Genomic DNA, 54,704 nt, shown 5'->3' with positions numbered 1-54,704 from the left:
GACGACCGATCCGGCAGGTGTCAGACCGTATGGCAACCTTTTCGACCGTCGGGCGGCCACTCGCGTCCATGAACTTCTTCGATCGACTGCACGACCGGATCCACACGGTCGACAGCGTCGTGAGCGTCGGACTCGACCCGGATCCGTCGCGCATCCCGGACCACCTGCGAGAGTACGATCTTCCCCGGTGGGCGTTCAACCGTCGGATCATCGACGCGACCCACGACCACGCTGCGGTGTACAAACCCAACGCGGCCTTCTACGAGGATCCGGACGGCTGGCGCGCCCTCGAGGAGACGATCGCGTACGCCCACGGGAAGGACGTCCCCGTCCTCCTGGACGCCAAACGGGCCGACATCGGGAACACGACCCGCCAGTACGCCCAGATGCTCGAGACGGTCGACGCCATCACGGTCAACCCGTACATGGGCCGGGACTCCCTGCAGCCGTTCCTGGCGGACGAGGAGTCCGGCGTGTTCGTCCTCTGTCGCACCTCCAATCCGGGTGGCGAAGACCTGCAGGACCTCGAACTCGCGAGCGGCGAAGCCGTCTACGAACGGGTCGCCGCGCTGGCTGACCTGTGGAACGAGAACGACAACGTGGGCCTCGTCGTCGGCGCGACGACCCCCGACGAGCTCGAGGCGATCCGTGAACGGGTTCCCGACCTGCCCTTCCTCGTCCCCGGCGTCGGCGCACAGGGTGGCGACGCCGAAGCGGCGGTCGAGTACGGTCTGGCCGACGGTATCGGCCTCGTCAACTCCTCGCGGGGGATCATCTTCGCGGGCGAAGACGAGGGCGAGGGGTTCGCCGCGGCGAGCGGCCAGGCGGCGAAACGGTTGAAACGACGCCTGAACCAGTACCGCGAGTGACTACTCCCACGACTGCAGTCGTGGGCTTTCTCCTCGAATTTGTGTAACCGTCGCGAACGACGGATCGATCACGCCTCGTTTTCGGGATTCGAACAGTCGAGCCCGACGACTCGCCCCGCGATCCGATCGCCGACGAGTCGGCCGACGATCTCGACCTCGACGGGATCGGTCGGCGGTCGTTCTTCGAGCAGGTCCAGCCCCTCGACGACGGCGATGTCGAGCGGGCTGGCGTCGTGGGGATGCGTGGCGACGAGCCGATCGTCACGCTCCTCGAGGACGAGACAGAACGTCTCGCCGACGGCCAGCGACTCGCCGAGCAAATCCCGGATCGACGTCACGGGAGGGCCCCCTCGTGACTGTTCACTCGCGGAGCCACGGCTCAGAACCGGTGTACGTCGACGTCCTCGTTCTGATCGGGCTGGGCCTGTGCGGCACAGTCGGCACACAGCCCCTTCCCTTGCTCGTAGTGGGCCTCACAGACGAGAGTCCCGCAGTTGCGACACCGCTGTTCGGCGGGGCGGGATTCGCAGATCTGACAGAGCCCGCTGATACTCATAGCATCGGCTACGGTCTCGAGAGGCTTGAAAGCGGGCCCGGCATTCCGATCCCGGTGGCGACGACGAATTCCGGTGGCGACGGCGAACTCCGGTGGCGACGAATTCCGGATCGAGACGTCCGATCGAGCGTGCGGTGACCGACGGTGGCTTCGATCGCGGTCCCGTCTCACGACCCACTATCTTGCCATATGTTACCATCGCACGAGAAGGCTTTTGCCATGTGAGCGACTACCGGGCGATATGAGCCGTGACCGGGCTCTCCTCGAGCGAGCCCTGGACCGTGGCGAACAGGACGGTGGCAACGTCGAGTTCAAGGAACGCCTTTTACGGGACGTCCACCTCGAGGGTGGACGACGGGAGAGTCTGGCTGCCCAGTTGCGACACCGGCTCCTGTCCGGAGACGGCGAGGCGACGTACGTCGTCGGGGTGACGGACGACGGCGGCCTCGCCGGCATCGATCCCGACGACTTCTCCGAGTCGATGGACGTGCTCTCGCTCCTCGCGGAGGAAGCCGACGCACACATCGACGACGTGCAGACGTGGGGCGTGAAAGACGGACTGGTCGGCGTCGCGACGATCCACGACGGGGCCGTCCTCGAGACCGACGACGAACACGTCGTCGTCGGGACGGCCGGCCACGTCGATCACGGGAAGAGTACGCTGGTGGGCTCGCTCGTCACCGGAAAGGCGGACGACGGCGACGGGGCCACGCGCACGTATCTCGACGTCCAGCCTCACGAGGTCGAGCGCGGCCTCTCGGCGGACCTCTCCTACGCCGTCTACGGCTTCGACGACGACGGTCCCGTTCGCGTCCGAAACCCGAACCGCAAGGCCGATCGGGCCGAAGTGGTCGAGGAGGCCGATCGCCTCGTGTCGTTCGTCGACACCGTCGGTCACGAGCCGTGGCTCCGGACGACGATCCGCGGCCTCGTCGGGCAGAAACTCGATTACGGACTGCTGGTCGTCGCCGCCGACGACGGTCCCACACGGACGACGCGGGAACACCTCGGCGTCCTGCTGGCGACCGATCTGCCGACGATCGTCGCGATCACGAAGACCGACGTCGTCGACGACGAGCGCGTCCAGGAGGTCGAGCGAGAGGTCGAACGCCTCCTCCGAGAGGTCGACAAGTCGCCGCTACGAGTCGCACGCCACGGCGTCGACGCCGCCGTCGAAGAGGTCAACGAACGGGTCGTCCCGATCGTCGCGACCAGCGCCATCACGAAGGACGGCCTCGACATCCTGGACGAACTGTTCGATCGACTCCCCAAGACGTCCCGGGACACCGGCGAGTTCCGGATGTACGTCGATCGAAGCTACTCGGTCACCGGCGTCGGGGCGGTCGCCTCGGGGACCGTCATGTCGGGCGAGGTCGAGGCCGGCGACGAACTCCTCATCGGCCCGATGCCGGACGGCCGCTTCCAGGACGTCGAGGTCCGATCGATCGAGATGCACTATCACCAGGTCGACAGGGCGCAAGCGGGCCGGATCGTCGGCATCGCCCTCAAGGGGATCAAGGAGAGCGCCGTCGAGCGCGGCATGGTGTTGCTCCCGGCAGACGCCGACCCGGAGCCGATCCGGGAGTTCGAGGCCGAAGTCATGGTGCTCAACCATCCCACCCGGATCGGCGACGGCTACGAACCAGTCGTCCACCTCGAGACGATCGGCGAAGCGGCGGCCTTCTATCCCGAAGACGGCCGCCTGCTGCCGGGTGATACGGGCAAGGCCACCGTCCGGTTCAAATTCCGGCCGTATCTCGTCGAGGAAGGCCAGAAGTTCGTCTTCCGCGAGGGCCGTAGCAAGGGCGTCGGGACCGTGACCGGCGTCACTCCCGTCGACTGATCCATCCTCCCGACGTTTCGATCCGCCGTTCTCTCCGTTCGCTACGGTATCCCTGCGATCGACGCGTCACCGACATCGACAGCTCCCGCGCCCGCGTTCAAATTCGCGGCTGGTCGTCGTCCGGTATCGAGAGCGTCCCCACTCCGACGGGGTGGACACCGGTGATCGTCCCGCCGAGGGTGACGGCGTCGGGGTGCATGAACAGGATCGCGTCGTCTGGCATCGAAACGTCCGTCCGGATCCGGCGCTCGAGGAACGCCTCGGACTCGACGGCGACGTCGTCGCCGATCAGCCGCCGCTCCATCTCGCGGCGGACGTTCGGACTCGTGTAGAACTCACACGCCGTCGGGTCGGTTCGCTCACGCACCCCTTCGAAGAGGCGCTGACAGACGTCGATCGGCCCGTCGCCGTCGACGGTCACGATCGCGGCTCCGTCGGCGGGCCCCGCTCGCACGTGTTCGACGATCTCCTGGAAGTTGATCGCGCGATCGGTCATCGACTCCCGCCTCTCATTACGTGGCCAAAAATCGGCCGATCGGCGCTCACCACGGCGGCGTCGCGAGGTCGGCGAGCGTTTCGAGCGTGTAGTCCGGCGTCGGATCGGGAGTCCCGGTCGACCGGTTTTCGAACGGGACCCACACCGATCGGAGCCCGGCGGCCCGCGCACCGGCGACGTCCGACGAGAGGGAGTTTCCGACGTGGACCGCCCGACCGGGCGTCGATTCGAGCGCGTCCAGCGCGGTCGTGAACGGCTCGGCGGCCGGTTTCGCCGGCGTATCGTACCCTGCGTAGACGACCGTCTCGAACGAGTCCGCCAGGCCGATCGCCTCGAGTTTGGTCCGTTGCATCTCGGGTGCGCCGTTGGTGACGAGCCCCAGTCGGTACCGATCGGACAGGGCCTCGACGGCCTCGCGCGCACCGGGAAGGGGATCGACGGCTTCCTGGTCGCGGACGGCGGCGAACTCGTCGGCGACGACCCGACCGGTCTCGCGGTCGTGGCCGGCGTCAACTGCGAGTTCCGCGAAGCACCGCCGGCGAAGATCGTCGGCGTCCGTGCTCTCGGCGAGATAGTCACTGTACAGATCGTGGTACTCCTCGACTGCCCACAGCCGGGCAACGCCGGCGCGGTCGAACGCCCGCGTGAGAACGTCCGCACCCGACCGCCGATACGTACAGAGCGTGTCGTCGAGATCGAAACAGATCGCGTCGACGTCCCCGGTCACGGTCGGGGACTCGCGCGGAAGGGACAAAAAACCATCCCGCCGGGACGGGGACGAGCGGGGCCGATCGCGGATCTGAAGACCGGTGGAAACCGCACCGTTAGAGGTCGAACGAGTCGGCGAGCAGTTCCTCGTCGGTCTCGCCGTGGGCGTAGGTCGGGCCGCCGAGGACGTCGATCGTCACCGTCGCGGGCGCGAACAGGTCCGCGGGGACCTCCGAGAAGTCCCAGTCGAGTTCGTCGAAGATGTCGCCGAACGGGCGGCCGTGGTCGTCGGCGACCGTCGACGGGGCGTCGGCGAAGAAATCCGCGTCCTCGCGAACCGTCAGGTGGGCCGTCCCGCCGTACGCGATCGCGTCGTTCGTGCGGGCGATCGCCGTCTGTTCGTCTTCCGCAACCGGTGCGACCGGCGCACGCCCCGTCGCGGAGACGATATCGAGGGGATCGTACCCGAGTTCGGAGAGTCGGAAGGTGGCGAGTTCGGCCGCACGCGCGGCGTTCGTGATCGAGCCGACGAGGCTCGCAGTCCGGTAGGCCAGCAGGAACACGCTACTGGGCTCGACTTCCGCGAGGTCGGCGACCTGTTCGGCGGCGGATTCGGGCGGCAATTCGTCGGTTTCGATCGCGAGTGCGGTCAGGTCGAACGCGTCCGTGTAGCCGATCCGGCGAAACTCCTCCTCCTCGGCGACCAGCGCCCGGGCCGGACCGCTTCCGAGTCCCTCGAAGTCCGTCGTCGTCAGCTCCCAGCCCGCCTTCTGGGAGCACAGCAGCGACAGCGCCGGCTGGTCGGTCGTCAACTCGACGAACGGGATCGGCGTGCCGGCGATCTCGCCGAGGGCGTGGCTCGGCGTCGCCATCCCCGCCGTCTGGATCTCGGTCAGCAGGAGCCCCGCCTCGACGCCGCCGTCGAACTCGACCCCGAAGTCGAGCACCGTCGCCTCGTTCTCGAGATCGTACCCCCCGACGTTCAACTCCTCGGCGTACTCGAGGGCTTCGTCGACCAGTTCGATCGCCATCCGATTGAGACTCTCCATGTCACAGCCTTCAGCCGCCGTCCTAAAACAGTTTGTCAGTTCGTCGTGGTTCGACGACCGTCCGTCCAGTCGGCCGATCGGCCGCCGTCGACGTTCCGACCGGTCCGCCGCGGGCCCGCCGTCGATCGCTACGCGGTGACCTCGTATCCCGCGTCCTCGATCGTCGTGGCGATCGTCTCCTCGTCGACGGCCTCCTCGTCGTGTTCGACGCGCACCTGGTCGGCTTCGTGGTTCGCTGTAACCGACGAGATCCCCTCGAGCGCTTCGAGCGCCTCGGTGACGTTCTGTTCGCAGCCATCACAGGCCATACCGGTGACGTCGAGTGTGGTCTGGTCCATGGGCGCGAGTATTCACTGGGCTGAGTTGAGCGTTCCGTTCTCGGAAAACGGTCCAGTCTCGGTGGAGCCCGGGCATCGTCGACCCGACAACCGCCCGTCCGACGCTACTCGGTGCTGGTCGGCCGGCGACCGAGTTCCTCGGCGACGGCGTCGACTTTGTCCTGGGCGGACGTCTCACGCGATCGTTTGTCGTCGATCTTGAGCACGGTGCTCACCCGATCACCGTCGACGGCGTCGTGGGCGGCCTGCGCGGCCGCGAACAGTTCGTCCGTGTTGTCGGCCTCGATCACGGTTCCCATCGGATTCGTCTCGTACTCCACGTCGTACTCCTCGAGCGCCGCGACGGCCTTCGCGACCTCTCCTGCCATGCTGTCCTCGATCACCGGTGCGACGCTCAACAGTGCAACGACCGTCATACCCGTTCGTGACGATCGCAGGGGTCGTAAATCCGCTCCCTGCCAGCTATCGGGTATCTGGTTATCGGATCCGGCCGCGGCTACTCGTCGATCGACCCGCGAAAACAGAACCGCTCGGAGTTAGCGCCGCGTCTGTGACGGCGGATAGATGATGACGTCACCGTTCGCGTAGACAAACACCTCGTGTTCGAGGGCCGTGAACGCCACGTGACCACCGGATCGTTCGGTACCGTCGGCTTTCTTGCTGAAGATCCGGTCCAGGGCGTCCGGATCGACGCTGTCGTAGAGCGAGAATTCCCCCTGCGAGACGTCGGTCTCGGCGATCGACGCGAGCGCGTGGACGATCGTCGCGGTGATCGTCGCACTGCCGTCGCTGTCGTGATGGAAGACGTAACGGCCGTTAGTCTGATCGTACTGGTATTCGTCTGCGTCGTCGTCGTGTGTCAGTTCTGTTCGCATAGGAGGAAATGCCGTTCAATCGTCGATTGCATTGTAGTAACTCGGAGTATAAAAGCCAATCGCAGTCCGATATATTTTAACAGGCGTGAATTAATAGGCGCCAGAACACACTATCTCTCGAAATAGTCTCGATATCCGTTCTGTATCTGTCGTTATTTTGTTACGACTACTACGTCGAATCGGGAGGAAATCGAACAGTACTTTGTTCTCGCACGTCAACGGGGCTCGAAGCCGTCACGGCGTTATGATCGGGTCTGTTCTTCCAGTTTCTCACGGAGTTCGTCCGCCAGTTCCTCGTCGATCTCGCCGAATCGATCGAGAAGTTCCGTCTCGGCGTCGTCGGCGAGTTGTTCCTCGACTTCGGCCGGGATCTGGTCCTCGATCTCGTCCGCGACCGCCGCTTCGGCCTCCTGTGCCGCTTCTTCGTCAAGGATCCGCTCGTAGGCGGTCACGTTCTCCCACACTCGCAGGAAGTAGCCGAGGACCAACCCGCCCTGAAACGCGGCGATGCGACCATCCATTCCCACGAACAGGAGATAAGTCACCGATGCCGGCGAGTTCCAACTCGAGTTCGACCCGACTCGCGGCAGCGGATCGATATCCGACGACTCGTGATCGGGCTGATCGGCGGACGGATCGACGTCGCCCCAAATCCTGGGCCGCCGCGGGACCGTTTTTGCGCTGCTGCTCGACATCAGACGAGCATGACATCCGTACCCGCCCCTGTTCACTCGCACGACCGAACCGCACGAGATGGTGCGTCGTCGATTCCCTCCCTGGCGACGCGACCGCGTGTACGTCGAGAACCGACTTCCCGAGGAGTTCGAGTTCGTCGCCGTCGAGACGGCGCCTTGGGAGCAGGCGAAGTAGTCAGTCCCTACGATCGCCGTACCCGTTCCGGATCGCCGTTTCGAGACCTCTCGGCTGAGATCGCAGTCCTCAGTCGGCAACGAGTCCCGTGTCGGTTCGGCGAACGCGCTGCGACACCTGCCGGCAGACGTTCGCCGAATTGAATCCGGAGAAGCGGTGGCTGAGATTTGGACCACGTCCGATTCAAATCGAGAACGAGTTCGCCGAACACGGATACTCGCGTTGCTATGCAACGCTCGAGATGTTGTGTTCGGAGAAGTGCGCTGGCTGGGATTTGAACCCAGGTTGTGACCATGGCAAGGTCACGTGATACCACTACACTACCAGCGCCCTGTTGCACTTACACCTAATCCGGGATGGATGTATAAGGGTTGCGAATCGTATCAGGCGTGGGTGTCGACGGCGTACCAAAGGTCGCCCGTCGACCGATCGGAGCGTCATTTGCGTGCGCGTTCGCGAGCCCCATCCGATCGGCCACACACGTCACCGCAATCGACGTATTCTCTTGAGAACCTGTATCTCACGAATTCAACCCTGTGAACGGCTCACAGCCGGGATCGAATCCGCTATCCTTTTACGACCCTGTCGGCAACACATCGCTACAGTCTAGTGACGCGGCGCCGAAGCGTCACGGCATGACCGTCAGCGTACTCGTGCCGTCGTCGCTCACCCGGGAGGCCGAGGACAAACGCGAGGCGACTCGCAAACTCGGATACGTCGCCCGCGCGGCGACCATCTTCCGGGCCGATCGCCTGATCATCTTCCCCGATCGGGAGGGCGAAACCGGGCGGTTCGACGGCGGGTTCGTAAGCACAGTGTTGCGGTACGCCGCGACGCCCCCGTACCTCCGCAACGAGGTTTGGGGGATGCGGGACGAACTGGAGTACGCGGGCGTACTGCCGCCGCTCCGCGCCACGTCACAGACCGGCTCCGAATCAGACGGTTCGGGGTCGTCAAGACAAGGGATCGTGACCGAGGTCGGACCTGAAGGGCGCGTCCGGGTCAATTGCGGCTTGCAACACCCGATCTCCCTCAACACGCCTCCGAAAATGGAGGTCGACGAGGGGGAGCGCGTGACCGTCAGGATCTCTTCGCGACGACCGGTCCGGGCGAAACTCGTCGACGAGCCCCTCCCGGGGCTGTCGGTCGAGCGGACGGACCTTTCGACAGCACTCGGCCGTGAGGACGCCGGCGTTCGCATCGCGTCGTCCCGGTACGGTGAGCACCTCACCGTGGGACGGCTCGCGACGCTGGCCGGACGGGTCGAACGGGACGGGATGACCGTCGCGTTCGGCGCGCCCGAGAGAGGGCTGCCGGACATCCTCGGAATCGAGGCATCCGCCGTCGCTGCTGCACACGACGCAGGGGCCGACGGGGATGACGGAGTCGAACCCACAGCCGATCCGGGGTTCGACCTCTGGCTGAACACGGTTCCGGATCAGGGAAGCGAGGTCGTGCGAACGGAGGAGGCTCTGTTCGCGACCCTCGCTCCCCTCTCACTGAGAGAGTGATAGAATGCCACAATCAAACGCACCACGCAAAGGCTCACTCGGGTTCGGCCCACGAAAGCGTGCGACCAGCGAGGTCCCGCGCTTCAACTCGTGGCCGGACGACGACGGACAGCCGACGCTCCAGGGTTTCGCGGGCTACAAAGCCGGCATGACCCACGTCGTCATGGTCGACGACCAAGCGAATTCGCCGACCGAGGGGATGGAACAGACCGTCCCCGTGACGATCGTGGAGACGCCGCCGATGCGCGCGGTCGCTCTGCGAGCGTACGAAGACACCCCGTACGGCAAGAAGCCGGTCACCGAGGTCTGGACCGACGAGTTCGTTGCCGAACTCGATCGCGTCCTCGACCTCCCCGGTGACGACTACGACACCGACGCAGCCGCGGACGAACTCCGCGGCCTCCTCGAGGAGGGGCGCGTCGACGACGTGCGAGTCATCACGCACACGGTTCCCGGGGACGTTCCCTCGGTACCCAAGAAGAAGCCGGACGTGATGGAAACGCGCGTTGGCGGCGGCTCCGTCGAGGAGCGCGTCGACTACGCCCTCGAACTGCTCGAGGACGGCGGCGGCGAACACGTCATGAACGACGTGTTCCGCGCCGGCGAGTACGTCGACGCGAGCGGCGTCACGAAAGGGAAAGGAACCCAGGGTCCCGTCAAGCGCTGGGGCGTCCAGAAACGCAAGGGCAAACACGCCCGGCAAGGCTGGCGCCGCCGCATCGGGAACCTCGGTCCCTGGAATCCGTCCCGCGTCCGGTCGACGGTCCCGCAGCAGGGCCAGACCGGCTACCACCAGCGGACGGAACTGAACAAGCGCCTCGTCGACATCGGCGACGGGGCTGACGCGACGGTCGACGGCGGCTTCGTCAACTACGGCGAAGTCGACGGACCGCACGCGCTGATCAAGGGCTCGCTCCCCGGGCCGGAACAGCGTCTCGTACGCTTCCGCCCGGCGATCCGACCCGGAGACCAGCCGCGCCTCGATCCCGAGGTGCGTTACGTCTCCACCGCATCCAACCAGGGCTAAACTAGCAAACTATGGACGCAACAGTACGAGACCTGGACGGTTCGGACGCGGGGCAGGTCGAGCTCCCGGCGGTCTTCGAGACCCAGTACCGCCCGGACCTGATCGCCCGCGCGGTCCGTGTCGCCCAGGCAAACCGGAAACAGGACTACGGCGCCGACGAGTTCGCCGGCATGCGAACGCCGGCGGAATCGTTCGGCAGCGGCCGGGGGATGGCCCACGTCCCGCGACAGGACGGACGCGGTCGTCGCGTTCCCCAGACGGTCAAGGGACGCAAGGCCCACCCGCCGAAAGCCGAGAAGGACTGGACTGAATCGATCAACACGAAAGAGAAGAAACTGGCCGTCCGCAGCGCGATCGCTGCGACGACCGACGCCGACCTCGTCGCCGAGCGCGGCCACGAGTTCGACGACGACGCCGACATTCCGGTCGTCGTCTCCGACGAGTTCGAGGACCTCGAGAAGACGAAAGAGGTCGTCGAGTTCCTCGAGGCCGCCGGCCTCGACGCGGACATCGAACGCGCCGACGAGGGTCGGGGCGTCCGATCGGGTCGCGGAAAGACCCGCGGACGCAAGTACAAGGAGCCGTCGTCGATCCTGTTCGTGACCTCGAGCGAGACCGGCCCGTCCCGTGCGGCCCGGAATCTCGCCGGCGCGGACGTCGCGACGGCCGCGGAGGTCAACGCGGAGGATCTGGCACCGGGCGCACAGCCCGGTCGCCTGACCGTCTGGACCGAGAGCGCGCTCGAGGAGGTGGCGGACCGATGAGTTCGATCATCGAACACCCGCTGGTCACGGAGAAGGCGATGAACGACATGGACTTCGAGAACAAGCTCCAGTTCGTCGTCAACCCGGACGCGACCAAGCCGGAGATCCGTGACGAGGTCGAAGCTCGCTTCGACATCACGGTCGACAACGTCAACACGCAAGTGACCATGAACGGCAAGAAGAAAGCAACCGTCAAACTGTCCGCGGACGACGACGCCCAGGAAGTCGCCTCGAGAATCGGGGTGTTCTGACGATGGGACGACGCATCCTCGGACAACGACGTGGACGCGGGACGCCGACGTTCCGTGCTCCGTCGCACCGCTACAAGGCGAAGCTCGACCACAAGAAGGAAGAAGACGACGACGTGGTCCGCGGGACGATCGTGGACATCGAACACGACCCAGCCCGATCGGCTCCCGTCGCGGCCGTCGAATTCGAGGACGGCGATCAGCGCCTCGTCCTCGCTCCCGAAGGAGTCACCGTCGGCGAGGAGATCCAGGTCGGCGTCTCGGCGGAGATCAAGCCCGGCAACACGCTTCCGCTCGCGGAGATTCCGGAAGGGGTGCCGGTCTGTAACGTCGAAGCGAACCCGGGAGACGGCGGCAAGTTCGCCCGCTCCTCGGGTGTCAACGCGGACCTGATCACCCACGACCGCAACGCGGCGGTCGTCCAGCTGCCGAGCGGCGAGGTCAAGCGCCTCGATCCGCAGTGCCGAGCCACCATCGGCGTCGTCGCCGGTGGGGGCCGCACGGAGAAGCCGATGGTCAAGGCAGGGAACAAGTACCACAAGATGAAAGCCCGGGGCACGAAGTGGCCCCGCGTCCGCGGTGTCGCGATGAACGCCGTCGACCACCCGTTCGGTGGTGGCGGCCGACAGCACCCCGGCAAGCCCAAGTCCATCTCGCGGGACGCCCCGCCGGGACGGAAAGTGGGTGACATCTCCTCGCGCCGTACCGGTCGAGGTGGAGACAAATGAGCCAGGAGTACAGAACCGGTCGCGAAGGTGAGTTCACCTACCGCGGCCACACGCTCGAGGAGCTGCAGAACATGGAGCTCGACGAGGTTGCGGAACTGCTACCCGCTCGCAAGCGGCGAAGTATCGAACGCGGACTCTCCGTCGAGAAGCAGAAGCTTCTCGAGGAGGCCCGCGAGAAAGACGAGGAAGAGACGACGAACGCGCCGATCCGGACGCACCTGCGCGACATGCCGGTGGTACCGGAGTTCGTCGGGCTGACCTTCGAGGTCTACAACGGACAGTCCTTCGAACGCGTCCGCGTCGAACCCGAGATGATCGGACACTATCTCGGCGAGTTCCAGCTAACCCGAACGTCCGTCGAACACGGACAGGCCGGTATCGGCGCGACTCGTTCCTCGAAGTTCGTCCCACTGAAGTGATCTACGCATGGGAATCAACTACTCAGTCGACGCGGACCCGGACGCGACCGCGAAAGCGATGCTCCGGGAGCGTCACATGAGCCACAAGCACAGCAAGGAGGTCGCCCGCGAGATCAAGGGCCGAACCGTCGAAGACGCCCGGGCGTACCTGCAGGACGTGATCGACGAAGAGCAGTCCGTGCCGTTTCGCTCGCACAACAGCGGCGTCGGTCACCGCTCGGACATCGACGGCTGGGACGCCGGCCGCTACCCCGAGAAGGTCTCGGGGGCGTTCCTCGATCTCCTCGAGAACGTCGAAGCCAACGCGGACCACCAGGGCTTCGACGGATCGTCGATGGAAATCGTCCACGTCGCCGCCCACAAGGTCGGCGAGTCGGTCGGTCGCAAGCCCCGCGCGATGGGGCGGGCGAGTTCCTGGAACACGCCGGAAGTCGACGTCGAGATCGTCGTCAGCGAGGACGGAACAGAGGACGAAGAAGGTGATAGCTAATGGCTGACGAACACCAGTTCATCGAAAACGGCCTGCAGCGGTCACAGATCGACGAGTTCTTCGCCGAAGAACTCGGCCGCGCGGGCTACGGTGGCATGGACGTCGCCAAGACGCCGATGGGAACCCAGATCGTCCTCAAGGCCGAGAAGCCGGGGATGGTCATCGGCAAAGGCGGCGAGAACATCCGGAAGGTCACGACGGCCCTCGAGGAGAAGTTCAACCTCGAGGACCCCCAGATCGACGTCCAGGAGGTCGACGAACCCGACCTCAATGCACGGATCGTCGCGGACCGACTGGCCAACGCGCTCGAGCGCGGCTGGTACTTCCGGAAGGCCGGTCACACGACGATCGACCGGATCATGGAGGCCGGCGCACTCGGCGCCGAGATCGTCCTCTCGGGGAAGGTCACGGGCGCACGATCGCGCGTCGAGAAGTTCAACCGTGGCTACATCAAGCACAACGGCGAACCCGCAGAGGAGGTCGTCGACCACGGCCAGGGCGTCGCGGTCATGAAACTCGGCACCATCGGGGTCAACGTCAAGATCATCCCGCCGGGTGCCGAGTTGCCCGACGACTTCCAGATCCACGAGGACCTCGATCCCGAGGAAGTCGTGCCGGACGCCGTCGAGGCCAACGAGGCCGAAGGCGTCGAGGAACTGCTCGAGGGCGAACCCGAGGAGACCGACGCGGCCGACGCCGGCGTCGAAGCCGCGGCCGACGAGGCCGACGAGCCCGAGCCCGAACTCGATGAAGACGTCGAGGAAGTCATCGAGGAAGAAGTCGAGGCCAGCGAGGACGAGGACGTCGAGATTCCCGACGAGTCGCCGATCGAGGAGGACCTCGACGAACTCGAGGAAGACGTCGAAGCGGAAGCCGAGGAACTCGTCGCCGAGATGGACGACGAGGGAGATGCAGACGAGGGGGGTGACGCCTGATGGCGATCCTCCACGTCGAAGAGATCCGCGACATGACGCCCGCCGAACGGGAGGAAGAACTCGACGAACTCGAGACGGAACTGCTGAACCAGAAGTCCGTCCTCGCGGCCGGTGGGGCCCCGGAGAACCCGGGCCGGATCGGCGAACTGCGTCGCACGATCGCTCGGATCAAGACGATCCAGAGCGAGGAAGGCGATTTCGACGACGAATAAACGAATGCCACTGACACCCGAGACACTGCCGCGACACGAACTCAACGGCCTCCCCGTGCGGATCGTCGAGAGCGACGATCCCTCGCGGGTCGGCATAGCGGGGCGTGTCGTCATCGAGACGACGAACACCCTGTCCATCGAAGTTCGTGACGACGGCGAATCTCGGGTCGTCATGGTACCGAAATCGGGCTCGACGTTCGAGTTCGCGATCACAGATGACGCCGCCGACTCCGCGAAGGGGTCGGGGACCGCGTCCAAACTGGCCGACACTCAACCCGACACGTCCGATGAATCGGACAGGTCGGACCGAGCTGGCGGCGATGCCGCTAGCTGTCGTGGCGATGCCCCCTCGCGGGACCACCGCCACGCTGCCGGCGAGGACGTGGCCTACGTTACGGTCGATGGCTCGCGACTGCTCTCACGACCCGCCCGACGCACGGAAACGAATGGTGATTCACCATGGCAATAGGATTAGACGTTGAAACCCCTCCGGAACCGGAAAACCCGGAGGAATACGACTACGAGAAGTGTCCGTTCTACGGCGAGCTTCCCGTTCGAGGGCAGATCCTCGAAGGGCAGGTCGTCTCGACGGACATGGAGAAGACCGTAGTCGTCGAACGAGAGTACGACGTGGCGGTCCCGAAGTACGACCGCTACATGAAGCGACGCTCGCGCATCCCGGCTCACGTACCGGGCGTGCTCGAGCCGCTCTCGGTCGGTGACACGGCCAAGATCGCAGAGACCCGACCACTGTCGAAGACCAAATCGCACGTGGTCGTCGAAGTAACCGAAGAAGCGACTGCCGAGGACATCGCCGAGCTCACTCGCCAGGTCGAACCTGAGCAGGAGCTGTCGGACGAAGACCTCGCCGCGGACGAACCGGAGGGTGATGAGTGATGGAGGCGATGAAAGCCGACGTCACGCAGGGACTGAAGAAGGGATCCCTGGTCACGTGTGCCGACAACACCGGCGCACGTGAACTGAAGATCATCAGCGTCTCGGGCTACCACGGCACCAAGAACCGCCAGCCGAAGGCGGGACTCGGCGACAAGGTGACCGTCTCGGTCACGAAGGGGACTCCCGAGATGCGCCGGCAGGTCCTCGAGGCCGTCATCGTCCGCCAGCGGAAACCGATCCGCCGGCCCGACGGCACCCGCCTCAAGTTCGAGGACAACGCGGCGGTCATCATCGACGAGAACGAAGAGCCCCGAGGCACGGAGATCAAGGGGCCGATCGCCCGCGAGGTCGCAGAACGCTTCGGAGCAATCGCGTCCACCGCGACGATGATCGTATAGCTATGACCAGACAACCACACAAACAGCGAACCGAGACGGAGCGTGCCCCGCTGCACAAGCGACAGAAGCAGCTCCACGCGACGCTGTCCGACGAGCTCCGCGAGGAGTACGACACCCGTCGCACCCGCGTCAACGCGGGCGACACGGTCGAAGTCATGCGTGGCGACCACGCCGGCGAAAGCGGCGAGGTCCTGCGTGCGATCCTCGAAGACGGGACGATCCACGTCGAGGACGTGACCGTCGAGACGGCCGACGGTGAAGAAGTGCCGCGGCCGCTCGACCCCTCGAACGTCCGCATCACGGAGCTCGACCTCGAGGACGAGCGTCGCGAAGCACGGCTTGAAGGTGATACCGAATGACGAACCACCAGAAACGACTGTCAGTACCGAAGTCCTGGCCGGTCGAGCGCAAGACCGACGTCTTCACGGTCAAGGCCGGTGCCGGCCCGCACGGTAAGGAGGGCGTGCCGCTCGTCGTCCTGCTGCGGGACGTGCTCGGCTACGTCGACTCGAAGAAGGAAGCCCGATACGCCCTGAGCGAGGACGCGATCCTCGTCAACGGGGATCCGATCAACGACGAACAGCGCCCGATCGGCATGTTCGACATCGTTGCCTTCCCCGGGCGCGAGGAGTACTACCGCGTCTTCCCCGACGAGGGCGGTCGGCTCGCGCTGACCGAGATCGACGCCGAGGCCGCCGGAAGCCGCCTCGGCAAGATCGAGGGCAAACAGCAGGTCCCGGGTGGCGACACCCAGTTGACCCTGCACGACGGGACGAACGTCGTCGTCGACGAGGAGGAGTACAGCACGAACGACTCGATCGTCGTCGACAACGACGACAAGTCGATCGTCGCCCACTTCCCGTTCGAGGAGGGCGCGCTCGTCACGGCCGTCCGTGGCAACCACGGCGGCAAGATCGGCGAGATCGACGCGATCGACGTCACGCCGGGCAGCGGCCCGAACACCATCAGCGTCACCACCGACGATGGCGGCTTCGAAACCATCGAGGAGTACGTCGTCGTGATCGACGAGAACTTCACGGGTGATGACGATGAGTAGCGAGGCCGAAGCCGACTTCCACGAGATGCGCGAACCGCGCGTCGAGAAGGTCGTCGTCCACATGGGCGTCGGTCGCGGTGGCCGCGAACTCGGGAAGGCCGAGGAAATCATCGAGGAGATCACGGGTCAGGAGAGCGTCCGAACCCAGGCGAAGAAGACCGAACCCGACTTCGGGATTCGCCAGGGCGACCCGATCGGCACGAAGGTGACCCTTCGTGGCGAGGACGCTTCCGACTTCCTCGAAAAGTCGCTGCCGCTCGCGGACCTCTCCACGACGCAGTTCGACGACACGGGGAACTTCAGCTTCGGTGTCGAGGAACACACCGAGTTCCCCAGCCAGGAGTACGACCCGAACGTCGGGATCTACGGGCTGGACGTCACCGTCAACCTGGTGCGTCCGGGCTACCGGGTGGCCAAACGTGACAAGGCCAGCCGATCGATCCCGTCGAGCCACCGACTGACGCCCGGGGACGCGATCGCGTTCCTCGAGGCGACATTCGACGTCACCGTGGAGGAGTCCGCAGATGAGTGAAAGCGAAACCGAAAACGATCACACGGGCGAGCACGCGGCAAAGCGTACCGGCCAGATCGAGGAGTGCCAGCGCTGCGGTCGCAAACAGGGACTCGTCGGCAAGTACGACATCAACCTGTGCCGGCAGTGCTTCCGCGAGATCGCCCGCGACATGGGATTCAAGAAGTATCGATAACATGACCGGAAACGATCCACTCAGCAACGCGCTCTCTGGGCTCGATAACGCCGAGAGCGTCGGTCATCTGACCCACGAGGTAACGCCCGCCTCGAACGAGATCGGCAGCGTGCTCGAGGTCTTCTACGACCGCGGGTACATCGACGGCTTCGAGTACGTCGACGACGGCAAAGCCGGTCAGTTCGAGGTCGAACTGAAAGGAGCGATCAACGAGTGTGGCCCCGTCAAGCCCCGCTACGCCGCAGGCGCCGACGACTTCGAGAAGTGGGAGAAGCGCTATCTCCCCGCTCGGGACTTCGGTGCGCTCGTCGTGACGACGAGCAGCGGTATCATGAGCCACTACGAGGCTCGTGAGCAGGGGATCGGCGGCCAGGTGATCGCATACGTCTACTAACCATGCGAGTCGAACTGGAAATACCCGAACCCGTATCCGTCGAGGTCGACCATCTCGACGTGACCGTCGATGGACCGGAAGGCACCGTTTCGCGGCGCCTCTGGTACCCCGACGTGACCGTCGAACTCGAGGACGACACCGTGGTGATCGAAAGCGAGGCCGAGGACGCGAAGACCAACGCGACCGTCGGCACGTTCGAGAGCCACATCCGGAACGCTTTCCACGGCGTGACCGAGGGCTGGGAGTACAAGATGGAAGTCTTCTACTCTCACTTCCCGATGCAGGTCCGCTCGGAGGGCGACGAGGTCGTCATCGAGAACTTCCTCGGCGAGAAGGCAGCGCGACGAACGACTATCCACGGTGAGACCGAGGTCTCCGTCGACGACGAGAAACTCGTCCTGTCCGGCCCGGACAAGGAGGACGTCGGACAGACGGCGGCGGACATCGAGCAGCTGACGCGCGTCAGCGGCAAGGACACCCGCGTCTTCCAGGACGGGGTCTACATCACCGAAAAACCCGCCAAAGGAGGTGCCTGATAGATGGCAGACGACGAACAAGAATCGGCTGGGGACGAACCGCAGGACCTCGAAGATATCAGCGGCGTCGGCGCGAGCAAAGCGGACGCGCTGCGTGACGCTGGCTTCGAATCGATCGAGGACATCAAGGAAGCCGACCAGGACGACCTGGCGGAGGCCGATGGTGTCGGCAACGCGCTCGCGGCCCGTATCAAGGCCGACGTCGGCGACCTCGAAGTCTCCGAGGAGACCGAAGCCGAGATCGAAGACGAGGCCGTCGAGGAAGAAGAACCCGAAGAAGACGTCGAGACCGAACTGCAGCCACGCGGGCTGACCGAGAAGACGCCGGAACTTTCCGACGAGGAGCAGCGGCTGCTCGACCGCCGCCGGAACGTCGGCAAACCGCAGTTCAACCGGCAGGACTACCACAAGAAGAAGCGGACGCCCGAATCCTGGCGACGGCCACGCGGCCAGCTATCCAAGCAGCGCCGCGGCGTCAAGGGCAAGGGCCCGAAAGTCGAGGCCGGCTTCCGCACGCCGAAAGAAGTCCGGGGGAAACACCCCAGCGGCTTCGAAGAGGTCCACGTCGAGAATACGGCCGACCTCGAGGGCGTCGACGGCGATCGGGAAGCAGTCCGGATCGCTTCGACCGTCGGTGCGCGCAAGCGCGAACGGATCGAGGAAGCGGCCGAGGACCAGGGCGTCCGCGTCCTGAACCCGACCTACGAGGAAGTCGAGGTGGAATCCAATGACTGATCTCTCCGCGCAGAAACGACTGGCAGCCGACGTCCTCGACGTCGGCGAGAATCGGATCTGGCTCGATCCCGACGCCCAGGCGGACATCGCCGAGGCGATCACTCGCGACGAGATCCGCGAACTCGTCGACGAGGGCCGCATCCAGGCCGAAGCAGCCGGCGGCAACTCCCGCGGCCGTGCTCGCGAGCGCAACGCGAAGCGCGCCTACGGCCACCAGAAGGGGCCGGGCAAGCGCCGCGGCAAGAAAGGCGCACGCCAGAACGAGAAAGAGGACTGGGAGAACAAGATTCGTGCACAGCGACGGAAACTCCGCGAACTCCGCGACAAGGGCGAGATCACGCCCACGCAGTACCGCCAGCTCTACAAGAAGGCTGGCGGTGGCGAGTTCCGGAGCGTCCGGTACCTGTTGAACTACATCGACGACAACTACGGTGACCAGTAATGGCGACAGGACCACGATACAACGTTCCGATGCGACGTCGCCGTGAGGTCCGGACGGACTACCACCAGAGGTTGCGCCTGCTGAAATCGGGCAAACCACGCCTCGTCGCTCGCAAGAGCAACAAGCACACTACGGCGCAGCTGATCACTCCCGGACCTCAGGGAGACGAGACACTTGCAAGCGCACACTCCGGCGATCTCGAAGCGTACGGCTGGGAGGCCCCGACGAGTAACATCTCGGCGGCTTACCTGACCGGCCTGCTGGCCGGCAAACGAGCCGTCGAGGCCGGCCTCGAGGAAGCGGTCCTCGACATCGGCCTCAACACGGCGACGCCCGGCAACAAGGTATTCGCCGTGCAGGAAGGGGCGATCGACGCCGGCCTCGAGATCCCGCACAACGACAGCGTGCTCGCAGACTGGTCGCGTACCCGCGGCGAACACGTCGCCGAGTACGCCGAGCAGCTAGACGAGCCGCTGTACAGCGGCGAGTTCGACGCGACCGACCTACCAGAACACTTCGACGAGGTACGAGAGGCGATTCTCGAATGAGTGGAAACAACTACAACGACGACGGATGGGAGCCCGTCACCCGTCTCGGCCGGAAGGTCCAGGAGGGCGACATCGACACGATGGAAGCCGCTCTCAACTCGGGCCTCCCGCTGAAAGAGCCCGAAATCGTCGACCAGCTCCTTCCCGGACTGGACGACGAGGTACTGGACATCAACATGGTCCAGCGTATGACCGACTCCGGACGACGCGTGAAGTTCCGCTGTGTCGTCGCCGTCGGCAACCGCGACGGCTTCGTCGGCTACGCGGAAGGCCGGGACGACCAGGTCGGCTCCGCCATCCAGAAGGCGATCGGTATCGCGAAGCTGAACATCATCCAGGTCCCGCGCGGCTCGGGCTCGTGGGAGGACCGATCGGATCGGCCCCACTCGCTGACCCGACGCACGAAGGGCAAGGCCGGCTCCGTCGAGGTCGAACTCATCCCTGCCCCCGAAGGGCTGGGACTGGCCGCGAGCGATACCGTTCGAGCGGTCATCGAACTCGCGGGTATCGAGAACGCCTGGACCAAGAGTCACGGCAACACGCGAACGACCGTGAACCTCGCGAAGGCGACGTTCAACGCGCTCGAGAACGCCTCGCAGTCGCGACACCCGCAGCGGCGTCCGAACCGAGAGGAACCGGAGGTGGCTGAGTGATGAAGGCCATCGTCCAGGTTCGTGGCGAGGTGAACCGCCAGCAGGACGTCGAGGATACGCTGTCGATGCTCAACATCCACAGCGTGAACCACTGCGCCCTGGTCCCCGAGACGGACGCCTACGAGGGGATGATCGCGAAGGTCAACGACTACGTCGCCGTCGGCGAGCCCGATGCGGACGTGCTCGAGACGGTGCTCGAAAAGCGCGCCGAACCCCTCGAGGGCGACCAGTCCGACGTCGACGAGGAGTGGCTCGCCGAGAACACCGAGTACGACGACTTCGGCGAACTCGCCGAGGCGCTGGTCGCCGAGGAGACGACGCTTCGCGACGAGGGACTGTCGCCGACGCTACGTCTCCACCCGCCGCGTGGCGGCCACGACGGCATCAAGAAGCCGACCGTCGAGGGCGGCCAACTCGGAAAACATACAACCCAGCAGATTAACGACCTGCTAGAATCGATGCGATAACCATGACGAGCAAAAAACGACGCCAGCGTGGATCGCGCACGCACAGCGGTGGCTCCCACAAGAATCGACGTGGTGCAGGCCACCGCGGTGGCCGCGGCCGCGCCGGGCGGAGCAAACACGAGTTCCACAACTACGAACCGAAAGGGAAGCACGGGTTCAAGCGACCGCACGACATCCGGGACGAGGTCAAAGAGATCGACGTCCAGAAGCTAGACGAGGACGCGATCCTCTACGTCGCCGACGACATCGCCGAGGAGACCGACGACGGCTACAGCCTCGACGCGCGCGACATCGTCGAGGACGGCCACGAGGCCGACGTCGTCAAGGTCCTCGGCTCCGGGCAGGTCCGCAACAGCCTCGAGGTAACGGCGGACGCCTTCTCCGACGCGGCTCGCGAGAAACTCGAGACCGCCGGCGGTGAAGCGGTGGTCTCCGAACGAGCCCAGGAAGCCGAAGAGGCCGACGCCGAATCCGAACAGGACGAGGAATAACATATGGGATGGAAGGAAGCCGCTGAACCGGTCCTGACACGGATGCCCGCGGTCCGTCGTCCGGAGGGGCACGTCCCCTTCAAGCGCAAGCTGGCGTGGACGGCTGGCATCCTGATGTTGTACTTTTTCCTGACCAACATCACCCTGCTCGGACTGTCCGGGCAGGGGACCGACCTCTTCGGCGAGTTCCGCGCGATCCTCGCCGGATCGTTCGGGTCGGTGCTGCAAGTCGGTATCGGACCGATCGTCACCGCCAGCATCGTCTTGCAGCTGCTGGGTGGGGCGAACCTGCTCGGACTCGACACGGACGATCCGCGCGATCAGGTCCTCTATCAGGGCCTCCAGAAGCTGCTCGTCGTCATCATGACCGCGCTGACCGCGCTCCCGATGGTGTTCGCCGGCGGCTTCCTGCCTGCCCAGTCGTCGCTGACCCTCGGCGGGTTCACCTTCGGCCAGACGCAGGTCCAGCTCCTGATGTTCGCCCAGATCTTCGTCGGCGGTATCCTCATCCTCTACATGGACGAGGTCGTCAGCAAGTGGGGCGTCGGGAGCGGGATCGGCCTGTTCATCATCGCCGGCGTCAGCCAGCGACTCGTCACCGGGTTGATCCAGCCGGCGGAGGGCGGCTTCTTCTACGACTGGTACCGGATCGTTACCGGAGAGGTCGAGGTCGGCTCGATCGTGGCCGGTGACGGACTGTACACGATCTTGCTCCAGGAAGGCCACCTCGTCGCGCTGCTGACGACGCTGCTGATCTTCGGGATCGTCGTCTACGCGGAGTCCGTGCGGGTCGAGATCCCGCTCAGTCACGCCCGCGTCAAGGGTGCCCGCGGCCGCTTCCCGGTGAAGCTCATCTACGCGAGCGTCCTGCCGATGATCCTCGTCCGGGCGCTGCAGGCCAACATCCAGTTCCTGGGCCAGATCCTCAACAGTCAGTGGGGAATGCCCTCGTGGCTGGGAACGTACAACAGCCAGGGCCAGCCCGTCGACGGGTTCTTCTACTACGTCGCCCCCATCTATTCACCGAGCGACTGGATGTGGTTTACCGGCGAACTCGGGCAGGAAGCGTGGAAGGTCATGATCCGCGTCGGCATCGACGTGACGTTCATGGTCGTCGGCGGCGCAGTCTTCGCCATCTTCTGGGTCGAAACCACGGACATGGGCCCGGAGGCGACGGCGAAGCAGATCCAGAACTCCGGGATGCAGATCCCCGGCTTCCGCCAGAACGTCGGCGTCATCGAGAAGGTCATGGAGCGGTACATCCCGCAGGTGACCGTCCTCGGCGGCGCGCTGGTCGGCCTGTTGGCCGTCTGGGCGAACATGCTCGGTACGATCGGCGCCGTCAGCGGAACCGGGCTGTTGCTCGCCGTCTCCATCACGTACAAACTGTACGAGGAGATCGCCGAGGAACAGCTCATGGAAATGCATCCGATGATGCGCCAGATGTTCGGAAAAGAATGACGAATATGTGGGCCTCTACGGCCTAAATTCGGCTGAATTCGATCATTCAATTTCTCAATTTTCTCCAACCGCTGACTCACATGTCTTGGCAGCTCACCCGGGGGGTGAGACTGCATGATCGGCCGTCGCGAGTTCCACGGCGGCGCGATCGACGGGACCTACCAAGCGATCACGGAGCGTCCCGAGCTCGAAGACCAGGCTGAGAAGGTCGAGTACGCGACCGATCCCGAGGACGCCGGCGAGGAACGGACCGAAAACGTCCCGATTCCCGACGACCTGGACACGGTCGAGCGCCCTGACGTCGACGGCCAGTCGACCTTCTCTGATTGGGGGTGGTCACAGTGACGACCGGCTACGTCGTCAACCTCGACAATGGCCACAATGGCTACTGCTTCGAGGTTCTTCGCGGTATCACCTACTGCGGGTGCACGTTCGATCCCGAGACCGTCGAGCGTGAACGCTATGCGATCGGTCGTGACGACGACCACCCGCACACCACGCTCTGCTTTGACTGCTCAAAGGCCGATACTCGGAAAGTCCGCGGTGCAGCGCGAGGTGGTTCGGCGTGAGCGACGAAGTCCTGGAGCGCCTCGAACGCGCCTCCGAGAACCACCCAAACGCCACCGCAAAGCGGCTGCTCTGGCTAGCCGACGCTGATCCCAGCTACCTCGAGGCCGCCGAGGCGATCGTCGCTGGCGATAGTCCCTCTAAATCGGAGCACGATTCACGTAATAGCACCCGGAACCGCGGAAGAGAGTCGCATACGCAGTTGCGTCCGGACCTGCATGCACAGTTCGACGAATGGGCGGACGCCGATTTTGCGGATCCCCGTTCAGGAATATGGCCCGACGAGTTGCTCGAGCGCGAGCAGTGGATGGGCCACCGTGAGAAGAAACCCTTCGCTCCGTGGGGCGATACGAACGCGCCAGCGGACTGCGACAAGGGCGGCCACGATACCGCAGCACAGTGTGACTGTGACGCGCGATTCAAGTGGGGCTACCGGGGCCACTACGTCGACGGCGAGACCGTTACGATGGCCGAGATCGATCCGCGCCTCGACGGTCGGGCGTTCATCCAGCGCGAGGACGATCCCTACGTCTACGTCGATGGCGACGACGTCCGCTGTCCCGAGACTGGCGACGTCCACCCGGCGTTCGTGGCGCTCCTTGAGCATCTCGGTGCCACCTACGCCGATATATCGCAGTCCGGAGCCGGCGTCCACGCGATCTACCGCGGTGACTTCGGTAATTTCGACGACGACATCAAGCAAGCAAGTTGGCGCCTCGACGAGGATCCGTGGGGCGAGAACGACGACCTTCCATCGATCGAGATCTACCCTGGCAAACGCGTCTGCGTCGCAACCGGCGAGCATGTCCCTGGGTCCCCTATTGAGGTCCGCGAGTGGAACGACGACGTCCTCGAGGACCTCCTAGATGCGAACGACCAGCTCCCGAACCGACGTCGAGACGAGGACCCTGATCACGTCTCGATCGATCGCGACGACTACGACCTCGAGGATTACGAACCGGAGGCGACCTCGAGCAACGAGACAACAGACGACGTCCGCGACATCTTCGCCGCGATCAACCGCCTCGACGCCCAGCGGGTCGCCGAGAAGACGATCGTCCAGCGGTGGAACGATGACGCCACCACGAGTGACGGCGAGCGAGCGTTCTGGCCGACGTGGGGGTCACTCTCGGACGGCGGGACCGCGAACATCGTCAACTCCGAACGCTGGCAGGACACCGGTGAACTCGGCGGCTACGGAGGCCCCGTCACCATGGCCGCAATCGACGCCGGTGAGGTCCGACTGGCGAACGCCCGTCCCGTCGACGGCGAGACCTGGTGGCGTGGCGTCGACCATCTCCGCGAACTCGGCTTCGATATCCCCAAGTACGAACCGTCAAGCGACGACGCGTATAAGGACGACGGCGATGGACGCGCGGTCTCGGCACTTCCGATCGGCCAGTTAGACGCGCTCGACCCTGCTGAACGCCGGCGCTACGCGAAGAAACGCGGCCTCGAGTGGCCGTCGACGGACGCCGCTCGCGATGAGCTCTTCGAGACGATCGCCGAGGTCATGCGCGAGGAAGACGACCGGATCGTCGACGCGCCGACGGCACTCGGGAAATCACACACGGTTGCCTCGACGCGCTGGGGGGCCCGCGAGGACCTCACCGGCGACCGGCCGGTCGTCCACCTGCTCGAGACGAGGGACGCTCGCGACGAGGCTGTCGACGTCGCCGAAGAGCACGGCGGTCAGTACCACGTCCTCCTCGGTCGGCACGAGGCCTGTCCCGTGTGTGCCGGCGACCACAATGGCGAGATCACGATCGATGGCGAGCCCGCTAGCGAGTGGCTCGACCGTCAGTGCGAGGGGAAGGGGATGCCCTTTTCGGCGGCCCATCGCTACCTCGAAGATCACAACGACCAGGGCGTCGATCTCCCTTGTGGCGGCGACCGCTGTACGGCGATCACCCAGTGGGAGACGTACCGCGAGGGGCCTGACGGCGACCTTGAGTACTGGCCGCTCGTCATCGCGACCCACAACTTCGCGTACGCGCCCGGACTGCGGACGGCGAACAACATCGTCGTCGACGAAGAACCCAGCTACGAACAGGACGATCTGACGACCGACCGGATCCGCGACGCCGTCGGTGCGTACCTCCGCGAGATCGACGCGCCGGTACAGACCTGGGAGGCGTTCATCCAGCTGTCCCGCCACGACGACTACCAGGGCGACGCGGCGCGCGAACGTGACGCGCTCGAAGACATCCTCTGGGAGGAGCCCGATCGGGAATGGTACTTCGAGAACGTCGCTGCTCACACGCTCGCGCCGGCGCTGGCGCGGGCGATCTTTCGCACTGAGGTGCGTGCGAACGGACGGCGGTTCGGCAAGACGATGCACGAACCCCCGCGACTCGAAGCCGGCGTTCGCGATGACGACGACTGGAACCGGGAGTGGGTCTCGGTCGTCCTCGACGAGTCGAACGACATCCGATCGGTTCGCGTTGTCCCGGACTTCGGATCGGCACGCTCACTCGTCGGACTCGACGCCCACCCCGCGGCGCCGCTGTGGCAGGCCAACACCCTTCCCTGGATCAAGACCACTGAGGTCCTCGATTCCGAAGAGCGCCAATTGTGGCGGCGCTACGAACGCGGACTTCGCGTCGTCCAGGTTGGCGACGCGACCCGGCCGCTGTCGGGTGACCAGGCACTGGAGTGGCTCAATGAGGAAAAACTCGAGGCGCTGCTCGACCATCTCGTCGACGAGTACGGCACCCAGTTCCGCACCGCGATCACGACCGCACAAGTCGAGGATCATCTCGAGGAGCTCATGGAGGAGGCCGGCTGTCACCGGCCGGAGTTGATGCACTTTGGTGAGGAGAAGTCACGCAACGACTTCGCGAATGAACGCGTTGGGCTCGTTAATGGCTGTATGGATCCCGGTGACGACTACGTCCTGGACCTGCTCGCCGAACTCGAACTCCAGGCCGAGGTCGAGACTGCCATCAACGACGCTGGGCAGGAGTATCGGGCCCGTGGTCGTGGGTTCGAGGGTGAGGACGCCGAGACAGCTCAGGAGATCCTCGCAAGCGTTCGCGAGAACCACATCGCCCAGGCAGCTGGTCGGTACGCCCGTGATCCGACCGATCCCGACGTTACCGCGACGGTGTTCATCCGGACCGACGCGATGCCTGCCGGGTTCGCTGACGTCCAGGTGCCCGGCGTCGAGTGGGTCTTCACTGACCTTCAGGAGGAGATCGTCGAAGAACTGCGCTCGAGTGCCCGATCGAAGTCTGCCCGCGAAATCGCCGAAGCAGTCGGTTGCTCGAAGGAACATGTCCGCCAGACACTCGAGCGACTGGCCGACGACGAGGTCGGTGAGCCCGCGATTCATGTGGCGGAGGGTGCTGGGTCACACGGAGCAACGCTCTACAGTGACTCCGGCCTGCCATCCGTTGGGTTCGTGGACATTCAGGAACCGCCAACTCCCCCCTACGGAAACTCTAGTAGGTGGGCGTTGGCGATCCGCACCCCCGCAGACGGTGGTGACGTTGATCGAGAGGTGACTGAGGCGGATAGTGGCGACACTCACCCGTCAATCTGGCCCCGATCGGCCTCTGATCAAGGTGACTGATGTCGCCACCCCCCGTCGTGACGACGCCCCAGCGGACCTCCCGCCCAGTGCCAAGTACGTCATCTTCGTGCTCAAGGAAAGTGGTGGATCGATCACTCGGTCCCAACTTCAGGAGCGAACCGATCTCGCCGATCGGACGCTCGATCGAGCACTCGATCAACTCGAATCTGTGGGGGTGGTCCGTCGCGATCGTGATGCCGAAGATCTACGTTTTGTTCGGGTTGTGTTCGATGGCTCTGTTGAAACGCGCAGTAGATGATTGATCTGGGGCCCTCCAGCGATTGATATAGGAGGCTCATTTATCGAGACTCACCGAACAACACGGTTGATTATCACTCACTTCATTCCACGAGCCATTTATAAGTCGGTGGCCAGAACGAGTTTCTATGGGGAATTTAACAAGGCGTACAGAGACTCATCCGGCTATCGAGATTATAGATAAAATATCTGAAATTGAAGGACAAGATCCGTCAGAATTGCCCCCTCTCTATAACACCGTTGATCCTGATTCTCTTGAGCGACTAGCTGAGTCAACCAAGATTCAGTTCGAATATATGGGACACAATATTACTGTCGAAAACGGCACAATATCTATCGACGAGTAACTTGGTGAACTGAATATCGAAAATAGTGGTGTAAAGAAATTCTAGTTGCCGATCAGAGACAGTAGATTCGAAAGATGCCGTCCAAGTCGTTCTCTATCCACGTGGGAACCAGCAGAGGCGGTTCTAGAAAGTACATGTGAATAATCCATACTTCCGGAGCAATTTCTCAAATATGCTGCAAGGTATTATTTGATGTGAATGTGTCCGTCACTTCGTACGGTTACCGCGTATCCCTCGTACTCAAACTCAATTTGAGCTGTTGCTTCAGTATGGGAGACCAACGCGGTAAGAGCGTCCGGGTCAACGACCTCGTAAAGTGAATCAAGATCAAGAGGATCAACATCTTTTGCATCTGCGACCATCATAACGACTGCCGTTGCAGGTTCATCCCAAGTTCCCGATTCGTCATTCCCCCTGTGGATATTGGTCTGCATCGTTTACCACACATATTCAATATCATATATGGGTAGTGTTCGTTCATTACCGTTCAATTTCTATGCCTCTGTAAAAGCCTCTGTTACGTCCCCTAATAGGGATTGACCAGATTCCAGATCCCGGTAACTGTCACATCAGAACGGTCGCATGCTTTAAATACAAATAGTGAACACCGTTATCCGTGACAGATTCAGAAATCGACCAAGAAACCGAGACAGAGGAAGAAACCGAGACGGAGGAAGAAACCGAGACGGAGGAAGAAATCGTGATAGAACAAGAAACAACGGAATCGGACGGACTGCTCGCTCGACTCAAACAACTGCTCACTCGACTCAAACAACTGTTCACTCGCGGGTGACTGGGAGCAGGACAAACTGACAGACCAGTCAGAGCAGTCACGGGCTAATTTTCCTGAGTACCCTCGTACAGCATACTGTTGATGCAGCGCTGTCTTGTGATTTCACATTGATTGCCACGTACTGTATCACTGGTTCGGAACCGCTCTATACATTAATCTCTGTCAACTGAGGAGCGAACGAACTGTATCAACGACCTCCTCCCGAAGCGCGAGAACGAATTTTAACAGAACGAAGTAGGCGAAACGTCCTGAAGCCCTCGAAATCCGGCATCTCAAAGCAACGGTCGCCATTATGGCGCTCGTACGGACTCTTATCAACTCCTCTCGACATATATGCAAATAACACGATCGCGACAGGGGCGCCGAGCCAGCGACGACGCCGTCGCCGGTGATGAACCCGTCCGCCTTGTAGCGATGCTTTTCTCCAAACCATGTCAACGACAACAACTCCCACGTCCACGGACAATCATGTCTCCCCGCAGCGAGCGTTCGATCGGCTCGTCTGGCACAATCCTCGCGTCTGTAACGGTTGCTTCGAACACGTGAAGAGTGTCGACAAAGCCTGTCTCACTCGAGGTCGCGCCGAACCACTCGACGTCGAGGACCACCATCGCACCGAACACGCCACACTCGAGCAGGACATCGAGGCAATGGATCCGGCGCCAGAGGGCCAGTCCCGGGATTCCTATGGTGAGCGTGGTCGGGCCGTGCCGCGGACGACTTGCCGCAACTGCGCTCGAATCGGCTGCTGGGCTGACGACGACACGCTCTCGAAAGTCCAGGCCGTTCGGTTGACGACACCGCTAAGCAATCGCCTTGAGGAGGCCGATCTCGAGTTCAACGAGCGCGTACTCCGCCAGGCGGTTCGACTGTTCAAAGAGAACGAGGACGTCCAGGGCTACGACACGGAGATCTTCCGGCGCTCCGTGAAGCTGGCCATCAATCGAGGGTGATTTCGATGTTCGAAACCCTTTCGGACGATGTCGTCTACTGGGCTGGCGTCGCGATTGTCTCCCTCCTGGTGATCGGCCGGCTCTACATTGGCGAGCATTACTTCGACGATCAGTCTCGCTTTTGGGCCCCGGTCCGCCGAGCGGTCATCCCGTTGCTTCACCGGCTGTTTCAGCAGAAAGACGATAACCTCTATGCGGAAACCGAGGTAACCGAGGACGAACTCGTCGACGTCGTCGACCGCCGGCCCGAAGCAGTCCTGGAGGACCTCGCGGCCGCCGGCTACGAACCGAACCCGCTGGCATCGCTCGCGACAGACTGGACAGGAAAGACGGAGATCACCAGTTGGGCCCACTACGAAGGCCCGCGACCATTCCATGGTGCGCCACACTTCCTGAAACCTCGACAGGTCCATGTCCGACTCTTTCCTCGCGAGGAGGGGACGGCGATCACCGCTCATGAAGAAGCGAACCCGTGGCGACCCGACCAGTGGCAGGACCACTACCGCGGCGAGACACTGGATGTCGAACATGGAGTCGCGGTAGCTGCGTTCGATCTCGGCCTCGACCACATCTTCGACGAACACGCGAACGCCCACACGGAGGTCTGACGAGTGATGGTGGCCACGAGCACACTTCGGGTTATTCTCTGGGGGACCAGCCTCTTGACCGCTGGCGCTGCGTTCGGAATGGACTGGGCGATCCAGTCGGTCGAGGTTCCGCTGTGGGCCTTTCTCGTCGTGACGTTCGTCCCGACGCGGGACCTCGTCGACGCGGTGACCGACGTCCTCGATGCAGCCGTTCGAAAGGTGACACAGGGCGAGGGTAGTCAGCGATAACCGAGGACCGCACCGAGATTGATGACCTACCAGTACAACTGTGACGGATTCTGTAATCCCGAGACGATCTATGGCGGCCGGCCAGCCCTTACTGCGGAGTTCAGCGAGGAATTCATCAAGGCTAGCCAAGCTGGCGGCGACGTCGTCGAACACGGCTACGAAGAGGGGAACCTCGTCACGCTCTGTCCTGAGTGCACGCGCAAGCTACTCACCGAACGCCCATGACCGACTCTCGAGATCGACATCGTGATCGCGTTCACAGTGAACGTGCCGGTCGACACTGCCCAGTGTGTGGCCGTCCGTTTGAGTACGCCGATCGCGTCGATGTCCACCACCACGACCAGGACTCACGCAACGGCCACCCGGCGAACCTCCGGAAGCGGTGCAAGCGCTGCCACCTCGAGGACGAGCACAATCGTCCCGACGACGTTGACTCGCCGAAAACGCCGACCGGCCTCTCTCGACGCGGACCCCGCGGCGTGAGCCGATCGGAACCGCGTTGATCCACCACTGACAGTACGTCTCGTTACGATCCACCAATGACAGACACCGAAGGCGAAGAGTACGAGATCTCGAGCGAGCCACCTCGAGATGAGCAGGGCCATCCGATCCATCCGGAGCGAGGCCACCGTATCTGCGGCGCCGTCAAATCCGATCGGACGACGCCGACCGATCACGGCCGGGAGCGTGACGACTACGAGTACTGTCTGCTGGCGGCCGGCTGGGGGACCGATCGGAACGTCGGACCCTGCAGCAAGCATCCGGTGACTGGTGAACAGTGGGGCGAGTCCAACCCCAACCACCAGCACGGTGGGTACTCGGAGTTCGTCGACTTCATGCAGGAATCGCTGACCGAGTCTGAGCGCGAGGCGATGGAGGCGCTCGATCTCGAGGAGGCTGGCGACGACTTTGCGGCAGACGTCGTCAAAGAGGTCTACCTCAAGTACCTCCGAACCGGTGACGATCGGTTCCTTCGCGAGGCCCGACAGTGGGCCAGCGAATTCGGCGTGATCGAGAAGCCGGCCGAGAAACTTGAAGCGACCGTCGACGCGGACGTCGACCAGACGACCACGCAGGAACTCGGCGAGGATGAGAAAGAGATCGCCCGAGAGCTGATCAGACAGCAGCAACAGCAGGATGCGGGTGATCCCGATGAGTAGTCTTCTCGAACCCGACGACGTCGACGCCGGCGCCGAGCAACTGCTCGAGATCGTTTCCGATCCTGAGCTCAAACGCGATCTGCTCAACCCGTTCGAGACGGGCGACTGGATCACGTACGCGAACGAGCTGACGCGCAACTACATGGCCGAAGAGATGGAGGAAGACCAGTACCACCTTCTCGGCGATCACCACGAGCGCTGGCTCGAGTCGTTCGACGGCGGCGACCGCGTCCTGTTGTGCCATCGCGATGGCCTGAAGACGACGATCACGCTGGCGTACCTGATCGCCTCCCTCGAGTACAAGGACGGATTCCGCGCAATCTGGGCGATGAACAACCAGGGCTCGGTCAAAAAGAAAGCCGACACCGAGTTCTGGAAGATGGTCGAGCGCAACCCGTGGCTCACGAACCTCAACGGCCCCCGAAAGAAGGACACGATCGAGACGAAAGAGTTCGCTAACGGCTCGATTCTGAACTCGGGTTGGCTGTTCGGCGGGATCGAGGGCGATCGTGCCCACCTGCTCGTCCTGGACGACATCATCAAAGAGAAAGGCGATGGGGACACCGAGGACGTCCTCGACTGGATCCAGGCCGTCTCCGTCCCGATGGTCAAGGAGGGCGGGCGCACAGTGATGATCGGGACGCGCAAACGCCCGGATGACATCTACAACGGCTACCGCGCCCTCGAGGGCTACGAGTTCGACGAGTACCCCGCAATCCTCGACTACTGGGATCAGCAGTTCGGCGCCGACGATGACTGGGAGGAACGCCGACCCGACGAGGATCTCTACACCGAGGTCGAGGATCCCTGGAACGACGGCGAGACGTTGCAGGTTCTCTGGCCCGACGCTCGAGGCCCAGAGTGGCTCGCTAACAAGCGATCGCAGATGTCCGATCACCGGTTCTGGCGGGAGTACTGCCTCGTCATCATGGGCTCGAGTGGGAACCTGATCGAAGCAACGGACGTCCGGCAGTCGGCCGCGGAGGGCGGTTGTTCGATCGACGATCGCGATCCGCCGCCGAAGTACCGCGCCGGTCCGGGCGAGGTCATCATCCTGGGTCACGACCCGGCGAACTCGCCGACCGGCGACGACGCTGCGTTCTCGGTCTGGCTCCTGCAGCGTGACGGCCGACGTCGCCTCCTGGACGCCCACGCCGAGGCGGGGATGCAGCCCAGTCAGGTGAAAAACCAGCTCGTCGAATTCGACCGGCGGTACGATCCCGCATTGATCGTGATTGAGGACAACGGGATGCAGAGCTACGTCGCTGAGGATGCGATCGAGTTCGACTCACAGCTTGCTGCGAAGGTGACTGGGCTCTCGACATCCGGCCAGAAACACAGCTGGGAAAATGGTATCCCGCGGCTACGGACGCTCGTCGAGAACGGCTACATCCTGTTCCATCGGGGCCATCGGCCGACAGAAGACTTCGTGACGGCGATGCAGTCCCTCGAGCGACGTGACGGGAAGTTGCACGGCCACACGCCGGACCTGATCGTCAGCTGGTACATGGCCGAAAAAGGATTCCGCCGGCTCGAGTCGATGGGTGCGATCGATGCCGATCGTGACGCAGGCGATGTCAAGGATGGAGAAGATGACGACGGCAGTGGTGTGAGTTACCTCTAATTCCAGATACAAATATGAGTAGCGACGATACGATCGACAACACAGAGGAGACGAGCGTCGAGCTCTCAGTCTCGACACTCGGTAACGGAGAGACGATGTCGAAGGCTCGTGAGACGACGCAACTCGACGAGCGCCGGATCGCGACCGATGTTGGCCATGGGATTCAACCGCCGTACAACCCCGAGACGCTAGCCGCCTTCCAGGAACTGAACGAGACACACCAGGCGTGTGTCCGGAAGAAATCGCGGTACGAGGTCGGCTACGGCTTCGATATCGTTCCCCATCCCCAGACCGACGACCCAGACCCGGACGGCGACGCCTACGACGCCGTCGAAACCTTCTGGCGTAGCGCTGATTCCCGCTGGCAGGTCGGCCCCGAAGGGACAGCCGCGTCCACACCAGAGGAGGTCCTCGAACTCGCTCGACAGGACTATCACGGCATCGGCTGGGCGGCACTCGAGATCCTCGTCGAGGGTGACGGAACGCCGATCGGGTTGGCGCACGTCCCTGCGACGACCGTCCGGGTGCGGAAGACAACCACCACGATCGAGACCGAAGACGGCGAGGAAAAGGAGGTCATCCAAAGCGGTCACGGCTACGTTCAGGTCCGCCAGGGCCGTCGTCGGTACTTTGGTGAGGCAGGCGATCGGTACCGCGGCCAGGGCGAAGACGACGACCGCGAGCCGATCTTCGTCGACAGAAAGACGGGCGACGTCGCCAACGATCCTACGAATCTCAAGAACAAGCCCGCAAACGAACTCATATTCATCCCGAACCCGTCGCCGCTCTCGCTGTACTACGGCATCCCCGACTGGGTCGCGGCCATGCAGACGATGGGGGCCGATCAGGCGGCGAAGGAATGGAACCACGACACCTTCGAGCACCTCGGCATCCCCTACTACGTCGTCAAAGTCACGGGCGGGACGCTCACCGAGGACTCGAAGGACGAACTCCGGGAGTTGATGGACAACCTCAAAGGCACTCGCTATCGGACGGCGATCCTCGAGGTCGAGGAGTTCCAGCAAGAGCGTGATCTCACTGGCGAGGAAGGAAACGACATCGAGATCGAACTCGTCCCGATCGGTTCGCGCGAGGATCTGGACATGGAGTTCCAGGCGTTTCGCGAGCGCAACGAGCACGAGATCGCGAAAGTCCACGAGGTTCCGCCGATCCTCATCAACGTCACGTCGACGTCGAACCGAGCGAACTCGAAAGAGCAGGTCCGCGAGTTCGCTGAAGACGTCGTCGCTCCCGAACAGGCGAAGTTCGAGGCTCGGCTGTACCACATCCTCCACCAGACCGCACTCGGCGTCGACGACTGGACGATCCAGTTCGAGCTTCGCGGCGCCGACCGACCGGAGAAGAACGCTCGGGTAGCCCGCAACCGCGTCGACGCCGCAGGACAGGCCGTCACGGTAGACGAGGCTCGAGAGGCAGCCGGCTGGGACCCGTTGCCCGACGACCATCCCGTCGACGGCGACACCCTACTCATCAACCTCGGCAACAATGCCGACGAAGGTGACGAGGAACCACCGCTTGAGGACCAGCTCCCGCCGGAGGACAACAAGATCGGCGAGCGCGACTGGGCCGACGTCGAGGCTGACCTCGCGACCAAGGAGATCGAGCAGATGCAGTTCGATAGCTCGAATCTCGACGAGGGCCTGTACGATTTCGACGAGCAGGAGCTCTATCTCTCGTTCCTGCGTGACGAGGGCCAGTCGTCGCTGTACGCCTACGTCGACGTCCCGGCGGCGGAATGGTCGGCGCTTGCGAGCGCCTCGAGTCACGGGAGCTACCACTACGATTCGATCCGCCTCGAGTACCCGTACATCGAGATCACGAACTTCCATTCCAGGCTGCCGGAGGGACCGAGTCCCGATCCGGAGGACGTCCCCGACGACATCCCGATGTGACGCAATCGCCGATGACCCAGGGAGCGACCCGACTCCCCTGTGCGAGGCTCGACCGGGCGCACGTTCTGACCATGACCAACAAGAACCAAGAGCACGGCGAGAAGCGTGGCGTCCTCTCTACCGGTCGAGCCCGGAAACTACAGGACGCCGACACGGACGCCGCCGACGATGACACGGAGGACTGACACGTGCCTCCAGTAAGTAAAGCCGGAGGATCGGCCTTCCGCAAGGACGTCGAGTTCGTCGCGAAGGACGACGACGAGCAGATCGCGGCTGGCATCGTGATGGTGCCGGACAAGGTTGACCTCCAGAACGACTTTGCTCGCGAAGAGACCATTCGCGAGTTCGCCGACCAGTTCGAGGCCTTTGTCGAGGCCGGCCAGGCTGGCGGCGGCGTCATGCATGCCGTCTGGCCCGACGACTGGATGGCCCTCGAGCGCAACGAGGTCCTCGACGAGGCCGAGGAGATCGGCGGAACCGAGGCCCCGGCCGGCGCGTGGATCCAGGAGTGGGCGATCAACAACAACGATCTCTGGTCGCTCATCACCGACGGGATCCTCGAGGGGTACTCGATCGGCGCGATCCAGGTCGACTGGGAGGGTCCGTTCGAGCAGGACGAGGTCAACGACGTCGCAGTCCCCGATGCGATCGACGACGAGGCACTCGTCTGGGAACTCGTCGACGGGATCATCCGCGAGGTTTCGGCGGTCGACATCCCGGCGGTCCCAGACGCCCAGATCCTCGACACGAAGGCCGACACCGAGAAGCGTCTCGGCGACTACCTCGGTGATCGCGACGGCTTTATCGACGAAGCCCTCGAGCGCGGCCATTCGGAGGCCGAAGCCGAGCGTCTCTGGGAGCTACTGAACGACGCGGTCGAGACCGAGGGGGCGGCCGAACCGGGCAAGCAATCGATGTTCGCCCGCGCCGGCAAGGCGTTCCTCTCGGCACTCTCTGGGTCCGGGTCCGATGACGACACCGAGGCGAAGACGTCCGAGGCCCTGGACCGCAGCCGCGATCGTGACCGTGGGAGCGACAAGGAGGGGCGCACCCTCTCGACGACAAACCGTAACTCGTTATTCGCGACGATCGACGCCTCGCTGGACGTCCTCGAGGACGCCGGCGTCGATCACGGCATGACCCGGTTCACCGATCGGGACGACGTCGGCTTCGATCTCTCCGAACACAGCGCTCGCGAGTGGCCCAACCCCGACGAGGAGGACGAAGACGAAGAGAGCGCGGGAACGACTGGACTGCCTTTCGAATCCGCCGCCGGCGGCGAGACGCCGGACGACAACACAACCATGAGTGACACTGACGACCCGTGGGAGGACGCCCCGGAGTGGGCCAAAGATCTGCGGGACAATCAGGAGGAGAACAGCAAGCGAATCGACGAGATCGCCGCTACCGACGACGAAGGCGAGGAGAAAGACGCCTGGGAGGACGCCCCTGAGTGGGCGAAGGACCTCAAAGACCAGCAGGAGAAAAACGCCGATCGTATCGACACGATCTCGAAGCAGACTGGAACCGGCACGCAGCAGCTCGGCAAGAGCGAGGCGGAAGAGACCGAGAAAGGCAGCGGCTTCACGCTGGACCCGCGGAAGGCGGGGAGGTAACCACCAATGACGATCAGCTCCACCCGCACGCAGAACGAAAAGGCACTCGAGAAACTCGACACGACGGACATGGCCGGCGGCGTCCTGCCGCGGGACCTCTTCGAGGAGTGGTATCAGAAGGTCGTCGACTCGGCGGCCATGCTCCAGGGGGCCCGCACAGAAGACCTCCCGCGGCCGCAGATGGACATCCCGCGGATCAGTGTCGGCGAGCGGATGCGGCGTGGGTCGGCCGAGAACTCCGGCAACGATGGCCAGGGCGAGGTCAACACCGACGCCGTCAGTCTCGACGTCGAGAAGGGCACGCTCGCGTACGACCTCTCGCGGGAGTCCGTCGACGACACGCTCGACAACGTCGACGAGATCGTCCTGGACATGCTGGCCCGACAGTTCGCCGTCGACACGCAGGATCTCGCGATCAACGGTGACGAGTCCGACGCGGACGCGTTCCTCAACCAGAACGACGGCTGGCTGAAGATCCTCGCGAACGCCACCGATACGAACACCTACGACCACACGGACGCCAACGGCAACCCACAGCCGGTCGATACGGGCCTCTTCAACGAGGCGATCCAGACGATGCCGAACAAGTACCTCCGGTCGGATCGCTTCGAGCCCGTAGTCTACATGAACGAGAATCAGGTCCAGTCCTACCGGATGGCCCTGACCGAACGCGAGGATCCACTGGGTTCGGCGGTCATCTTCGGTGACGAAGATATCACGCCGTTCTCGTACGACGTCGTCGGCGTGGCCGCGTGGCCCGAGGACCAGGCTGTGTTCACGCACCCGCAGAACTTCGTCTACGGCCTCTACGACGAGGTCGAGATCCGTGTCCTGACCGAGACGGACAAGGTCGCCGAGAACGACCTCTTCGCGCGCTACTTCATGCGCGTTCGCGACGACTTCGCGATCGAAGACGAGGAAGCAGCGGTCCATATCACGGGCATCCAGACCTAGAGGGCCGACAATGACGACTACTAACGAAAAGGTCCGCGAGTCCTACGAGGAGCATCGTATCGTTCGCCGACTGTCGTCGGATCCCGCCGTAGCCAACCTCGAGGGTGGCGAGATGTGGTACAACACGACAGCGGACGAGTACCGCGGCTACGAGGCGGGCACCGGGATCGTCTCGCTCAGCACCACGGCCGTCTGAGGTGATCGGAGATGCCAACTATTCGGTACACCGACGATGGCGGTCGGTATCGTGCCGGCGGTGTGACTTTCGAACCTGGCGACGAGGGCGAGGTCTCCGCAGGGCTGGCCGAGCATCTGGTCGACGCCGTCGGCGACTTCGAGTACGTGACACTCGAGAATGCTGACGCGGATAAGACCACGAATGGAGACGATGCGTCGGAAGACAGTCTGGCTGGCGAGGACGAGAGTCCGGAAGATGACGATCTTATCGACGAACTCCAGGGGCTGACTATTCCTGAGTTCGAGGCGGAACTGGAGAGCGGCCGCTTCGACGATCGCCTCGACGCTGTCGCAGAAGCAGAACGCGAGGGGAAGGATCGCGCGGGCGTTCACGACGCGATCGGCGTTCGCCGGGCCGAGATCGAGGGCTAACTCATGACCGCTTGGAACGAGACAGTCGTCCTCGCGAACTCCGAGAGCCTCGCGGCTGGTGGGGGGACGAACGCACTGACCGATGGGCTTCGGGATCCGGTCGTCTGTGTCGCTCTCGAGGACCTCGAAGGATCGGCCGACGATACGCTCACGATCGAGTTCGATGGCGCGGCTGGGACCTACGAAGCCGACGAGCGCACACTCTCGGAGACACAGTCCTACACGGTCGACATCCCACAGTGCGAGAGCGTCTCGGTGATTAGCTCGAACGGCGTCACGTACAGTATCGAAGTGCGATCGAATCCGGACTAAATCAATGGCAACGGGATACTGTACCGTCGAGGACGTCCGCCGAGCGCTGCAAGAGTCCGGCTTCAGCGGCGCGACGGTCGAGGACAACAACAAGGTCGTCGTCGACGCGATCACCAGTCAGACCGAGTGGCTCGAGAAGACGACGAAACGCCACTGGTACGAACCCAACGGGATCACCGAGGACGATCACGGCATCATCCCGACGTCGCCAAAGTCCCGCGACGACGAGGAGGATATTCCGACCGGCGGCGCATTCGTCGCCGGCGAGCCCGCAACGCCGAAGACGTGGCAGGGGTCATACACACGGATCCGGCTGGCCCGTCGCGACGCCGAGTCCGTCTCGGAGTTGCTCGTCCGTACGCCCGAGGGCTATGAGGACTGGGCCACCGAGTACAGCGGTGGGACGTGGCCCAACGCGCTCGGTGAGGACTACTACCTCCGCGTGAACAATGGCGGCTGGACCGAACTGTACCTCGACAGCAAGAACCTCCTCGACGAGGACGACGAACCGCTGCTCGAGACGTATGCGAACGCGGTCTACGTGTCGTATACGTACGGTCATGAGGGGATCCCGCAGACGGTCCGCCGTGCGGTCGCAATGAAGACTGCGGCGCAACTGCTCGCGCCCGACGACGACAGCGCCCTCGGAATCCCCGAGAACGCGAGCCTCCAATCGGTCGAGACGAAGGTCCAGGCACTCGAGCGCCAGGCCGAGGAACTGTTGGAGGTCTACTTGTGAATCTCTCATCCAGCTTTGAGGACGATCTTCGCGAGGCGCTTCTGGACGACGTCGAGCAGCGGGCCCGATCGGAGATCGCGCCGGAGGTCCAGGAACGGGCTCACGAAATCCTCGAAGCGTACGGATCTCGCCACGACTACAACGTCTCGACGCTGATCGAGGCCGGCAAAACGTGGGTTGAGCGGACTGATCGCGATGTTCGCGTCCGCTGGGGGTGGCCAGAGCCAGCGATCTACTTCGATCGCGGGACAGCCGATCACCAGATTAAGGCGAGAAATGTGGACATGCTGAGCTTCGTCTGGGAGGACCGGCACGACCCGCCAACATGGGTTCGAGAGGAGTACGAACGCGAGGGCAACGGCTACCGCGTGTTTCTCCTGGAGGTCCACGTCGAGGGGCTCCCCGAATCGCGGTTCATCCGTGACGCACTGCACTTCGTCCGGAGGTGGCTCGCACGATGAGCGCCGAAGTGGACTGGGTCCTCGATCAACTCGGGAGCGTCGTCGACGGCGTCGGCACCGACTACACCCTTCGGGACGGTGATCCTGTGACGATCAAGCGGATCAACCGGGACGACAGTGGGGTCTACGAAGGATCGAGCGGCGTCGACATGACCGAGCCGATCCACACGCGCACGGAGGACCTCGAGGGCGGGATCTTCATTGGCGCGAAACTGGCCGATTGGGACACCGACCCGGTCGGCACCGAGTACGATCATCAGATCGAGGCCATCGTCGGGCTCACGATCGAGGGACTGACGACTCGCGGCGGGAACTACGGTCACGTCGATCCGGACGGCCAGAACGGCGTGCCGTTCGACGAGTTGACGCGACGGGTTCGGCGGACACTCCTGGCATCTCGAAGCTATCCCAATCCAGGCGTCCCGAACACATCCTACAACGACCTTCTGGTCACGAACGACGACCCGCAGTCGGCCGAATACCGCGACTTCTACCGGTACCAGGTCGACTGCGTCTTTCGCGGTTACGAGGAGCTACCATAACGATGACACACTCCACCCGAACTGACGGAGGTATCGACAGATGACCGGTGCTGGATCGGCACTCCCGGTCGCGTTCGCGATCGAGGAGACGTTCATGGGGGCGATCGTCGACCAAGACTCCGACGGCAACCCGGAGTTCTACGTCCCGGGATACAACCCGACGGTCGAAGAACTCGACCTGCAGCGCGAACTTCAACGGATCCGCGAACCCGACAGTGCGTTTCCGCTGACGTCGCTCACTCAGACGATCGAAGGGGCAGTCTCGGTCTCGTTCGATCTCGCGACTGATACCTGGCACGACCTTGTGTTCTCGAACAACACGATCGAGCCGGGTCTCCGGCCTTCGGGGCGCTGGTACTTCGGCGTCGATCTTGCCAGCGAGACGCCCCAGCGAGTCACGCTCGGAACGATCGTCACGCAGGTCCAGATCCAGTACCAGCAGGGCCAGAACGTCCGCGTCTCGCTGACGATGCTGTACGCCGACGAGGCAGACGAGACGTCGACCGAAGCGGGCGAGTTCTCGGCGACCGACGTCCAGAAACCGAGTGCATCCGACGTCTACGCTCACCATGGCACGACGCTCACGATCGACGCCTCGACCGTCGAGACCTATCTGCAGTCGGCCGATCTTACGATCTCGAACATCGCGCGCTTCCGCGAGGGCGCCAGCGTTCGTCCCGTCGACGCGGTCACGGACGCAGTCGAGCCGTCGCTGTCGACGAACGCGACGTTTACCGAGACCAGTCGGCGCGACCTCGCGTACGGTGGGTCAACGCCGGCGTCGCAATTGAGCGAAGTCGACGCCACGCTCGACTTTACCAACGACGCCGGGACGACGATCGGCTACTCGCTGTCGCTCAAACCGGAGAATTACGCCTGGAACGACTTGGTCGAAGCCGAGACGGACCTGAGCGATGACATCAACTGGCACGTCTCGGACGTCCAGGTGGTCTAACATGGCCCGAGAGACGGAGTTCTTCGAGTTCGAGGCGGAACTCAAGCGGATCCGAGAACAGAAGGAAGAGGTCACCGACAGCATGGTCGAGGTCTCGCGGGAGAACCCCGCGTTCGACGATCTGTCCCGAACCTGCAACGACCTCGATACCTACGACGATGCGATCGTGTGGGCCCGTGACGCCCACGAAGACGAGGCTCAACCGGAGTGGGACGAGACTGTCGACGGCGTCACGCTCGGCGGGCTTACCGGCGGCGAGGAGGCCGAGGCGATCGATCGGCTTCGATCGGCTGGGGGCGGCGAGAAGGCCCGGCGCAACTACTACGTCGCTGCCGGGACGGTCGAGGCACCCTACTGCGATGCACTTGATGACTGGGAGAGCGCGACCGTCGACGAGCGCGTCGCGATCGTCTCCCGACTACCGCCGGCGTATCTCGAGTGGGCTGACGCGAAGGTCGACGAGATGACGTCGGTGGGTGAGGGAAACGAGAACAGCTCCTGGCGGTTGTACGCGGAGAAACTTCGGGCCACGTCGACGGCCGAGTGATGCTCGACTATCTGGTCGGCATCGCGATGGTCCACGGTCACGACCCTCGCGAAGCCCGTCAGTACAGCCGGCGTGATCTCGAACTCTTGGCGCTAATGCACAACGAACAGGCCTTGTAGAAATATATTGTTCGTGATATGTTTTAGCAGTTGTGCTGAATAGAGAGGATGCAGTTAGCAGTCTGGCTTCGTTTATTTCTCGCTGATGGTCTTGAACCAGCTGATGTCTGAACGTGCAATCTTAGCCTCGGAAGGAAGCCTCTTGGTCGCGTGGGTGAGTGAACCGTAGTAATGTATCTCGTTACGTTTCGCCTCGATCCAGGGGAGTACGACGCAGAATTTCACGACCTAAACGACGCGATACAAGCGACTGCTGAGAACACAGAGGGGTATCTAGGTAAGCGAACATGGCATTCCCCAGAGAATGAGGAAGTTCTCGTCGTTTACTACTGGGAGTCGCTAGACGCGCTTGAGTCGTTTGGCGCAGATTCTGACCACAAAGAGGCGAAACAGCGATGGACAGAGTGGTACGATGCATACGAAGTCACCGTTACAGAAATCATCGAGTCATACGGAAGTGGGTTTGGTGACGACGCAGACCCGCCCGCATAGGGCAATCACTGTTTCGTTTGATTGGCGTACTCAGCAATCGTTCGATAAGCCACCCTCTGTACTGGCCAATCACCATCTTTGCTAACTGAGTTTCGGAGCTGATCTGGTGCGACATTCGCGCGTTGTATTCAGCACGCCACTCATCTCAGATGTGAATTATCTCAACAGAGCCAACCGATACTCACCATGAGCGAATTCGAATCGGAAGCCACGCTAGACATCCTCGTCGAGCAGCAGTCGCTCCGTGCGGCTCGCCAGCAGGTCGAACAAGAGTTCGCACAGACGCCGATCACCGTCGACGTCCAGACGGACACCGATCGCTCGGCCCAGGCTCGGCAGACGTCATCGCCGGACGACACACGGACGGAGTCGCGCGAGATGGCTGCTCGCGATCGGGCCCGAACGCGGCAACTGCTGACCAACCAGACGGCCGTCCTCGAGGACATCGCCGCGCAGGTAGAGACACTCGCCCCCGAGGAGTCTCAAGACCCCCTCGATCTCGCGGAGCTGACACCGGATCCTGTCGAGGAACCGGACCCAGCAGAGAGTGAGCCACCGGGGGACCTCGCGCTCTCGCTGCCCAGTGGTGCCAGTCCAGAGTTCCCAGAGCAGCCACCCCAGCGGACGGATGGAGGTCGCAACGAAGGCCGCCGACGCCGTCGGGAGCGCCGACAGTATCGGTGGGATCGGCAACGAACAGAGAGCCTCGAGGCGGCTGTCGAACTTCTCGCTGGCCTCGAGGGAGACGACGGCGGCGGGGCTGGAGGGATCCTCGACGAACTGCTCGGCGTCGGTGCTGGCGCCGGCGCTGGTCTCCTCAGTGGTGCGATCGGACCAGCACTCGGCTCCGGGATTGGCTCGGCTGTCGGCACGGCCGTCGGTGACGTCCTCTCCGACGAGGAGGTCGCGCTCAACACCGAGGATGTCGAGGAAATCGGTGTCGACGTCCCCGACGATCCGCTGGCCGTCGATCATCCCAAGGACCCATACGCAGTCGACCACCCCGACGATCCGTACGCGATCGATCACCCCGAGGACCCCTACGCGGTCGACCATCCGGAGGGACCGTACGCCGTCGACCATCCGGGGGAACCGTACGCGCTCGATCATCCCGACGAGCCGTACGCCGTCGAGGACCCCAGCCCGCTCGAGGTCGAAGACGTCGGACCGATCGAAGGGGAACCTCTGGATCCGACTGGTGTGGATGTTGCGGTCGATGTGACGTCCGAGACAGGGACAGGTGGCGATCGTGAACTCCCCGATGACATCCCAGAGATTGATAGGCGTGAGAATATCCCAGAGCAAATCTCAAAACGGGCCGACCAAGGCGGCGATGTGGTCCCAGGACTCGGCCATCTTGCTGGCGGTGCCTTCGGTGCGATAAAAGGGTTTGGTGACTTTATGCCGGGCAGCAAGGCACGAGCACGTGAAGCACGGACGAGAAGGGAGCGACGCGATGCGCTCCTCGAGGAAATCGCTCGTGGCGGCAGTGGCGGCGGCGGCCAAACCCAAACCTCGGTCCGAGTCGAGGCAGGTGCATCGAGTTCCCAACCAGCCGAGATCAATACCGAGGTCGGTCCGGTCGACGTCGGCGTCCAGGACCTCGATCGGATGGTGGAGGAGGCGACGAGAGCGTTCGAAGAGCGGATCCAGGAGGCCCGAGACGACCTCGAGCGCCAGATCGACGACCTCGAGCGGCAGATCGAACGATCGCGGTGATATTTATGATCGATGCAAAACAATACAAATCATATGAACACTTCAGCGCACGTGGCCGAATGGTTCCGGATGGTGGTCCTGTTCACACTCGGGATCATTTTTCTCGGTGTCCTGACCGCCTACGTCGGTGGCGGATTGTACGCGTTTCTGGCCCTCTTTGCCTTCGTCACTCTCGGTTACGTCGTTTATCAGTGGGATCAGTCCCCCGAATAGCTGACCAACCGCCCTGCGACACTATTTTCGATACAAAATGCCCGGACTGAGTGACAAAGCCGTCCTCGAGATCGACCTGGACAACCGAACCGGCGTCTTCGAACTCCGTGGCGGCCTCGGCGAGAGTGGCGAGATCACCCGCGAGTTCATCCTCTCCAACCGGGGACAGTATCTCCGCCAGGCGTTCGACCTCGCCTCGGGCGCGATCGACGACATCCAGGACGCCGACTTCGAACGCCGCCGCGGATACCACGTCGACGGTGGCGCCGGCGAGCATTCGTTCTCGATTTCGTTCGAAGCCGGCTTCAACGACGGTCGGTGGGGCGACGGCTCGACCGATCCGACCAACCCCGACGACGTCACGCAGTACGACGCCGCCGGCTGCGGCCCGCTCGACCAGAAACAGATCCTCGAACACTACCTCGCCGAGGCCCGGACCGACTCCGGCGGGCGAGCTCGTCTCTACCACGGTCAGTTTACCGACGGCACCTACGCCACTACGGCGGGGGCCTTCGGCGAGCCGCTGGTCGTCGCGGTCAGCGAGGCGCGGATCGAGTGGGACGGCGGCGACAGTCCCTCGTCGATCGAGGGGACGATCGAACTGACGCGGACGGCGCTGCTCCCGGAGATCGAGGAGGCACTCGATGACGTCCAGGAGGCGATCGACGACGCTGTCGACGAGCTCGCGGACTACGTCCCGGACGTGTGACCTACCATGAAACTGCTCTACAAGATCCCGCTCGAGGAAGCGTCGCACACTAACCAACGCGATGCACGCCGATCGCAACTCGCGGAGGCTGGCGTCCTCGGTGAGAGTGCGGTCGTCGAGCAGGTGTCGAGCGGTGCCGCCGATCTCACCCTCGAGGGCCAGTGGCGGACTGGCACGTGGCATGCGGAACTGTTCGCGACCGAACTCCAGGAACTCGCCAACTCGACGATCGAGGCGACCCCACTCTTTCGCAAGAACGGGACCATCGCGGAGGCGGGCTACTACGAGGTCGAGAACGCCAACGTCGAACCGGCGCATGCCAACGCTCAGGACGTCTACGCGTGGGAACTCGGACTGAAAAAGAAGGGGACGACCCGGGAAAGTTACCGGCAGCTGGCGATCAACAGGCGCCAGGTCGACCACGATTTCGGCAGCGATCTGACGGCGCTGGTCGGCGTGCCTGCCGCTGCGCGAAAGGTCCAGTGGTACAACCCGACCGACGGGACGCGATCCCCGGCGTCGGCGTCCGAGACGCGGTCGGCCGAGTTCGCCGACGTCGAGATGTACGACCTCGACGCCGGCGAGACCGCGGTCGGCAGTGACGCGACGCTGATCTACGAGATCGACTACGGCGACGAGCGCTGGCCGGACTGTCGCGTCTACGATACGCTCGGCGAGGCCGAGAAGTACGTCGAGAACGCCGACGGTCGCGTCCGTGTCTGGGAGAGCGTCTTCGATCCGGCCCACGACCCCGAGGGCAACGTCATCCTCGACACCGGTCGGCTGCGCCTCGAGCTCGACGAAGCCAACGGGACGCTTTCGGCCGAGCGCTGGGACGCGACGAACACCGTTTGGAGTTCGGTCTCGCTGTCAAAGCCGTCGACGACGGACCTCTACGACGTTGACCTCACGGCGATCGGGATGGTCCGCGTGGTGGCGCAACTGACGTTCGACGTCGACGGCACGCTCTACGCCCTGGACGCGATCCTCGAACGCGGCGGCGAGGACGTCCTCTGGCACATCCCAGAGAACGAATCGGGGCCGATCCCGCAGGACCTCATCGACTGGCTCTCGCCGATCGCGGCGACAACGATCGTGGATCCGCAGGCGACGAAGACGCTCGCCTCCCGGAACGAGGTGCGGCGATAGATGACGTCACAGACCTACACCAACACGTACGACACGAGCGGTTCGTACACGCTTGATATTCCATCGGAGGCGACGAATATCTGGGTCGAGCTATCTGGTGCTGGTGCTGTCGAAAACGGCGGGAACGGAGGGTACGCGGAGGGATATATCCCGGACGCGGTCGCACAAGGCCAGACGCTCAACATCGAGGTCGGAGGGTACGGTGAAGAACCGGGGACCGGCAATCACGGAGGAGGCGGTTATAACGGCGGGGGTGCTGGCTATTCAAACGAGTTCGACTCGTACGAAGACGGTTCCGGAGGCGGTGGTGCGTCCGACATTCGGATCGGTGGGACGACCCTCTCGGATCGCGTCGCCGTCGCTGGCGGTGGTGGTGGTGGTACGGCCGACGCTTCATACAGCGGTGGTGACGGTGGCGGTCTGCAGGGCGAGGACGCCGATTGGGCCGGCAGTGACGGCGGATATGGAGGAACACAAACATCGGGTGGTGATGCCGGTGCGGATCTTGGCCCCAGTTCTGGTTCACTCGGCGTCGGCGGTGATTCGGACGATGGCGGCGACGACGGTGCCGGCGGTGGAGGTGGCGGGTACTATGGAGGCGGTGGCGGTGGTAACAATTACGGAGGCGGTGGCGGGTCGTCGTACATCGACGAGCTCAACTCGGCGACGACGACGACCGGCGCAGGATCGAGCGGGAGCACCGACGGCGTCGTGTACGTCGAGTACGAAATCTCGATCGACGCGCCGACCGACCTCTCGGTCGACGCGACTCGCGATACCGAGGCCGACCTCTCGTGGACCGAACCCGACTCCACCGCAGAGGGGCACCGTATCTACCGGTCGACGTCGTCGGGAGTGACGACGTCCGACACGCTCGTCGACGACGTCCCGCAGGGGACCGAGTCGTACACGGACACTGGCCTCGACAACGGGACGGACTATTTCTACCTGATCGAGACCTACAAGGACGACCCCGACGGGAACGAGATTACCGACACCTCGAACGAGGCCAGCGGGACGACGACGCTGCCGGACGTCACCGGCTTCACGCTCGACGGTTCGGTCCAGGGCGAACTGCTCGCCCAGAACTTCGACGCCGGCCTCAACGCCGGGCAATACCGGGTCCAGTGGAAGCGATCGGTCAATTCGTCGTACAGCAACGAGGTGACCGTCGCGTACAACGCCGATCCGCTCGAGTACAACATCACGGGCGTTCTCGACGGCGAGAAGTACGACGTCCGGATCAGGACCGAGACGACTGACGTCACTGGCACCTACCACACGGCCAACGAGATCACGGCGCTTCACGCGCCGGACGGCGTCACGACCCTCAAGCAGTACGCCCTCCAGTTCGACGAAAGTGGAGAGGAGGTAACCGCGTCGAACGACCCGCTGGTCAGTGCGTGGAACAGCTCGCGACAGCTCACGATTTCCGTCGATATACGACTCGACACGATAAACGATGCGACCGCGACATGGCCTAACATCGCGGATTATGCGACTTCAGCAGAGGGGCCGGTCGCCTTCTCCCGGCAGAGCGATAGCGACTACATGCGGTGGACGTTCCCGAAAACCGATGGGAACACCAATTACGCACCGGCCGTGTTCTCCTCGATGGAGGTCGGCGAGTGGCACACCCTGACGCTCGTCGTCGACTATCCGGGCGAGAGTCAGTCGTTCGGGTACGTCGACGGCGACCTCGATAGTGTCAAAGACGACCCCGGGACGTCGGTCGACTGGAATACGGGAGAATCGTTCCGGTATTTCTTCGAGGGGTGGGCCGACTATACGCTCGGCCGCGTCGCGGCGTGGGACCGCCCGCTCTCGGCAGCGGAGGTCGAGGCGCAGGCGAACGGCGCGCTACCCGAGGACGGATTGATCGCCGCACACGTCTTCAACGAGGGCTCCGGGACGACCTCTGACGACCTCTCGTCGAACAGCAACGACGCTACGATTAACGGCTCGCCGACGTGGGTGACCGGCGATCCCGACATCAAGCAGTTCAGCCTCCGTGTCGGGTGGAACGACAACTCGACGTTCGATGGGTCGTACCAGATCTGGCGCGATCGCCTCGACGGCAAGCGCGATCGCGTCTACGATGATCCCGATGACGGCGAACTGCTCGCGACAGTCAGCGACACGACGACCGAGTACTACGATGGTGAGTTCCTCGCGATCGTCCCCAACCAGGACTACACCTACACGATCCGCGCTCAGACGCAGTACGTCGTGGCTGACGGGACAGCCACGCTCACTCCGGATAGCGCCGGCCTCGCCCAGTCCCCGGCCGGGCCGCAGGGCTGGCACGTCGAGATCGATCTGCCGTCCGGGCGGATCGTCCGGCCGCAGATCCTCGACGACGTCCGGTTCGAACCGCGGGTCAACGACCTCCCGCGGGTGCGCGTCCCGGTCCCCCGAGACGAGGCCTACACCCTTCAGGACTACGAGGGCGCTGCGATGCGCGTGTTCCGCGACGGCGATCGCCAGCCGATCGACGAGCTCGAGGACGTCGTCATCGAACCGGGCAAGTCGGAACTCGTCGGGATCGGTGGGACGCAACTCGAGCGCCGCGTCCAGCGCGACGTCATCCAGGAGGCGGCGCACACGCTCGCCGACGACCTCATCACGACCGAGACGGACTACGCGACGGTCGTCGACATGCCCGACGTCGACTCGGTGACGGGCGAACTCCTGCGGTCGGTCGACACCGAGGTCGAGTTCGTCGACGAGCTCGCGCCCGCCAGCACTGAGCCGTGGGTGACCGACAGCGGCGGGATCCGGCCTGCGCAGACCTGCTACTACGAGTTCGCTCAACGGTCGGACTTCCCCGACTATAGCGGGATCTCGTCCCCCAACACGATCGAGGGGTACATCGACGACGCCGCCCGGATGTTCAATTCTTCTGGTGAATATATCGAGTTTCACGATTTCTCGCCGGAGTACACGATTCCGAGCGACAGCGTTGGCTTCGCGATCCGCTGGGGTGGCGATTCGGATCCGAACGACATGGCGACGATCGTCATGGACGCTTCGGACGACTCGGAGGTCGGCCGGATCGAGTGGCAGGCGGGCAGTCAGTCGTTCGGGCCGTACATCGACTTCGACGACACGAGTTTCGGGACGACGTGGGACGGCGGCGACCTCGACGCCGACACGAACTACTACATCCGGCTGGAGTGCCTGCAGAGCAATTCCGAGACGTACGTCGGGGCGATCATGCTCTACGACAAGCGGTTCTACGATCAATCGCGGAGCGGCCCCGACTTCTACAGTTCCGTCGACACGACGAGCGACCAGGCGAACGTGCCGGCGTTGTACCCGCCTCGCGGAACGACGATCACGTCGTCCGACGCCGAGACGATCTACTCGATCGACGTCGGCTACGTGGCCTCGACGTGGACCGACACCAGCGGGCCGCAGGCGATCGCCCTCTCGAACGACAACGGGCTGACGTGGACCGAAGCCTCGAACACGACGAGTCTCACGGCCGACTTTTCCGACCTCTCCTCGACGGTCCGGATCCGGCTGACGGCCGGCGCGTACTCGCCGGACGGCACTCGAGACTCGGATACGCCACGCGACGGCTACGACGCCCAGCGGATCGACGACTACGAGATCACGTTCGACGGCGACGACACGCCGCTGATCCTCAACGACAGTTGGGACGAGGACCTGCTCGACACCCTCGTCGACGTCGCCGACCGATCCGACTCGCTGTTCGAGGTCCGGCAGAACGGCGAGACGACCGAGGTCCACTGGGCCCAGGCCGGCCAGCGTGCGAGCACGCAGGACCTCGATCTCGCCTCCTACAGCGTCACGAAGCGCGGCGAAAAGACGCTTCGGGCGACGATCAAGGGCGGCGGGCGGACGACGCGCGAGACGATCGACGCCGTCCACGATACGCCGGTTGCCCTCGAGCAGAGTAACCTCGTCCCCGGAACTGAGACGGTGCGCGATGCGTCGACGGGTGAGAACTACCAGTACCTCCGGGACTACACGATCAGTAACTCGACCGGCGAGATTACGGTCCAGTCGGGCGGCGAGATCGCCGACGGCCAAACCCTCGAGGTCGAGTACGACTTCAAGATCACGGGGACCTACGAGGACGACGCCTACGCCGGCGACCCACGCCACGATCGCACGGAGACGATCAACGGGCTGACGACCGAGCGCGGGTGTGAGCTCGCTGCGAAATTAATCGTCGATACGGCCTCGACGCCGCGCTGGGAGGCCGACGTCGAGATCCCGGCCGCCGAACACGTCGACGGCCTCCTGGAGGCGATCAACGTCGACGGGGTCGCCGGCGAAGCAATGAGTGTCTACGATCTAGAGATCACGCCGGAGCGGCTCTCGTTGCGGCTGGGATCGCGCAAGCGCGCCGAGGATTCGATTGAGCAGATCCGGTCAACGGTCGACGCGGCCAGCGATCGTGTATGAGACACCGTTATCAAGTCGCTTGTCGAGACATGCAGACCTGTGAATTCTGCTGGTGTTAAGTCAAAGACTATCTGGTCGGTCGACACAGACCGCGTATCTGTCGATTGCTTGTTAATCAAGCCGACGCTGCCTCTCTGCCCAAAACATAAGTTCGTCTCGCATTTCGTCAGGGACGTCTCCAAAAAGACAGCCTAGGCGGTTGCCAAGGTTTTGCCAGCTTAGCGTGTTGAATGTACCCTCGCTGTATGGACCGTTCTCTAGTGCATCTTGCCAGCCTTGATGGAATGTACGTTCGCGACTGCTATCAAGTGGCTTCCGATCGTCCGTCTCGTACTCCAATATGGAATCGTGTGATACCATGGGTCAAATATTCATATTAGATGATAATAAAACTTCATCTGGACAGGCTGGTTCAGCGTAGACGCTCAGAAACAGCCATGAGTAGCCTATTTTCTGTATTCAGCACAACCGCTCTATCAAATCCCAAGAGTTCAGCAGAGTCAGGAATGAGCGTCTTAGTTTGTTCCCCACACTCATTATCCTACCAGTGGTATTATATTATTCCATATACTCTACATGATAGAAGATGTCTACAGATCCCGACCTCTTCATCGCCCCATGCAGTCGAGAGCATAAAGAAACTACAATTCAGTATTTTAGAGAGACAGTCTTAGAAGGAGTCTCCCCTGAGACTTATCCGTCGATCGAGGACATTGGGTACGACGAATCTATCTCCGTCTGGGGAGCGATAAGTTCTAACGAATCGACTTGGGCTCAGATGGAGAAAGAAGATATCGTTCTTTTTTACACCAAATCCGGTGTCTACACGCATTGTGGGATCATTGATAGAACGTATACAGATGAGGAACTTGCCCGGAACATCTGGGCCCCATACGATGAAGGCAGAACAGTCGAAGATATCGAAGATCCATGGTTACACATGTTCTTTCTCCAAGAGGTAACGAAAGTAGATCTCCCTGCTGATGACCTCCATGATGCCCTTGGATACGATATGGATTATCCGCTGAGTTTCATGCGCCCATCTGATACTGCACACAGCCGGCTCAGAACCGAGTTCGGGAGTGTTAGATCGTTCCTTGATCGCTATATTCCAGAATCTGGCTCTTCAGATCCATCTGAGGATGCAGATGCTTCTTCGGCAGACCGTGATACCAGTCCATCTGAGTCGAAAAGTGGCGGAGTAGATCGAGAAGAAAAGTCCGCAGATTTGCGGCCACCTGATCGAATTGAGACAACTGTTAGCCGCATCATCAGAAATACAACGTTAGCAAAAAATCTCAAAGACCGGTACGATTACGAGTGTCAGGTCTGCGGTGATCACCGAAAACGGTCCTCTATAGACCGATATGCGGAAGTCCATCATGTCAAACCGCTTGGCAATTCAGATCCAGGCCCCGATTCTGAAGAAAATATTCTGGTTCTTTGTCCGAACCACCACGCGGATTTTGACTACGGGATGATTGAGGTTGATCCAGATACCATGACTCTCAGCCACGCCTATGAGAGTAATCTCGATGGGAGAAAATTAACTGTGCACTCTGATCACGAACTCTCAAAACGATATCTGGAATACCACAATTCCGAGATCGCGAGACTGTAGATACGACCCCTGAGACGATCATCGTCGGATCCGGTTTCGACAACCGCCTCGTGGGATTCTGCAATGACGATATTGAGACAAACGACCTTGTTGTACTCCTCAATCAGTGATCGGTTCTGGGCGTCGTGCTGAATACAGGACGCCCGTGCTACGGAAGATGATTGAAATGTCGGTTAGGTGTCCGTAGCCACATTAAGAGCCATCGCCATCACTTTCGGTTTGCACCCCATCGTTATATATTTCAAACAAGTCTATGTTATTGTGTGTACAGTTGAGAATAATATGCAGAGAGAAATAAAGTACTGGCCGACTCTAACGGTCGCATTCGGCATTATATTCGCAGTGGTATACTCTGGGCAACTGCTCATAGATGGGAGTCTGTCGAAAGACGCCGGATATCAGACTGCGACGATGGTGAAAAACACTGTCGGTGATGGATCCATCGTATTCACGTGGTTGTTCCATTCTACGCATGCACATTTCATAGAAAATCTCACTTTCTTCCTTCTCACGGGATGGTGGGTCGAGAATCGAGTAGATGACGCCCGATTTATTCTCGGCGTAGCTGCCGTTCTCGGAATCGGTGTGAACGTAGCTGCTGCGCTCTTCTTCCAAGTTCCTGGTGCAGGAATCAGCGGTATCACGACCGGACTGGGAATGATGATCGCTCTGGGAGCGTTCGAGAGGTTGTTTGATTCTAGTGTTCGTTTGATAAAGAACATCCTCGATTTCACATTCTCTGTTGTGTTCGTCCTCTGGAGTGTTGGCGCTCTTGGACCGCTCACATCTGGGACTGCTATTGAAGTCCACGTCTTTGGTGCGGTGTTTGGTGCCGCTTGGTATGCGACAGAAAAGGTTCGCTACGGTTTCCGCTGCCCACCAAGTCCGCAAAGTAGCTGATTTGGCCCTGTAGAAAACCTTGTTCGGTGATAGTTTATCGAAGTAATGCTGAATACAGAGCGCAAACCAGTCATTGACCATTCGCCGATTGGCGAAGAGACAGGATGCTAGACACAGAGGCTCTGCTGATCGGTTAGTTCAGTCCCGGCCACCCTGTGAGTAAGTTCCGCACCAAACTCATCGTACGAGGTTGTGCTGATTCAACTCAAGTATAAAAGGATGGCCTACAGATTTCATGAAAATGGTAGACAAGGAGATGGCGTTGACGTTCTCGGTGCGGAACAACAGAGGTGTCTACGCCCTGCTGTTGGGTTCAGGCGTCTCGAAGGCTGCTGAGATTCCGACCGGGTGGGGAGTGGTCGAAGACCTGATCAAGAAAGTGGCTGAGATAGAAGGAGTCGAACCAGAAGACCCGTTCGAGTGGTACGAAGATGAGTTCGGACAGCCAGCGCGGTACGATGAGCTCATAGAGGCACTGGCTGATACGCAACCAGAGCGCCGCGCTCTACTGGAACGATACTTCGAACCGACGGACGAAGAACGGGAAAATGGAGTGAAGACTCCTACGGATGCTCACAAGAGTATCGCGTGGCTGATGAAGAAGGGGTACATCAGGGTCGTGCTGACCACGAACTTTGACAACCTCTTGGAGAGCGCCCTCCGAGATATCGGTGTAGAGCCAACTGTGATCTCGACGACGGAGGCCGCCGATGGAGCCGAGCCTCTTGCCCACGTTGGCCCAGTCTTGCTGAAGATTCACGGCGATTACAAGGAGACGAACCTCAAGAACACGACAGAGGAACTTTCGTCCTACGATGAACCGATGCTGGCACTCATCGACGAGGTTCTAAACGATTATGGCCTCATTATCTGTGGCTGGTCCGGTGATACCGACCAGGCACTCCGAGAAGCGATTCTTTCGAGCACAGACAGGCGCTACTCCACCTACTGGACCCACCGGAGTGAAGTATCCGACCTCGCAGAGGAGATTATCGAACATCGCAAGGGGTTCAGGTTAGAGATAGAAGGGGCGAGCCAGTTCTTCTCCGATCTCAAAGAGAACGTGAGGGCGCTAGAGAAAGCAGAGGATGGCGCTCCGCTGACCAGGGATGTCATCCGAGAACGTACGAAGCAGTATCTGCCTCGGAATGACCGGAGAATCGACCTCTCTGAACTGATGAAAGAGGAAACAGAGCGTGTATATGGCGAGGTATTCGACTACTCCGCGCTACCGCTGAACGAGGACGTAAACGATGAGAACGTTGAGCAGCGGGTGGAGACGTACGAACAACAGGTCGAGAAGTTAGTCATTGCGACGTCGATCTCTGCGTATTGGGAGAATGAAGTCGATAACCCGGTTGCCCGAGACGTTCTACGAGCGGTCGGTAGACTGAGTTCCCCACCGAGGCCCTCAAGTCGCAATGACGCATTCAACTATTTGAAGCATTACCCCGCGAGTCGGGTGTTTTACGGGGTAGGGATTGCTGCTGTCGAGGCCGAGAACTGGGACCTGGTGCAGCGGTTCGTCAACATCGAGGTGCCGTTTTCACAAATTAGCCACCCTGCTTCATTGGAACTCCACCCGACTAAACTTTGTGCGTATCTGGGTCGTGGAATTAGTCTCAACCAATCACGCTTGAAATTGAGGCTGGAAGATAACCTTCGCGAGCCGCTTCAGGATGTAATCCCGGATAACCGTCGGTACAAACACGCGTTCAGCACGTTTGAGTTTGCGTCGGACTTGCTATACGTAAAACAGAACGGAGACATGATGGGAGGTCTGCCTGATGCCCCGAGAGCAGTCTATGATGAGGGAGAGTTCGAACAGATGGCGGAACGATATGAGTCCGGAGGCGGCCTC

General features: G+C 62.6%; 69 protein-coding genes and 1 tRNA gene (1 of these 70 running past the window's edge). 59 read left to right on the top strand and 11 right to left on the bottom strand.

Annotated features, from left to right (window positions below):
* The first annotated feature begins 68 nt into the window (after positions 1 to 68).
* Complete coding sequence (gene pyrF, locus MUG98_RS11975) at positions 69 to 869, top strand: orotidine-5'-phosphate decarboxylase (protein WP_265112336.1); 801 nt, start codon at positions 69 to 71, stop codon at positions 867 to 869.
* Between the two features lie 68 nt (positions 870 to 937).
* Here pyrF and MUG98_RS11970 read toward each other — a convergent pair whose 3' ends face one another.
* Together MUG98_RS11970 and MUG98_RS11965 are read right to left on the bottom strand one after the other, a co-directional pair.
* Positions 938 to 1,207 carry a hypothetical protein gene (locus MUG98_RS11970; RefSeq protein ID WP_265112335.1) on the bottom strand — a complete coding sequence of 90 codons (270 nt, stop codon included), beginning with the start codon at positions 1,205 to 1,207 and terminating at the stop codon, positions 938 to 940.
* 41 nt (positions 1,208 to 1,248) lie between these two features.
* Entirely contained in the window at positions 1,249 to 1,425 is a 177-nt protein-coding gene (locus MUG98_RS11965; protein ID WP_265112334.1) for a hypothetical protein, read from the bottom strand.
* Between the two features lie 241 nt (positions 1,426 to 1,666).
* Here MUG98_RS11965 and MUG98_RS11960 point away from each other — a divergent pair, with 241 nt between their 5' ends.
* The gene (locus MUG98_RS11960; RefSeq protein ID WP_265112333.1) at positions 1,667 to 3,268 is read left to right on the top strand and encodes a GTPBP1 family GTP-binding protein; all 1,602 of its coding nucleotides are present in this window, start codon (positions 1,667 to 1,669) and stop codon (positions 3,266 to 3,268) included.
* Between the two features lie 97 nt (positions 3,269 to 3,365).
* Here MUG98_RS11960 and MUG98_RS11955 read toward each other — a convergent pair whose 3' ends face one another.
* From MUG98_RS11955 to MUG98_RS11920, 8 genes are all read right to left on the bottom strand, one after another.
* Positions 3,366 to 3,764 (bottom strand): hypothetical protein, encoded by a 399-nt coding sequence (locus MUG98_RS11955; RefSeq protein WP_265112332.1) that lies wholly within the window; start codon positions 3,762 to 3,764, stop codon positions 3,366 to 3,368.
* Positions 3,765 to 3,810: 46 nt separating this feature from the next.
* A complete protein-coding gene (locus MUG98_RS11950) occupies positions 3,811 to 4,491 on the bottom strand; it encodes an HAD family hydrolase (protein ID WP_265112331.1) in 681 nt (226 codons plus the stop codon).
* A gap of 97 nt (positions 4,492 to 4,588) precedes the next feature.
* The gene (mch, locus tag MUG98_RS11945) at positions 4,589 to 5,521 is read right to left on the bottom strand and encodes a methenyltetrahydromethanopterin cyclohydrolase (RefSeq protein WP_265112330.1); all 933 of its coding nucleotides are present in this window, start codon (positions 5,519 to 5,521) and stop codon (positions 4,589 to 4,591) included.
* A 128-nt stretch (positions 5,522 to 5,649) separates the two neighbouring features.
* Positions 5,650 to 5,859: a heavy-metal-associated domain-containing protein gene (locus MUG98_RS11940; RefSeq protein ID WP_265112329.1), complete on the bottom strand. Its 210-nt coding sequence runs from the start codon at positions 5,857 to 5,859 to the stop codon at positions 5,650 to 5,652.
* A 104-nt stretch (positions 5,860 to 5,963) separates the two neighbouring features.
* Positions 5,964 to 6,275: an MTH1187 family thiamine-binding protein gene (locus MUG98_RS11935; RefSeq protein WP_265112328.1), complete on the bottom strand. Its 312-nt coding sequence runs from the start codon at positions 6,273 to 6,275 to the stop codon at positions 5,964 to 5,966.
* A gap of 120 nt (positions 6,276 to 6,395) precedes the next feature.
* Complete coding sequence (locus MUG98_RS11930) at positions 6,396 to 6,734, bottom strand: HalOD1 output domain-containing protein (RefSeq protein ID WP_265112327.1); 339 nt, start codon at positions 6,732 to 6,734, stop codon at positions 6,396 to 6,398.
* Positions 6,735 to 6,976: 242 nt separating this feature from the next.
* Entirely contained in the window at positions 6,977 to 7,279 is a 303-nt protein-coding gene (locus MUG98_RS11925) for a hypothetical protein (RefSeq protein ID WP_265112326.1), read from the bottom strand.
* A gap of 584 nt (positions 7,280 to 7,863) precedes the next feature.
* Positions 7,864 to 7,934: transfer RNA gene (locus MUG98_RS11920), tRNA-Gly, on the bottom strand.
* A 305-nt stretch (positions 7,935 to 8,239) separates the two neighbouring features.
* Here MUG98_RS11920 and MUG98_RS11915 point away from each other — a divergent pair.
* From MUG98_RS11915 to MUG98_RS11775, 29 genes are all read left to right on the top strand, one after another.
* Positions 8,240 to 9,115 (top strand): RNA methyltransferase, encoded by an 876-nt coding sequence (locus MUG98_RS11915; protein ID WP_265112325.1) that lies wholly within the window; start codon positions 8,240 to 8,242, stop codon positions 9,113 to 9,115.
* A 4-nt stretch (positions 9,116 to 9,119) separates the two neighbouring features.
* Entirely contained in the window at positions 9,120 to 10,142 is a 1,023-nt protein-coding gene (locus tag MUG98_RS11910) for a 50S ribosomal protein L3 (protein ID WP_265112324.1), read from the top strand.
* Positions 10,143 to 10,153: 11 nt separating this feature from the next.
* The gene (rpl4p, locus tag MUG98_RS11905) at positions 10,154 to 10,906 is read left to right on the top strand and encodes a 50S ribosomal protein L4 (RefSeq protein ID WP_265112323.1); all 753 of its coding nucleotides are present in this window, start codon (positions 10,154 to 10,156) and stop codon (positions 10,904 to 10,906) included.
* Entirely contained in the window at positions 10,903 to 11,157 is a 255-nt protein-coding gene (locus tag MUG98_RS11900; RefSeq protein ID WP_265112322.1) for a 50S ribosomal protein L23, read from the top strand. Before rpl4p ends, MUG98_RS11900 begins: the two co-directional genes overlap by 4 nt.
* 2 nt (positions 11,158 to 11,159) lie before the next feature.
* On the top strand, positions 11,160 to 11,882 hold the full coding sequence (locus tag MUG98_RS11895; protein WP_265112321.1) for a 50S ribosomal protein L2: 723 nt from the start codon (positions 11,160 to 11,162) through the stop codon (positions 11,880 to 11,882).
* The gene (locus MUG98_RS11890; RefSeq protein WP_265112320.1) at positions 11,879 to 12,301 is read left to right on the top strand and encodes a 30S ribosomal protein S19; all 423 of its coding nucleotides are present in this window, start codon (positions 11,879 to 11,881) and stop codon (positions 12,299 to 12,301) included. Before MUG98_RS11895 ends, MUG98_RS11890 begins: the two co-directional genes overlap by 4 nt.
* Positions 12,302 to 12,308: 7 nt before the next feature.
* Positions 12,309 to 12,791, top strand: a complete 483-nt coding sequence (locus MUG98_RS11885) for a 50S ribosomal protein L22 (protein ID WP_265112319.1) — start codon at positions 12,309 to 12,311, stop codon at positions 12,789 to 12,791.
* Positions 12,791 to 13,726, top strand: a complete 936-nt coding sequence (locus tag MUG98_RS11880; protein ID WP_265112318.1) for a 30S ribosomal protein S3 — start codon at positions 12,791 to 12,793, stop codon at positions 13,724 to 13,726. The genes MUG98_RS11885 and MUG98_RS11880 overlap by 1 nt, the downstream gene beginning before the upstream one ends.
* A complete protein-coding gene (rpmC, locus tag MUG98_RS11875) occupies positions 13,726 to 13,938 on the top strand; it encodes a 50S ribosomal protein L29 (RefSeq protein WP_265112317.1) in 213 nt (70 codons plus the stop codon). The genes MUG98_RS11880 and rpmC overlap by 1 nt, the downstream gene beginning before the upstream one ends.
* A 4-nt stretch (positions 13,939 to 13,942) precedes the next feature.
* Positions 13,943 to 14,407, top strand: coding sequence for a ribonuclease P protein component 1 (locus MUG98_RS11870; protein ID WP_265112316.1), 465 nt, complete (start codon positions 13,943 to 13,945; stop codon positions 14,405 to 14,407).
* Entirely contained in the window at positions 14,398 to 14,835 is a 438-nt protein-coding gene (locus tag MUG98_RS11865; RefSeq protein ID WP_265112315.1) for a 30S ribosomal protein S17, read from the top strand. The genes MUG98_RS11870 and MUG98_RS11865 overlap by 10 nt, the downstream gene beginning before the upstream one ends.
* A complete protein-coding gene (locus tag MUG98_RS11860) occupies positions 14,835 to 15,233 on the top strand; it encodes a 50S ribosomal protein L14 (protein ID WP_265112314.1) in 399 nt (132 codons plus the stop codon). Before MUG98_RS11865 ends, MUG98_RS11860 begins: the two co-directional genes overlap by 1 nt.
* 2 nt (positions 15,234 to 15,235) lie before the next feature.
* Positions 15,236 to 15,592 carry a 50S ribosomal protein L24 gene (rplX, locus tag MUG98_RS11855; protein WP_265112313.1) on the top strand — a complete coding sequence of 119 codons (357 nt, stop codon included), beginning with the start codon at positions 15,236 to 15,238 and terminating at the stop codon, positions 15,590 to 15,592.
* Positions 15,589 to 16,290, top strand: coding sequence for a 30S ribosomal protein S4e (locus MUG98_RS11850; protein ID WP_265112312.1), 702 nt, complete (start codon positions 15,589 to 15,591; stop codon positions 16,288 to 16,290). Before rplX ends, MUG98_RS11850 begins: the two co-directional genes overlap by 4 nt.
* Positions 16,283 to 16,822, top strand: coding sequence for a 50S ribosomal protein L5 (locus tag MUG98_RS11845; protein WP_265112451.1), 540 nt, complete (start codon positions 16,283 to 16,285; stop codon positions 16,820 to 16,822). Before MUG98_RS11850 ends, MUG98_RS11845 begins: the two co-directional genes overlap by 8 nt.
* A complete protein-coding gene (locus MUG98_RS11840; protein WP_250141688.1) occupies positions 16,815 to 16,997 on the top strand; it encodes a 30S ribosomal protein S14 in 183 nt (60 codons plus the stop codon). Before MUG98_RS11845 ends, MUG98_RS11840 begins: the two co-directional genes overlap by 8 nt.
* 1 nt (position 16,998) lies before the next feature.
* On the top strand, positions 16,999 to 17,391 hold the full coding sequence (locus tag MUG98_RS11835) for a 30S ribosomal protein S8 (RefSeq protein WP_250141689.1): 393 nt from the start codon (positions 16,999 to 17,001) through the stop codon (positions 17,389 to 17,391).
* Between the two features lie 2 nt (positions 17,392 to 17,393).
* Complete coding sequence (locus MUG98_RS11830) at positions 17,394 to 17,927, top strand: 50S ribosomal protein L6 (protein ID WP_265112311.1); 534 nt, start codon at positions 17,394 to 17,396, stop codon at positions 17,925 to 17,927.
* Positions 17,928 to 17,930: 3 nt separating this feature from the next.
* Complete coding sequence (locus tag MUG98_RS11825) at positions 17,931 to 18,662, top strand: 50S ribosomal protein L32e (protein WP_265112310.1); 732 nt, start codon at positions 17,931 to 17,933, stop codon at positions 18,660 to 18,662.
* Entirely contained in the window at positions 18,655 to 19,104 is a 450-nt protein-coding gene (locus tag MUG98_RS11820; RefSeq protein WP_265112309.1) for a 50S ribosomal protein L19e, read from the top strand. Before MUG98_RS11825 ends, MUG98_RS11820 begins: the two co-directional genes overlap by 8 nt.
* Positions 19,104 to 19,652 carry a 50S ribosomal protein L18 gene (locus tag MUG98_RS11815; protein ID WP_265112308.1) on the top strand — a complete coding sequence of 183 codons (549 nt, stop codon included), beginning with the start codon at positions 19,104 to 19,106 and terminating at the stop codon, positions 19,650 to 19,652. Before MUG98_RS11820 ends, MUG98_RS11815 begins: the two co-directional genes overlap by 1 nt.
* Entirely contained in the window at positions 19,649 to 20,305 is a 657-nt protein-coding gene (locus tag MUG98_RS11810) for a 30S ribosomal protein S5 (RefSeq protein WP_265112307.1), read from the top strand. The genes MUG98_RS11815 and MUG98_RS11810 overlap by 4 nt, the downstream gene beginning before the upstream one ends.
* Positions 20,305 to 20,772, top strand: a complete 468-nt coding sequence (locus MUG98_RS11805; RefSeq protein ID WP_265112306.1) for a 50S ribosomal protein L30 — start codon at positions 20,305 to 20,307, stop codon at positions 20,770 to 20,772. Before MUG98_RS11810 ends, MUG98_RS11805 begins: the two co-directional genes overlap by 1 nt.
* 2 nt (positions 20,773 to 20,774) lie before the next feature.
* Positions 20,775 to 21,263: an uL15m family ribosomal protein gene (locus MUG98_RS11800; protein ID WP_265112305.1), complete on the top strand. Its 489-nt coding sequence runs from the start codon at positions 20,775 to 20,777 to the stop codon at positions 21,261 to 21,263.
* Between the two features lie 3 nt (positions 21,264 to 21,266).
* Entirely contained in the window at positions 21,267 to 22,724 is a 1,458-nt protein-coding gene (secY, locus tag MUG98_RS11795) for a preprotein translocase subunit SecY (RefSeq protein WP_265112304.1), read from the top strand.
* Between the two features lie 114 nt (positions 22,725 to 22,838).
* Entirely contained in the window at positions 22,839 to 23,069 is a 231-nt protein-coding gene (locus MUG98_RS11790) for a hypothetical protein (RefSeq protein WP_265112303.1), read from the top strand.
* Positions 23,066 to 23,293, top strand: a complete 228-nt coding sequence (locus MUG98_RS11785; RefSeq protein WP_265112302.1) for a hypothetical protein — start codon at positions 23,066 to 23,068, stop codon at positions 23,291 to 23,293. The genes MUG98_RS11790 and MUG98_RS11785 overlap by 4 nt, the downstream gene beginning before the upstream one ends.
* Positions 23,290 to 26,865: a hypothetical protein gene (locus MUG98_RS11780; protein WP_265112301.1), complete on the top strand. Its 3,576-nt coding sequence runs from the start codon at positions 23,290 to 23,292 to the stop codon at positions 26,863 to 26,865. Before MUG98_RS11785 ends, MUG98_RS11780 begins: the two co-directional genes overlap by 4 nt.
* 386 nt (positions 26,866 to 27,251) lie before the next feature.
* Complete coding sequence (locus MUG98_RS11775; protein ID WP_265112300.1) at positions 27,252 to 27,470, top strand: HalOD1 output domain-containing protein; 219 nt, start codon at positions 27,252 to 27,254, stop codon at positions 27,468 to 27,470.
* 185 nt (positions 27,471 to 27,655) lie between these two features.
* On the opposite strand, the gene MUG98_RS11770 is transcribed toward MUG98_RS11775, so the two are convergent.
* Positions 27,656 to 27,904, bottom strand: coding sequence for a HalOD1 output domain-containing protein (locus tag MUG98_RS11770; RefSeq protein WP_265112299.1), 249 nt, complete (start codon positions 27,902 to 27,904; stop codon positions 27,656 to 27,658).
* A 182-nt stretch (positions 27,905 to 28,086) separates the two neighbouring features.
* On the opposite strand from MUG98_RS11770, the gene MUG98_RS11765 reads away from it, so the two are divergent.
* The 28 genes from MUG98_RS11765 to MUG98_RS11630 all read left to right on the top strand — a co-directional run.
* A complete protein-coding gene (locus MUG98_RS11765) occupies positions 28,087 to 28,263 on the top strand; it encodes a hypothetical protein (RefSeq protein WP_265112298.1) in 177 nt (58 codons plus the stop codon).
* Between the two features lie 431 nt (positions 28,264 to 28,694).
* On the top strand, positions 28,695 to 29,216 hold the full coding sequence (locus MUG98_RS11760) for a hypothetical protein (protein ID WP_265112297.1): 522 nt from the start codon (positions 28,695 to 28,697) through the stop codon (positions 29,214 to 29,216).
* A 5-nt stretch (positions 29,217 to 29,221) separates the two neighbouring features.
* Positions 29,222 to 29,824 carry a hypothetical protein gene (locus MUG98_RS11755; RefSeq protein WP_265112296.1) on the top strand — a complete coding sequence of 201 codons (603 nt, stop codon included), beginning with the start codon at positions 29,222 to 29,224 and terminating at the stop codon, positions 29,822 to 29,824.
* A gap of 6 nt (positions 29,825 to 29,830) precedes the next feature.
* The gene (locus MUG98_RS11750) at positions 29,831 to 30,052 is read left to right on the top strand and encodes a hypothetical protein (protein WP_265112295.1); all 222 of its coding nucleotides are present in this window, start codon (positions 29,831 to 29,833) and stop codon (positions 30,050 to 30,052) included.
* A 21-nt stretch (positions 30,053 to 30,073) separates the two neighbouring features.
* Positions 30,074 to 30,277 carry a hypothetical protein gene (locus MUG98_RS11745; protein ID WP_265112294.1) on the top strand — a complete coding sequence of 68 codons (204 nt, stop codon included), beginning with the start codon at positions 30,074 to 30,076 and terminating at the stop codon, positions 30,275 to 30,277.
* Positions 30,278 to 30,591: 314 nt separating this feature from the next.
* A complete protein-coding gene (locus MUG98_RS11740) occupies positions 30,592 to 31,212 on the top strand; it encodes a hypothetical protein (protein ID WP_265112293.1) in 621 nt (206 codons plus the stop codon).
* Positions 31,205 to 32,836 carry a phage terminase large subunit family protein gene (locus tag MUG98_RS11735; protein ID WP_265112292.1) on the top strand — a complete coding sequence of 544 codons (1,632 nt, stop codon included), beginning with the start codon at positions 31,205 to 31,207 and terminating at the stop codon, positions 32,834 to 32,836. The genes MUG98_RS11740 and MUG98_RS11735 overlap by 8 nt, the downstream gene beginning before the upstream one ends.
* A gap of 14 nt (positions 32,837 to 32,850) precedes the next feature.
* Positions 32,851 to 34,749: a phage portal protein gene (locus tag MUG98_RS11730; RefSeq protein WP_265112291.1), complete on the top strand. Its 1,899-nt coding sequence runs from the start codon at positions 32,851 to 32,853 to the stop codon at positions 34,747 to 34,749.
* The gene (locus MUG98_RS11725; protein WP_265112290.1) at positions 34,746 to 34,934 is read left to right on the top strand and encodes a hypothetical protein; all 189 of its coding nucleotides are present in this window, start codon (positions 34,746 to 34,748) and stop codon (positions 34,932 to 34,934) included. Before MUG98_RS11730 ends, MUG98_RS11725 begins: the two co-directional genes overlap by 4 nt.
* 3 nt (positions 34,935 to 34,937) lie before the next feature.
* The gene (locus MUG98_RS11720) at positions 34,938 to 36,365 is read left to right on the top strand and encodes an XkdF-like putative serine protease domain-containing protein (protein ID WP_265112289.1); all 1,428 of its coding nucleotides are present in this window, start codon (positions 34,938 to 34,940) and stop codon (positions 36,363 to 36,365) included.
* Between the two features lie 6 nt (positions 36,366 to 36,371).
* Positions 36,372 to 37,319, top strand: coding sequence for a phage major capsid protein (locus tag MUG98_RS11715; protein ID WP_265112288.1), 948 nt, complete (start codon positions 36,372 to 36,374; stop codon positions 37,317 to 37,319).
* A gap of 10 nt (positions 37,320 to 37,329) precedes the next feature.
* On the top strand, positions 37,330 to 37,515 hold the full coding sequence (locus MUG98_RS11710; RefSeq protein WP_265112287.1) for a hypothetical protein: 186 nt from the start codon (positions 37,330 to 37,332) through the stop codon (positions 37,513 to 37,515).
* A gap of 11 nt (positions 37,516 to 37,526) precedes the next feature.
* Positions 37,527 to 37,928, top strand: a complete 402-nt coding sequence (locus MUG98_RS11705; RefSeq protein ID WP_265112286.1) for a hypothetical protein — start codon at positions 37,527 to 37,529, stop codon at positions 37,926 to 37,928.
* Positions 37,929 to 37,931: 3 nt separating this feature from the next.
* Entirely contained in the window at positions 37,932 to 38,240 is a 309-nt protein-coding gene (locus MUG98_RS11700; RefSeq protein WP_265112285.1) for a hypothetical protein, read from the top strand.
* 4 nt (positions 38,241 to 38,244) lie between these two features.
* Positions 38,245 to 38,979 carry a hypothetical protein gene (locus MUG98_RS11695; RefSeq protein ID WP_265112284.1) on the top strand — a complete coding sequence of 245 codons (735 nt, stop codon included), beginning with the start codon at positions 38,245 to 38,247 and terminating at the stop codon, positions 38,977 to 38,979.
* Complete coding sequence (locus MUG98_RS11690) at positions 38,976 to 39,440, top strand: hypothetical protein (protein ID WP_265112283.1); 465 nt, start codon at positions 38,976 to 38,978, stop codon at positions 39,438 to 39,440. The genes MUG98_RS11695 and MUG98_RS11690 overlap by 4 nt, the downstream gene beginning before the upstream one ends.
* Positions 39,437 to 39,982, top strand: a complete 546-nt coding sequence (locus tag MUG98_RS11685) for a hypothetical protein (protein WP_265112282.1) — start codon at positions 39,437 to 39,439, stop codon at positions 39,980 to 39,982. The genes MUG98_RS11690 and MUG98_RS11685 overlap by 4 nt, the downstream gene beginning before the upstream one ends.
* Before the next feature lie 40 nt (positions 39,983 to 40,022).
* Complete coding sequence (locus MUG98_RS11680; RefSeq protein WP_265112281.1) at positions 40,023 to 40,937, top strand: phage tail tube protein; 915 nt, start codon at positions 40,023 to 40,025, stop codon at positions 40,935 to 40,937.
* A gap of 1 nt (position 40,938) precedes the next feature.
* Positions 40,939 to 41,484, top strand: a complete 546-nt coding sequence (locus MUG98_RS11675; RefSeq protein WP_265112280.1) for a hypothetical protein — start codon at positions 40,939 to 40,941, stop codon at positions 41,482 to 41,484.
* Positions 41,485 to 41,774: 290 nt separating this feature from the next.
* Complete coding sequence (locus tag MUG98_RS11670; RefSeq protein ID WP_265112279.1) at positions 41,775 to 42,095, top strand: antibiotic biosynthesis monooxygenase family protein; 321 nt, start codon at positions 41,775 to 41,777, stop codon at positions 42,093 to 42,095.
* A gap of 186 nt (positions 42,096 to 42,281) precedes the next feature.
* A complete protein-coding gene (locus tag MUG98_RS11665) occupies positions 42,282 to 43,814 on the top strand; it encodes a hypothetical protein (RefSeq protein ID WP_265112278.1) in 1,533 nt (510 codons plus the stop codon).
* Positions 43,815 to 43,847: 33 nt separating this feature from the next.
* Positions 43,848 to 44,027 (top strand): hypothetical protein, encoded by a 180-nt coding sequence (locus MUG98_RS11660; RefSeq protein WP_265112277.1) that lies wholly within the window; start codon positions 43,848 to 43,850, stop codon positions 44,025 to 44,027.
* Positions 44,028 to 44,064: 37 nt separating this feature from the next.
* Complete coding sequence (locus MUG98_RS11655; RefSeq protein ID WP_265112276.1) at positions 44,065 to 44,736, top strand: hypothetical protein; 672 nt, start codon at positions 44,065 to 44,067, stop codon at positions 44,734 to 44,736.
* A 6-nt stretch (positions 44,737 to 44,742) separates the two neighbouring features.
* Positions 44,743 to 45,885 carry a hypothetical protein gene (locus MUG98_RS11650; RefSeq protein WP_265112275.1) on the top strand — a complete coding sequence of 381 codons (1,143 nt, stop codon included), beginning with the start codon at positions 44,743 to 44,745 and terminating at the stop codon, positions 45,883 to 45,885.
* Complete coding sequence (locus tag MUG98_RS11645; protein WP_265112274.1) at positions 45,886 to 50,322, top strand: glycine-rich protein; 4,437 nt, start codon at positions 45,886 to 45,888, stop codon at positions 50,320 to 50,322.
* A gap of 586 nt (positions 50,323 to 50,908) precedes the next feature.
* Entirely contained in the window at positions 50,909 to 51,943 is a 1,035-nt protein-coding gene (locus MUG98_RS11640; protein ID WP_265112273.1) for an HNH endonuclease, read from the top strand.
* A gap of 261 nt (positions 51,944 to 52,204) precedes the next feature.
* Entirely contained in the window at positions 52,205 to 52,843 is a 639-nt protein-coding gene (locus tag MUG98_RS11635; protein WP_265112272.1) for a rhomboid family intramembrane serine protease, read from the top strand.
* A gap of 241 nt (positions 52,844 to 53,084) precedes the next feature.
* On the top strand, positions 53,085 to 54,704 hold the 5' portion of the coding sequence (locus tag MUG98_RS11630; protein WP_265112271.1) for an SIR2 family protein. Its footprint extends 87 nt past the window's final position; only the first 1,620 of its 1,707 coding nucleotides appear in the window; the start codon lies at positions 53,085 to 53,087; its stop codon lies off the right edge, out of view.

Source organism: Halosolutus halophilus, from assembly GCF_022869805.1.
Lineage (GTDB): Archaea > Halobacteriota > Halobacteria > Halobacteriales > Natrialbaceae > Halosolutus > Halosolutus halophilus.
This window is presented reverse-complemented; position numbering and strand designations above follow the sequence as displayed.

Bases quoted from the DNA above. Each gene is read 5' to 3' on its own strand.
- MUG98_RS11805 (WP_265112306.1), top strand. From the start codon at position 20,305: ATGAAGGCCATCGTCCAGGTTCGTGGCGAGGTGAACCGCCAGCAGGAC.
- MUG98_RS11800 (WP_265112305.1), top strand. From the start codon at position 20,775: ATGACGAGCAAAAAACGACGCCAGCGTGGATCGCGCACGCACAGCGGT.
- MUG98_RS11710 (WP_265112287.1), top strand. From the start codon at position 37,330: ATGACGACTACTAACGAAAAGGTCCGCGAGTCCTACGAGGAGCATCGT.
- MUG98_RS11685 (WP_265112282.1), top strand. From the start codon at position 39,437: ATGAGCGCCGAAGTGGACTGGGTCCTCGATCAACTCGGGAGCGTCGTC.
- MUG98_RS11735 (WP_265112292.1), top strand. From the start codon at position 31,205: ATGAGTAGTCTTCTCGAACCCGACGACGTCGACGCCGGCGCCGAGCAA.
- MUG98_RS11940 (WP_265112329.1), bottom strand. From the start codon at position 5,859: ATGGACCAGACCACACTCGACGTCACCGGTATGGCCTGTGATGGCTGC.
- MUG98_RS11775 (WP_265112300.1), top strand. From the start codon at position 27,252: ATGGGGAATTTAACAAGGCGTACAGAGACTCATCCGGCTATCGAGATT.
- MUG98_RS11645 (WP_265112274.1), top strand. From the start codon at position 45,886: ATGACGTCACAGACCTACACCAACACGTACGACACGAGCGGTTCGTAC.
- MUG98_RS11835 (WP_250141689.1), top strand. From the start codon at position 16,999: ATGACCGGAAACGATCCACTCAGCAACGCGCTCTCTGGGCTCGATAAC.
- MUG98_RS11850 (WP_265112312.1), top strand. From the start codon at position 15,589: ATGACGAACCACCAGAAACGACTGTCAGTACCGAAGTCCTGGCCGGTC.
- MUG98_RS11825 (WP_265112310.1), top strand. From the start codon at position 17,931: ATGGCAGACGACGAACAAGAATCGGCTGGGGACGAACCGCAGGACCTC.
- MUG98_RS11675 (WP_265112280.1), top strand. From the start codon at position 40,939: ATGGCCCGAGAGACGGAGTTCTTCGAGTTCGAGGCGGAACTCAAGCGG.
- mch (WP_265112330.1), bottom strand. From the start codon at position 5,521: ATGGAGAGTCTCAATCGGATGGCGATCGAACTGGTCGACGAAGCCCTC.
- MUG98_RS11660 (WP_265112277.1), top strand. From the start codon at position 43,848: ATGAACACTTCAGCGCACGTGGCCGAATGGTTCCGGATGGTGGTCCTG.
- MUG98_RS11915 (WP_265112325.1), top strand. From the start codon at position 8,240: ATGACCGTCAGCGTACTCGTGCCGTCGTCGCTCACCCGGGAGGCCGAG.
- MUG98_RS11680 (WP_265112281.1), top strand. From the start codon at position 40,023: ATGACCGGTGCTGGATCGGCACTCCCGGTCGCGTTCGCGATCGAGGAG.
- rpl4p (WP_265112323.1), top strand. From the start codon at position 10,154: ATGGACGCAACAGTACGAGACCTGGACGGTTCGGACGCGGGGCAGGTC.
- MUG98_RS11750 (WP_265112295.1), top strand. From the start codon at position 29,831: ATGGTGGCCACGAGCACACTTCGGGTTATTCTCTGGGGGACCAGCCTC.
- MUG98_RS11650 (WP_265112275.1), top strand. From the start codon at position 44,743: ATGAAACTGCTCTACAAGATCCCGCTCGAGGAAGCGTCGCACACTAAC.
- MUG98_RS11815 (WP_265112308.1), top strand. From the start codon at position 19,104: ATGGCGACAGGACCACGATACAACGTTCCGATGCGACGTCGCCGTGAG.
- MUG98_RS11745 (WP_265112294.1), top strand. From the start codon at position 30,074: ATGACCTACCAGTACAACTGTGACGGATTCTGTAATCCCGAGACGATC.
- MUG98_RS11830 (WP_265112311.1), top strand. From the start codon at position 17,394: ATGCGAGTCGAACTGGAAATACCCGAACCCGTATCCGTCGAGGTCGAC.
- MUG98_RS11760 (WP_265112297.1), top strand. From the start codon at position 28,695: ATGTCAACGACAACAACTCCCACGTCCACGGACAATCATGTCTCCCCG.
- MUG98_RS11965 (WP_265112334.1), bottom strand. From the start codon at position 1,425: ATGAGTATCAGCGGGCTCTGTCAGATCTGCGAATCCCGCCCCGCCGAA.
- MUG98_RS11810 (WP_265112307.1), top strand. From the start codon at position 19,649: ATGAGTGGAAACAACTACAACGACGACGGATGGGAGCCCGTCACCCGT.
- MUG98_RS11930 (WP_265112327.1), bottom strand. From the start codon at position 6,734: ATGCGAACAGAACTGACACACGACGACGACGCAGACGAATACCAGTAC.
- MUG98_RS11895 (WP_265112321.1), top strand. From the start codon at position 11,160: ATGGGACGACGCATCCTCGGACAACGACGTGGACGCGGGACGCCGACG.
- MUG98_RS11790 (WP_265112303.1), top strand. From the start codon at position 22,839: ATGATCGGCCGTCGCGAGTTCCACGGCGGCGCGATCGACGGGACCTAC.
- MUG98_RS11755 (WP_265112296.1), top strand. From the start codon at position 29,222: ATGTTCGAAACCCTTTCGGACGATGTCGTCTACTGGGCTGGCGTCGCG.
- MUG98_RS11880 (WP_265112318.1), top strand. From the start codon at position 12,791: ATGGCTGACGAACACCAGTTCATCGAAAACGGCCTGCAGCGGTCACAG.
- MUG98_RS11840 (WP_250141688.1), top strand. From the start codon at position 16,815: ATGAGTGAAAGCGAAACCGAAAACGATCACACGGGCGAGCACGCGGCA.
- MUG98_RS11845 (WP_265112451.1), top strand. From the start codon at position 16,283: ATGAGTAGCGAGGCCGAAGCCGACTTCCACGAGATGCGCGAACCGCGC.
- MUG98_RS11670 (WP_265112279.1), top strand. From the start codon at position 41,775: ATGTATCTCGTTACGTTTCGCCTCGATCCAGGGGAGTACGACGCAGAA.
- MUG98_RS11640 (WP_265112273.1), top strand. From the start codon at position 50,909: ATGTCTACAGATCCCGACCTCTTCATCGCCCCATGCAGTCGAGAGCAT.
- MUG98_RS11770 (WP_265112299.1), bottom strand. From the start codon at position 27,904: ATGCAGACCAATATCCACAGGGGGAATGACGAATCGGGAACTTGGGAT.
- MUG98_RS11655 (WP_265112276.1), top strand. From the start codon at position 44,065: ATGCCCGGACTGAGTGACAAAGCCGTCCTCGAGATCGACCTGGACAAC.
- rplX (WP_265112313.1), top strand. From the start codon at position 15,236: ATGACCAGACAACCACACAAACAGCGAACCGAGACGGAGCGTGCCCCG.
- MUG98_RS11885 (WP_265112319.1), top strand. From the start codon at position 12,309: ATGGGAATCAACTACTCAGTCGACGCGGACCCGGACGCGACCGCGAAA.
- MUG98_RS11960 (WP_265112333.1), top strand. From the start codon at position 1,667: ATGAGCCGTGACCGGGCTCTCCTCGAGCGAGCCCTGGACCGTGGCGAA.
- MUG98_RS11935 (WP_265112328.1), bottom strand. From the start codon at position 6,275: ATGACGGTCGTTGCACTGTTGAGCGTCGCACCGGTGATCGAGGACAGC.
- MUG98_RS11665 (WP_265112278.1), top strand. From the start codon at position 42,282: ATGAGCGAATTCGAATCGGAAGCCACGCTAGACATCCTCGTCGAGCAG.
- MUG98_RS11740 (WP_265112293.1), top strand. From the start codon at position 30,592: ATGACAGACACCGAAGGCGAAGAGTACGAGATCTCGAGCGAGCCACCT.
- pyrF (WP_265112336.1), top strand. From the start codon at position 69: ATGAACTTCTTCGATCGACTGCACGACCGGATCCACACGGTCGACAGC.
- MUG98_RS11730 (WP_265112291.1), top strand. From the start codon at position 32,851: ATGAGTAGCGACGATACGATCGACAACACAGAGGAGACGAGCGTCGAG.
- MUG98_RS11705 (WP_265112286.1), top strand. From the start codon at position 37,527: ATGCCAACTATTCGGTACACCGACGATGGCGGTCGGTATCGTGCCGGC.
- MUG98_RS11870 (WP_265112316.1), top strand. From the start codon at position 13,943: ATGCCACTGACACCCGAGACACTGCCGCGACACGAACTCAACGGCCTC.
- MUG98_RS11695 (WP_265112284.1), top strand. From the start codon at position 38,245: ATGGCAACGGGATACTGTACCGTCGAGGACGTCCGCCGAGCGCTGCAA.
- secY (WP_265112304.1), top strand. From the start codon at position 21,267: ATGGGATGGAAGGAAGCCGCTGAACCGGTCCTGACACGGATGCCCGCG.
- rpmC (WP_265112317.1), top strand. From the start codon at position 13,726: ATGGCGATCCTCCACGTCGAAGAGATCCGCGACATGACGCCCGCCGAA.
- MUG98_RS11820 (WP_265112309.1), top strand. From the start codon at position 18,655: ATGACTGATCTCTCCGCGCAGAAACGACTGGCAGCCGACGTCCTCGAC.
- MUG98_RS11715 (WP_265112288.1), top strand. From the start codon at position 36,372: ATGACGATCAGCTCCACCCGCACGCAGAACGAAAAGGCACTCGAGAAA.
- MUG98_RS11910 (WP_265112324.1), top strand. From the start codon at position 9,120: ATGCCACAATCAAACGCACCACGCAAAGGCTCACTCGGGTTCGGCCCA.
- MUG98_RS11865 (WP_265112315.1), top strand. From the start codon at position 14,398: ATGGCAATAGGATTAGACGTTGAAACCCCTCCGGAACCGGAAAACCCG.
- MUG98_RS11700 (WP_265112285.1), top strand. From the start codon at position 37,932: ATGACCGCTTGGAACGAGACAGTCGTCCTCGCGAACTCCGAGAGCCTC.
- MUG98_RS11955 (WP_265112332.1), bottom strand. From the start codon at position 3,764: ATGACCGATCGCGCGATCAACTTCCAGGAGATCGTCGAACACGTGCGA.
- MUG98_RS11890 (WP_265112320.1), top strand. From the start codon at position 11,879: ATGAGCCAGGAGTACAGAACCGGTCGCGAAGGTGAGTTCACCTACCGC.
- MUG98_RS11900 (WP_265112322.1), top strand. From the start codon at position 10,903: ATGAGTTCGATCATCGAACACCCGCTGGTCACGGAGAAGGCGATGAAC.
- MUG98_RS11860 (WP_265112314.1), top strand. From the start codon at position 14,835: ATGGAGGCGATGAAAGCCGACGTCACGCAGGGACTGAAGAAGGGATCC.